Source organism: Micromonospora sp. NPDC051300 (assembly GCF_044455315.1).
GTDB classification, from domain to species: domain Bacteria; phylum Actinomycetota; class Actinomycetes; order Mycobacteriales; family Micromonosporaceae; genus Micromonospora; species Micromonospora robiginosa.
In genome coordinates this window covers 242214-299884 of record NZ_JBITEP010000003.1, presented here as the reverse complement: position 1 = coordinate 299884, position 57671 = coordinate 242214, and the positions used below count along the sequence as shown (strand labels likewise).

Sequence of the window (57671 nt, the reverse complement as noted above, 5' to 3'; positions counted from 1 at the left end):
TAGTGCGGCACGTAGAGACCGCTGTGGAACGCCTCGCCGATGCCGTGCCCGGTGAAGTCGCGGACCACGCCGTAGCCGAACCGCTTGGCGTACGACTCGATCACCCGCCCGATGACGTTGATCTGGCGGCCCGGCGCGATCGCCTTGATGCCGCGCATCATCGCGTTGTGGGTCCGCTCGACAAGCAGCCGGGCCTCCTCGCTCACCTCGCCCACGCAGAAGGTGGCGTCGGTGTCCCCGTGCACCCCGTCGAGGTACGCGGTCACGTCGACGTTGATGATGTCGCCGTCGTGCAGCACCGTCGAGTCGGGGATGCCGTGGCAGATCACCTCGTTGAGGCTGGTGCAGCACGACTTGGGGAAGCCCCGGTAGCCGAGCGTCGACGGATAGGCGCTGTGGTCGCAGAGGAACTCGTGCACCACCCGGTCGATCTCGTCGGTGGTCACCCCGGGCTTGCAGTGCTCGCCGGCGAGCTGGGTGGCCCGGGCCGCGAGCCGGCCGGCCACCCGCATCTTCTCGATGGTCTCCGGCGTCTGCACGTGCGAGCCGCGCCACTCCTGCGGGCGCTTCTTGCCCACGTACTCCGGGCGCGGGATGTGGGCGGGAACCGCTCGCCATGGGGAGAGCGTGCCGGGGGTCAGCGGCGCACGGACGGTCATGCCCTCAGCCTATCGCCGGCCCCCGTCGTGACCCCCGCCACGGCCCCGCCGAGCAGGTTGTTGCCGCGGCGCAAACGCTGTGCCATTGTTGCTGCGTGGATCAAGGGGGCGCACCGCCCGTCTTCTCCGTGAGTGCGGAGGGTGACGGCGTCCGGTTGCACGTCCAGGTCACCGGCGAGGTCGACATGGCGACCGCCGACACCATGTTCCAGACCGCGCTGCGCGAGCCGGCCAAGCAGCTCACCCTCGACCTGCGGGCGGTCACCTTCTTCGACTCGGCCGCCATCCACGCCGTGGTCCGGCTCGCCCAGAAGTTTCCGGCCGCGCTCACCGTGCTGCCGTCCCGGCAGGTCCGGCGGGTCCTGGAGATCTCCGGCCTGGGCGAGCAGGACTGGCTGGCCGACGCCTGACTCAGGGCTGCTCCCCCGCGCCGTGTGCGAGCGGCGGCCCCGGCGCCGCCGGCGGCTGACGCGGCTCCGGCTCCGGTTCACCGGCGTCCCTGGTGGCGTCGGGGGCGAGGTTCCGCCGCAGGTCCTCGGCGTCCTGTTTGCTCACGCCGCTCGCCCGGATGGTGTTCACGGCGATGATGCTGACGTCGTTGGCCACGTTGACGCCGCCGATGCGCAGGCCGGCGCTGAGCGCCTCCTGGGCCCGGCGGATCGCGGTCAACGCCGCGCGTTGCGAGCGGGACGGCCGGTCGGACGACGGCGACCATTCCACGCCGACGTGCCGGACGGCCTCGGCGAGGTCGTCGACGGCCGCCGCGAGCGGTGCGGGGACCGGCTCGTCGCGGCGGAGCGCGGTCTCCAGGTTGAGGGCGAGGTCGCGGCTCTGCAGCAGGGACCGCATCATCAGCCCGGCGCCGTGCCGCCAGCCCTCCAGCGAGTTGTGGTTGTGCCATCGCAGCGGCGAGATGCGCACCACCTCGACGGCTGCCGACAGCGCCGTCTGGAGGTCCGAGGTGTCGACGCCGCGCAGCGTGTCGAGAGCCTGTTTGGCCGCCTCGGCGTCGCGCTCACGGGCGGCACCGGCCAGCCGTTCCAGTTGGCCGGCGATGTGCTCGAGCAGCGGCCGGCCGGCCCGCCGGATGCGGTGGATCGGGTGCAGGGGCAGCACCACCAGGGCGACCAGGATGCCCACCACGCCGCCGACGAGGCCGTCGACGAAGCGCGGCAGCGCGAGGCTCGTGTTGGCCGGCGAGAGCACGGCGATCACCATGGCGCTGCCGCCCACCTGGGTCACGAACGAGCCCTCGCCACTCAGCAGCACGGCGAACAGGATCGACACGGCCACGATGACGCCGATCTGCACGTGCCCCTGCCCGACCCAGGAGACGAGCAGATCACCCAGGGTGATCCCGACCGCCACGCCGGCGACCAGGAACAGCGTCCGGCGGAAGCGCTGCCCCACCGAGCTGGCGATGGTGCCGACCGCCACGGCGGGCGCGAACAGAGGCTGCGGATTGTCCAGGAGGTCGTTGGCGATCCACCACGCGCCGGCCGCGGCCACCCCCGACTGGACGGCCACGAGCAGGCTCAGCCTGAGTCGGACCAGCCGGTCGTGGGCGGTGGCGGAGCCGGTACGCCGGACCGTCGCCCAGGCCGCGCCGACCGGATCGTGGGTGCGACGCCGATTCGCGCTCACCCCGATCCTCGTCTCACCACCGACACGCTACGGCCTGCCGTCCTCTCATCCCGGTGAAAAGCGGGATCGAACGGGCCCGCGGACCCGACATGTCTCGGCCGGCACGGGGTACGCACCCGCGTCCTCGACACGGGAGCGGTGACCGGGTGGCCATGATCGAGTTGCGGGTGCACGGGGTGGGCGGTCGCAGCTCCGACCGGATCCTCGGTGAACGTTCGGCCCACCTCGTCGCCGGTGACGCCGAGGCGGGCTTCTACCGGCCGGGAGCCGCGCCGGAGGACCCGGAGCCGGACGGGACCGCGCGCCTGGAGGCGTACCGGTGGAACGGGCTGACCGGCGGCACGGCGGGACGGACGTTCTCGCTGGTGCTGCTGATGCCGTTCATGCTCGGCAACGTCGCGCTCTGGGCCCTGCCGTTGACCGGCCGGGCCGGCGCGCCGGCCCGGGCCGTGGTCCGGCTGCTGTCCGTCTCGCTGACCATGATGTACGTGCTGGCGGTGGTCGGCGTGGCGCTCGATCTGGTCGCCTGGCAGTGCCTGAGCTATCCGCGCTGCTACGAGAACCGCCGCTTCGTCTCCTGGCTGGCCGGGCTGCCCGCCGGCTGGGAACTCGCCATCCTCGCCCTGGTCCCGCTGGCGGCGATCGCCGGGCTGTGGCGCCTGGGCCGCCGGACGTGGCAGCTTCCGGAGACCCGGGCGCCCGACGGCGGCGACTCCGAGATCGAGAGCCTCGACGACCCGGCGTTCTGGGACAACCGCAGCCTCGTGCGGCACCTGCGCGCCGTGCACCTGGCGGCGGCCCTGGGGACGCTCGACGTCGCGGTGCTCAGCGCGCTGGTGCCGCACGACCGCCGGCTCACCGGCTATCTCCTGTTCGCCGCCGTGCTGGCGGTGACCGCGGTCGCGTTGGTCGTCTGCTGCCTGCCCGGGATCGAACGTCGCACCAGCACGCCCCGCTTCGCCACCGCGACCCGCGCGCTGGCCCGCGCGTCAGGGATCCTCACCGCGGCCGTGCTCGCCTACTCGCTCGTACCCCGCAGTTCCTGGGCCGCCGCGGACAACCTGCCCGGCTACGACGTGCTCGTCGCCGTCGTCTACGTGAGCCAGATGGTGCTGCTCACCGCGTTGGTCGCGCTGGTCGTCGTGACCCGCCGGCACCACGTCGCCGGCCCCACCGTCCTGCGCGGACTCGCGGCGCCGGTGCTCATCCTCATCGCGATCGGGTTCGCGGTCTCCTACTCCTCGGGCGTGGTCTACCTCTCCGCCGACTACCTCGACCGAGGGTCCAGCCCCACGCCCGCCCGTCCGACGCCGCCGGGCGCGCCGCCCCTGACCCCGCCGGTGGCCTTCCGCTGGGCGGCCCTGGGGTTCTTCCTGGCGGTGATCCTCGCGGCGGTCGTCGTCCTGACCCGCCGACTGTGGCGGCGGTCGGCCCGTCGGGCCGACGCCATGCGGCTCGTGCGGGCCGAGTACGCCGAGACGGACGAGGCTCCCCCGGCCCGGGTGCACGCCGCACGCGACGCGATCGTCTCGGCGCAGCTCGCCGACAAGCTCGGGCCGCTGGCGCCGGCCGCGTACGCCACCCTGGCGACCATCTCGCTCGGCGCCGCCGGATCGGCGATCCTGCACGACGGTCCCGGCGACCTGGCCCGCCGGCTCGTCGGCGAGTCACTCGCCCGGCCGGTCATCTTCGTCACCGACACCGGCGCCTATCTGATCGGCGCCTTCGCCCTCCTGCTGGGCGTCTTCGGACTGTTCGCCTACCGGTCCAGAGGCATCCGCCTGATCGGCATCCTGTGGGAACTGGCGACCTTCTGGCCCCGGGGCGCCCATCCGCTCGCCGCGCCCTGCTACTCGGAACGGGCGGTGCCCGACCTCACCCGACGGGTCCGGTACCTCGTCGCCGCCGGGCACACCGTCGTGCTGGCCGGTCAGAGTCACGGCAGCGTGCTGGCGGCGGTGACCGCGCGGCAACTGCCGGCGTCCGCGCGTTCCCGGGTCGCGCTGCTCACCTTCGCGTCCCCGCTGCGCCGGCTCTACGCCCGCGTGTTTCCCGCCTACGTCAACGACGCGATGCTGCGCCGCATCGGCGGGGACGTCGGATGGCGCTGGATCAACCTGTGGCGCCGGACCGACCCGGTCGGCGGGGTGATCTTCCCCCCGGACGGCGGGTCACCTGACGATCCCGCCGCCGGCGTCGACCGCCTGGTGCGCGACCCCGCGGGACTGACCGTCGCGCCCGGCGACACCGTGCCACCGCCTATCGAACGTCACCTGTTCCGCTTCGACGACACCTACCGCGCGGCCGTGCGCGACCTCGCCGCCCGGCTGCCCCGGGACGACTAGTCGGTCAGCCGGCGCCGCAGCGTCAGTTCGGTGCCGTCCCCGGTGCGGGTCACGCTCATCTCACCGAGCGCCTGGATCAGCGCCAGCCCGCGCCCGCGGAAACTCGACCCGCTGGACTCGCGCCACCGGCCGCTGTCCCGGATTGTGGCGGTGACCGTGCGGTCGGCGATGGTGACCTCGACCGCGATCGTCGGGTCGACCGGGTCGAGCGGGTGCTCGATCGCGTTGGCCGCGGCCTCCGAGATCGCCACCGTGAGGTCGAACAGGTCGGTCTCGCCGACCTCGTGGGCGACGAGGAAGTCCTCCAGGCGCTTGCGCAGCACGCTGAGTCGGGTCGGGTCGGCCGGCAGCCGCAGCGCGAACCGGTTCAGCTCGGCCGCCTCCAGCGCCAGCACCGCCACGTCGTCGTGCCGGTCCCGCCCGGCGACCCGCTCCATCACGGCGTCCACCAGGTCGGCCACGTGCTCGCCGCGCGCGCCCGCGTCGACCCGCAACTGGCGCAGGCCGGCGTCGACGCCCGACTCCCGGTCCTCGATCAGGCCGTCGGTGTAGAGCAGCAGCCGGCCGCCGGGGGCGAGTTCGCCCTCGACGGTCCGGTAGACGGTGCCCGGGATCGCCCCGACCGGCGGCCCGAGTGCCCGATCGTGCAGGAAGGCCACGTCGTCTCCTCGGATCAGCAGGGGCGAGGGGTGACCCGCGCTGGCGTACCGGAGCCGGCCGGTGCGCGGGGAGAAGTCGAGGCAGACCACGGTGGCGAAGGAGCCGCTGTCGGTGGAGTGGACCAGCCGGTCGAGGCGGGTCAGCGCCTCGCCCGGGTCGTAGCCCTCCAGCACGTACGCCCGCAGCGCGTTGCGGAGCTGGCCCATCGCGGCGGCCGCCCGCACACCCTTGCCGACCACGTCGCCGATGACCAGCACCAGTTCGTCGTCGGGCGTGCCGATCACGTCGTACCAGTCGCCGCCGACCTCGACGTCGGCGCTGCCGGGCAGGTAGCGGCTGGCCACCACCGCGCCGGGGAGCTGCGGCAGCGTACGCGGCAGCAGGCTGTGCTGGAGCGTGGTGGCGATCCGGTGTTCGGCCTCGTAGAGCTGGGCGTTCTCCAGCCGTACGCCGATCAGCCGGGCCAGCTCGGTCAGCGCCGCCTGCTCGGTGCCGCCGCCCTCGCGCCGCCACACCCGCAGCTCGCCGAGCTGCTCCCCGGCGGTGCCGGTGAGCGGCAGCACCACGGACGGCTCGGCCGGCAGGTCCCCGCCGGCGTCCTCCTCGTGGCGGGCGCCGGTGGCGACGACCGTCACCCGGCCCGCCTCGGCCAGGTTGAGCGCGTGCCGTGCGGCCACCCGCACCACCTCGGTGGTGGAGCGGGCGGTGTTGATCGCGACGGCGGCGTCGGCGAGCGCCCGCAGCCGGCGGATGATCTGCCCGCGGAGCTGGCCCAGCTCGACGTTGGCCCGGACCCGGGCGACCAGCTCCTGGCTGGAGAAGGGCTTGGTGAGGTAGTCGTCCGCGCCGGCCGACAGACCGGCGACCTCCTCCGCGGCGCCGGCACGGGCGGAGAGCATGACGATCGGCACTCCCCGGGTGAGCGGGTTGCCGCGCAGCGCGGCGACCAGCCCGAAGCCGTCCAGCCGGGGCATCATCACATCGGTCAGCACCAGGTCGAACGGGCTGTCGACGGCCAGCCGCAGCGCCTCCACGCCGTCGCGCACGGCCACCACCTCGTACGCCGGGGAGAGCAACCGGCTGACGTGCTCGCGCAGGTCCGGGTTGTCGTCGGCGAGCAGGACGCGACCGGAGCCGCCCGGCGTGCCGGACGGCTCGGGCAGGCCGGTGGGGCGGGCCACCTCGTCGGTCCAGAGCGCCGTCTCGGCGACGTAGAGGCGGGCCTGCTCCGGCTCGGTCAGCGGCACCGGGGCGAGCGCGGACACCCGGTCGGCGGGCAGGTGCGCATAGCCGAACGGCACGGTCACGGTGAACGTGGTGCCCCGCTCGACGACGCTGCGCGCGGTCACCACACCGCCGTGCATCTCGACCAGCTCGCGGACCAGGGCGAGCCCGATGCCGGTGCCCTCGTGGGTGCGGGAGCGGGCGCCGGCCACCCGGTGGAACCGCTCGAAGACCTGCGGCAGCTCCTCCGGCGCGATGCCGACCCCGGTGTCGGTGACCTCCAGCACGGCCGCTCCGTCGCCGGGGCGCACCCGGACCCGGATCTCGCCGTCGAAGGTGAACTTCACCGCGTTCGACACCAGGTTGAGGACGATCTTCTCCCACATGTCCCGGTCGACGTAGACCGGCGCCGGCAGCGGCGGGCAGTCGACCACCAGGCGCAGCCCGGCCCGCTCGGTGGCCGAGCGGAACGTGCTGGCCAGCCGGGCGGTGTAGTCGGACAGGTCGGTGGGCTGGAAGCGGGCGGCCAGCCGGCCGGACTCCAGCCGGGAGAAGTCGAGCACGGTGTTGACCAGCTTGAGCAGGCGCAGCCCGTTGCGGTGCATGACGGTCAGCCGGTCGAGGTAGCCCTCGGGCAGGTCCCGGTCGGCGAGCAGGTCCTCCAGCGGCCCGAGGACCAGGGTGAGCGGGGTGCGGAACTCGTGGCTGACGTTGGCGAAGAAGTTGGTCTTGGCCCGGTCCAGCGCGGCCAGTTCGGCGACCCGGGCCCGCTCCTGCTCGGCCGCCCGCTGCTTGCTCACGGCGCGGGAGACCTGCGCGGCGACGAGGTCGACGAAGTCCCGGTAGTCGTCGCCGAACGGCAGCCGGCGGGACACGCCGAGCAACAGCGCGCCGGCCGGCTCGTTGGTGGCGGTCAGCGGCAGCAGCAGCGCCTGGTCGGCGGCGTCCGCCGGCACCGGGCCGGGCAGGTCGGCGGTGGCGACCCAGCGGGGCGCGGTCAGCGGCTCGCCGGCGGGCAGGCCGGGCCAGCCGGCGACCACTGCCGGATCGACGCCGGCGCAGCCGGCCAGCGCCGGGACGCCGTCGGTGTCGTGGAGCCACATCGCGTTGAACGGCACGTCGGCGCGGTGCGCGTCGAGCACCCGGGCCACCGCCCGGCCCAGTTCGAGCGTGTTGGGCACGTCGCCCAGCTCGTCGCCCAGCTCGGCCAGGGTCCGCAACCGGCGTTCGCCGAGCACCCGGCCGGTGGTCTCGTTGACGAAGCAGAAGATCCCGTTGACGGTGCCGTCGGCCTCGCGGATCGGGTCGTACGAGACGTCGAAGTAGACGTCCTCCAGGAAGCCGTGCCTGTTGATCACGAACGGATGGTTCTCGCCCCGGTAGGGGACGCCGGTGCGGCGCACCCCGTCGAGCAGCGGACCGAGCACGTCCCAGGTCTCGGCCCAGTGCAGCCGGGCGGACTGCCCGATCACGGCCGGGTGCTTGTCGCCGATGGTCGGCCGGTAGGCGTCGTTGTAGAACGCCAGGTGCTCCTCGCCCCAGAACACCACCATCTGGGCTCGGGACGCCAGCATGGTGCTCACCGCGTGGCAGAGCGCGGCCGGCCAGCCGTGCGGGTGGCCGAGGCGGGTCGCGGACCAGTCGAAGCCGCGCAGCCGCTCGCCCATCTCACCGCCGGCGGCGAACGCGGCGGTCAGCAACGGTGGCAGTGACGACGCGCCGGCCGCCGGGAACGATCGACCGACGTCCCCGCCCCCCTGGGCCGAGCCCATGCAGCCTCCCGCTCCGGCCAAGTCCACGACGGCCGGCGCGACCACGCCGACCGTCCCCGCCTACTACCCCGGCGAACGAGCAACGTAACGCACGCGGCCCGGTGGACGCTGGTTACCTCCGCCTCATCCTGTCGTAACCCCGGGGCTGGTGCGAGCCGGCCGGGGGCGAGCCGGCCGGGACGGCGGATCGGCGGTCTGTGATCTGCGCGACATCGCCGCCCGGACCAGCGCGGCGACCGGTCGCGGATCGACCTCGTTCTCCGGGTGCCACTGCACGCCGAGCACGAAGCGTCGCGCCGGGTCCTCCACCGCCTCCACCACCCGGTCGTCGGCGAGGCCGGTGACCGCCAGGCCGCCGGGGTCGGCCACCGCCTGGTGATGGTACGAGTTGACCCGGTCCACCCCGGCCATCACGCGCCCGGCCAGGCTGCCGTCGGTGAAGCGCACCGGGTGCGAGCCGTAGACGCCCGGCGCCGGGCGGTGCCCGTCGTGCCCGACCACGTCCGGCAGGTGCTGGTGCAGCGTGCCGCCGTAGGCGACCGCGAGCAACTGCATGCCCCGGCACACGCCGAGCACCGGCAGGTCGGCCGCGAGCGCGGCGGTGAGCAGCGCCAGCTCGCCGGCGTCCCGCTCCGGCCGGGCCTCGGTGCGCGGGTCGGGCGGCTGGCCGTACCGCTCCGGGCCGACGTCCGCGCCGCCGGCCAGCAGCAGCCCGTCCAGCAGCTCCAGCACGTCGGCGTCGGTGTCGTCCGGGGGCAGCACCACGGCCCGACCGCCGGCCGCGGCGACGGCCCGGACGTACGCGTGCGGCACCAGCGTCGCCGGCACGTCCCGCCACACCGCCCAGCCGGCCGGCTCGACGTACGCGGTGATGCCGATCACCGGCCGTCGACTCACAGCGCCGGCCTGGTTCGCGACTGCGGGGCTCGCAACCCCGGCTCACTCCCCGCGCTCACAGCGGAGTCACGTACGCCCCGGTGATGCCGCCGTCGACGACGAACTGCGCGGCGGTCATGAAGGAGGCGTCGTCGCTGGCCAGGAACGCCACCGCGGCGGCGATCTCGGTCGGGTCGCCGAACCGGCCCATCGGCACGTGCACCAACCGCCGGGCGGCCCGCTCCGGATCCTTGGCGAACAGCTCCAGCAGCAGCGGGGTGGCGACCGGGCCGGGGCAGAGCGCGTTGACCCGGATGCCCTCGCGGGCGAACTGCACCCCCAGCTCCCGGGTCATCGCCAGCACCCCGCCCTTGCTCGCCGTGTACGCGATCTGCGACGTCGCGGCGCCCATCAGCGCCACGAACGACGCGGTGTTGATGATCGAGCCCTTGCCCTGCCGGCGCATGTGCGGGATGACGTGCTTGCAGCACAGGTAGACGCTCGTGGTGTTGACCCGCAGCACCCGTTCCCAGGCGTCCAGCCCGGTGTCCAGGATCGAGTCGTCGTCGGGCGGCGAGATGCCGGCGTTGTGGAAGGAGACGTCCACCCGGCCGTGGCGGGCCACCACGCCGTCGAAGAGGTCGCGGACCGCCGCCTCGTCGGCCACGTCGGTGGCGACGAACTCGCCGCCCACCTCCTCGGCCGCCCGGGCGCCGGCGTCGGCGTCGATGTCCACGCAGACCACCCGGGCCCCCTCGGCGGCGAAGCGCCGCACGGTGGCCAGCCCGATGCCGCTGCCCGCGCCGGTCACCACCGCCACCCGGTCGGAAAGTCGTCCCTGCACGGTGATCACTCCTCGGTGCCGATGAACACGTTCTTGACGTCGGTGAAAGCGTGCAGCGCGTCCGGGCCCAGCTCCCGGCCGAGGCCGGAGCGTTTCATCCCGCCGAACGGGGTCCAGTAGCGCACCGAGGAGTGCGAGTTGACGCTGAGGTTGCCCGCCTCGACCGCCCGGGCCACCCGGACGGCCCGGCCGACGTCGCGGGTCCAGATCGAGCCGGAGAGACCGTACTCGGTGTCGTTGGCGAGCCGGATCGCGTCCGCCTCGTCGTCGAACGGGAGCACCGAGACGACCGGGCCGAAGATCTCCTCGCGCCAGTGCCGGTCCGCCGGCGAGTCGGCGAGCAGCACGGTCGGGGCGTACCAGAAGCCGGGGCCGTCGGGGCGGGAGCCGGTGAACGCCACGTCGGCGCCGTCGACGTACCCGGCGACCCGGTCCCGGTGCCCGGCGGAGATCAGCGGGCCCATCTCGGCGGTCTCCCGGGCCGGGTCCTCCACCCGGAACGCCCGCACGGCCGGTTCGAGCAGTTCCAGGAAGCGGTCGTGGACCGAGCGTTGGACGAGGATGCGCGAGCGGGCGCAGCAGTCCTGGCCGGCGTTGTCGAAGACCGACGACGGCGCGGTGGCCGCCGCCTTCGCCAGGTCGGCGTCGGCGAACACGATGTTCGCCGACTTGCCGCCCAGCTCCAGCGTCACCCGTTTCACCTGCGCGGCGCAGCCGGCCATGATCCGGGTGCCGACCTCGGTGGAGCCGGTGAAGCAGACCTTGCGGACCGCCGGGTGGGTGACGAACCGTTCGCCCACCACGCTGCCCTGCCCGGGCAGCACGGTGAACACGCCCTCGGGTAGGCCGGCGTCGAGTGCCAGCTCGGCCAGGCGCAGCGCGGTCAGCGGGGTCAGCTCGGCCGGCTTGAGCAGCACCGTGTTGCCGGCGGCGAGCGCCGGCGCGAACCCCCAGCCGGCGATCGGCATCGGGAAGTTCCACGGCACGATCACGCCGACCACGCCCAGCGGCTCGTGGAACGTGACGTCGAGCCCGCCGGGCACCGGGATCTGCCGTCCGGTCAGCCGTTCCGGCGCGCCCGCGTAGTAGTCGAGCACGTCGCGGACGTTGCCTGCCTCCCAGCGCGCGTTGCCGACGGTGTGCCCGGCGTTGCGCACCTCGAGCTGCGCCAGCTCCTCCAGGTGCGCGTCCACCTCGGCGGCGAACCGTCGCAGCAGTCGGGCCCGGTCCCCCGGCGCCACCTTCCGCCACGTCTCGAACGCCGCCACGGCCCGCGCCACGGCCGCGTCCACGTCGGCCACGGAGGAGGCCGGGACCTCTCCGATGCCAGCCCCGTCGACCGGCGAGATAACCTCACCCACGCCGCCCCCCACGCTCCGCTAGAAGTGCTCTCACACGGATCTGCCTCGCCGGCCTTGTCGGTCGGCGTGTCGCGGCCGCCGAATCGAGTTGGCTTTCGAGCGATATACCTCAGAGTTATAGTTATGCCGCTGAGGCATACCGCTTCGCACTGGTCGTGTCTTCGTCGCGGTCACGCACAGCAACCGGCGGCGCGCCGCCGGCCGGCCCACGGGGTCAGAGGCGCTCGAAGCCACGCACCAGCTCCCAGTCCGTGACGGCGGCGTCGAAGGCGGACAGCTCGACGGCGCCGTAGTTGGCGTAGTGGGCGACCACCTCGTCACCGAACGCCTCCCGGGCCACCTGGGAGCCCCGCCAGAGGTCGAGCGCGTCGCGCAGCGTGGCGGGCACCCGCTCGGCGGACGGGTCGTCGTACGCGTTGCCGGTGCACTCGTCCGCCAGCTCCAGCTCGTGCTCGATGCCGTGCACCGCGCCGGCCACCAGCGCGGCGATCGCCAGGTAGGGATTCACGTCGGCGCCCGGCACCCGGTTCTCCACCCGCATCCCCTGCCCGTGCCCGACCAGCCGCAGCGCGCAGGTGCGGTTGTCGGTGCCCCAGCGCAACGCCGTCGGCGCGAACGAGCCGGGCTGGTACCGCTTGTAGGAGTTGATGTTCGGCGCGAACATCAGGCTGAACTCACGCATCGTGGCGAGCAGCCCGGCCAGCACCCGCTGCCCGGTCACGCTCAGGTGCGCCGGCCCGTCGCCGAGCATCGCCGACGAGCCGGAGGCGTCGCGCAGCGAGAAGTGGATGTGGCAGGAGTTGCCCTCCCGCGCGTTCGGCTTGGCCATGAACGTGATCGACATGCCCTCCTGGGCGGCGATCTCCTTCGCCCCGTTCTTGTAGACCACGTGGTGGTCGGCGCAGGCCACCGCCTCGTCGTAGCGGAACGCGATCTCGTGCTGGCCGAGGTTGCACTCGCCCTTCGCGCTCTCCGGGGTCAGCCCGGCGCCGGCCATCTCGGTGCGGATGCGGCGCAGCAGCGGCTCCACCCGGGCGGTGCCGAGCAGCGAGTAGTCGACGTTGTACTGGTTGGCCGGGGTCAGCTCGCGGTAGCCGCGCCGCCACGCGTCCTCGTACGAGTCGCGGTAGAGCACGAACTCCAGCTCGGTGCCCGCGTACGCGGTCAGCCCGTGCGCGGCCAGCCGGTCGAGCTGCCGGCGCAGGATCTGCCGGGGCGAGGCGACCACCGGGCCGGAGCCGTCCAGCCACTCCAGGTCGGCGAGCACCATCGCGGAGCCGGGCTGCCACGGCGTCCGGCGCAACGTGGCCAGGTCGGGGCGCATGGCGAAGTCGCCGTAGCCGCGCTCCCAGCTCGACATCGCGTAGCCGTCGACGGTGTTCATGTCCACGTCCACGGCGAGCAGGTAGTTGCAGCCCTCGCTGCCGTTCTCCACCACCTGGTCCAGGAAGAAGGGCGCGTGGATCCGCTTGCCCTGCAACCGGCCCTGCATGTCGGTGAGGGCGAGCACCACCGTGTCGATCTCGCCCTCGGCGACGGCGACCCGCAACTGCTCCAGGGAGAACGGCGTTCTACTCATCAGGGGGCCTCCATCACCAAGGTCTACTGGCAAACCGGATCACCGTCAATGCCCCGGTGCGACCGGCGGCGAAACTCCAGGAGCGCACATGCGTCGTCGGATCGTCGCGGCCGTCGCCGCCGTCCTCGCGATCGGGCTGGGCGCCACCGACGCCCGCGCCGACCGGCAACCCGTCCCCGACCCGACGCGACCGGCCACCGACCCGGCGCCGCAGCCGGACCTGGTCGACCTGCGCCCGGCCGGCTTCGAGCGGCACGTCGACAGGCGGCCGGCGCACGGCTACGACCTGGCGAACCCGCAGGTGGTCGCGACCGGGCTGGCGGCGCCCTGGGGGCTGGCGTTCCTGCCCGACGGCAGCGCCCTGGTCGCCCAGCGGGACCTGGGCACCATCCTGCGGATCCGTCCCGGCCGGCCGGCGCGGCAGGTGGCGCGCCTCGCCGACGTCGTCGCCGGTGGCGAGGCCGGCCTACTCGGGCTCGCCGTCTCCCCCACCTACCGTCGGGACGGCTGGGTCTACGCCGCGTACACCACCGCCGCCGACATCCGCGTGGTCCGGTTCCGGCTGGCCCCGACGCCGGTCCCGCAGGTGCTGCTCGGCGGCATCCCCCGGGCCGCCTCGCACGACGGCGGGCGGATCGCGTTCGGCCCGGACGGCATGCTCTACGCGGGCGTCGGTGACGCCGGGGTGCCCGCCCGGTCTCAGGACCTGACCAGCCGCAACGGCAAGATCCTGCGGATCCGCCCGGACGGCGGGGTGCCGGCGGACAACCCGTTCCCCGGCTCGCCTGTCTACAGCTACGGCCACCGCAACGTGCAGGGGCTCGCCTGGGACCGGCACGGCCGGCTGTTCGCCACCGAGTTCGGGCAGAGCACCTGGGACGAGGTGAACCGGATCGTGCCGGGCGGCAACTACGGCTGGCCGGTCGTGGAGGGCGTCGCCGGCGATCCCCGGTTCCGGGACCCGGTGGTCGTCTGGCCGCCCGCCCAGGCCTCACCGAGCGGCGCCGCGTTCGCCCGGGGCACGCTCTACGTCGCGGCGCTGCGGGGCGCCCGGCTCTGGGCGGTGCCCGTCGACGCCGCCGGCGATGTCGGCGTACCGGTGGCGGAGCTGGTCGGGACGTTCGGCCGCCTGCGTACCGTCGCGGTCGCCCCGGACGGCGCGCTCTGGGTGACCACCAGCAACCGCGACGGGCGCGGCACCCCGGCGGCCGACGACGACCGCATCCTCCGCTTCCCCCGCACCCACCCTCAACCCGGACCCTGACCCCGGGGGGGTACGCGGACAGCCGCCGGCCGGCGTCAGCCACGCGCCCGCGCCCAGGCCAGGAAGCGGTAATGCAGGTCCGGCACGTGGTCCGGGTTCAGCCGGGCAAGGTGTTCGGCCGCCTCGGCCATCAGCCCGCCGAGGTGGAGCAGCAGCCCGACGCGGTCACCCCGGAACTCGACGAGCAGCGACAGCCGCGCCGGCTGGCAGGGCCACTCCGCGCCACAGTTGCGGCACCGCCACAGCGGACGCGTCGGCACGTGCGGAATCCGCCGGCGACCGGTCACCGCAGCCGGCGGGCGATCGCCCGCGCCTCGTCGTCGGTGAGCGGCAGGAACCAGAGGAACCGCCGGACGATCTCGGGTGGCTCGGGTCCCTCGGCGCGGCCCCGCAGGTCGCGGATGGCGCCGCGCAGCAGGAAGGCCATCACCGGGATGAGAGCCGCCGGTTCGAGCTGGTGTCGGGGGATGTCGCGCAGCGCCGGGCAGGGCCAGGGCTCTCCGCAGCGTTCACAGTCCCAGGTCGGGTGGTAGCCGAGGTGTCCGCTGACGGTGATCACGCCGCCCAGGCCGGTGTTCGTCCGCCACTTGTGCACGTCAGGCTCCTCGTCGTCGGTGGAGAGGGCCGCCCGGTCTCGCGTCGGGACCGGGCGGCCCCGGGCTGGAACCCGCCCGCGCTCGGTAGCAGCGAGCGGATCCGCACACATGACAGTCTGCTGATCAGGCCGTTACGGTCGGAAGGCATCGAGCCTGGTCACGGCGCACCTTCGAAGAGGCGGTACCAGCGGTGGATGCCGAAGGAAGATCACTCGTGAACTGTGGAGGATCTGTGGAGGAGCCGACAGCGAGCCTCATCCGAACTCAGCTCCGGCGGATGCGCTCCGCCTCCGGCCTCACCCAGGAGGACTTCGGCCGGCTGGTGCACTACTCCGCGTCCATGGTCTCGGCGGTGGAAACCGGCACCCGTCCCCTGGACCGGGCGTTTCTGGCTCGCGCCGACGAGGTGCTGAAGACCGGCGACCTCCTGACGTCGCTGCTGCGCATGGCTGAGCGCGAAAGCCAGCCCTCATGGTTCAGGCCGTGGTTGGAGGCGGAGCGCTCGGCTCGGCAACTCCGGTATTTCAATCCGTGCCTGATTCCTGGCCTGCTACAGACGGAGAACTACGCCCGCACGGTGCTGCGATTCGACACCACCAGGCCGCATGAGGAGGTGGAAAGGCAGGTAGCGGCGAGGATGGCGCGACAGGAGATCCTCACCCGCGACTGTCCCCCGCTCGTCATCGCCGTCACTGACGAGTCCTCGCTCCGCCGCCGAGACGCCGTCATGGCCGAACAACTCGCGCACCTGGTGCAGATGGCTGATCTGCCCCACATTCAACTGCACATCATTCCGGCCGATGCCGGTCTTCACGTCGGCCTGTCCGGGCCGCTGGCCCTGGCGCATCTGGCCGAGGGTGGCTGGGTGGGACACATGGAGAATCAGCTCGCCGGCTCGGCCGTGGACGACGAGGATGCGACGTCAACGCTCCTGGCACGGTGGGAAGGGGTGCGCAGCGTAGCGTTGCCGCACGCCCTGTCAATCGCTCTGATCAAGGAAGTCGAGAGTCGGCATGGACCTCAGTAACGCGATCTGGAAGAAGTCCACCCGCAGTGGCACGAGCGGCGGCGACTGCGTGGAGGTCGCCGACAACCTGCCGGGCGTGGTGCTGATCCGCGACACCAAGGACCGCGACGGCGGCACCCTCCACGTCACCCCGGCATCGTGGCGGGCATTCGTCTCCCTGACCAAGCAGTCCGACCCCGTCGCCTGACCCACACCTTCCCCGTCGGTGGAACGCCATGGGTGTCTCACGGCCGGTTTGACACCCGTGGCGTTCCACCGACCGCCGCGCAGCCCGTCGGGTGGAACGTCGTGGGTGTCTCGCGGCCGGTTTGACACCCATGGTGATCCACTCAGGATGGTCGGGAGGGTGGGGTGGGGGCGTCCTCGACGGTGCGGCGGGGGCCGGTGAACCACGTGCGGGCCGAGGCGTACCACCAGATCGCCACGCCGAGCAGCACCCCGCCGATCGCCAGCGGGGCGTAGTTCACCGCGGTCCAGGAGAAGTCGGCGTTACCCGGCACGCCGGCGGGCACGATCGGCAGCACGAAGTAGACCGAGATGATCGCGATCTCCACCACCGCGATCCAGCCGAGCAGCTTGTAGCGCCGGCCGAGCGTCCACGGCCCCGGGGTGAACCGGTCGCCCATCCGCAGCCGCAGGAAGATCGGGATGATGAAGGACAGGTAGAGCCCGATCACCGCCACCGACACCACCGCGTAGAACGCGACAGGGATGCCGCCGCGCTGGTAGAGCGCGGGCAGGGTGAGCACCAGCCCGGCCAGCGTGGCGCCGATGATGGCGTTGACCGGCGTGCCGTTGCGGTTGACAGTCGACCAGAGCCGCCAGCCGGGCACCGCCCGGTCCCGGCTGAACGCGTACGCCATCCGCGACATCGAGGTCACGCAGCTCATCCCGCAGAAGAACTGCCCGATGGTGGAGATGATGATGACCGCCTTGAAGAAGAACGGGGTCAGCGCGGTCTCGAAGATCGCCCCGGAGAACCCGCTCGCCTCGTGGATCGCCTCCACGTCGGTGGCCGCGAACAGGAACGCGAGCAACAGGATCCAGCCACCCACGGCGGAATAGAAGATCGACCGCCACAGCCCCTGCGCGGCGGCCTTGGACGCGCCCCGGGTCTCCTCGGAGACGTGCGCGCACGCGTCGAAGCCGGTGATCGTGTACTGGGTGAGCAGGAAGCCCAGCGGCAGCACGTAGAACCAGAACGTCAGCCCGCCGCCGTCACCGAATCCGGAGTTGTCGAACCGTTGGGTGAACACGAACCGGAAGCTCTGGTGGTCGTCCGGGACCAGGACCAGGATCAGCACCACCGCGGCCGCGCCGGCCACGTGCCACCAGACCGAGACGTTCTGGAGTACGTCGATGACGTGGTGCCCGTAGATGTTGATCAGGCCGTGCAGCGCGAGGATCACCACGAACAGCCCGAACGTCTGCTGCCCGGTGCCCTCCCAGCCGTCGAACAGCGCCGACAGCGTCAGGTTGAGGAACGTGGCGCAGCCGTAGTCGACCGAGGCGGTCACCGCGACCAGCCCGATCAGGTTGAGCCAGCCGGTGAACCAGCCGTGCACGGGGCGACCCATCGTCGCCGCCCACCAGTAGATCCCGCCCGCCGTCGGGTACGCCGAGACCAACTCGGCCAGGCAGAACCCGATGATCAGGATGAACATCGAGATCAGCGGCCAGCCCCAGGAGATCGCGACCGGGCCGCCGTTGTTCCACGCCTGGCCGAACGTGGTGAAGCAGCCGGCCAGGATCGAGATGATGGAGAACGAGATGGCGAAGTTGGAGAAGCCGCTCCACTTGCGGCGCAACTCCTGCTTGTAGCCGAGTTCGGCGAGTCGTCGGGCGTCGTCGTCCATCGGCTGCTCGGCGGTCGGCGCGGGCGTCGTGGCCACTGCACACCTCCTCGGGCGAGTGCTCGCAGTCTGCTCCCGCCGATCAAGGTGGTCAATACGCGTACCGGTTAAATGCGTTGTCCCGGCCCCCGGCCCGGGGCATCCTTGGAGCTGTGACCAGGCCCGACCCGACGGGCCGGCACCGGGCGCTCGGCAACGCCCGGTTCGTGGCGGCGCGCGGCGTCCACCTCTCTCTCACTGAAGTACGGCGTCTCGCCGTACCCCCGGACGCCCGCGCCGCCGCTCTCTGCCGACCGACGGTCACCCAGCCCGCAGAGGCCACCTCCCCCGAACCGGCGCAGCGCCGGGTTGTCGACAGAAATGCAACGTTGTAAATTGACAGTCGTCCACCCCGACCGAGGAGGTAATCCTGGACTGCGCACTGGCCTTCGATGCCACCTACGCCCCGCACGCGGCGGTCGTGATGTCCACCGTGGCCGCCCAGACGCCTACCGAACCGCTGCGGTTCTGGCTGGCCGCCGACGACGACGTCACCGAGCAGGCCCGGGCCTCGCTGACCCGGGCGGCCCGGCACGCCACCGTCACCTTCCTGACCGTGGACCCGCCTCCGATCCGCCTGCCCGGATCCCGCGAGCCCCACCTGAGCTACCTCTCCGCCGCCATGTACCTGCGGCTGTTGATCCCGCACGCCCTCCCCCCGGGCGTCGATCGACTGCTCTACCTCGACTCCGACGTGCTCTGCACCGGCTCCCTGGCGCCGTTGCGCGACGTCGACCTGGGCGACACGCCGGTCGGCGCGGTCCGGGACGCGTTCACCCGCCGCCTCATCGACAACAGCGGCCTGCCCGGCATCTACGGATACCGCCACGTCGACGCCCAGGCGCCGTACCTGAACTCCGGGGTGCTGCTCATCGACGTGCCGCGGTGGCGGGAACTCGGGATCACCGCCGCGGCGCTCGACTACATTTCCCGCCACGCCCACGAGGCGCGTTTCCCGGACCAGGACGCGCTCAACCACGCGGTCTACGGCCGGTGGACCCGGCTGCCCAAGCGGTGGAACCACATGATGGCCTGGCGGCTCGACCCGGCCGTCGGCGGGAACATCACGGACGCGTCCATCATCCACTTCGCCGGCCCGGTGAAGCCCTGGCATCCGGCCTTCCCGGACAGCGTGTTCCGGCAGCTCTACCGCAGGCACCGACGGCGCACCGACCTGGTCGCGGCCCGCGCGGGGTCACTCACCGCCTCCCGTCGGTGACGGTGGGTCGACCCGGGTGACGCCGCAGTGGCTCAGGCGAACAGCAGGCCCGCCACCCAGAGCGCGGCGATCACCATGCCGGACATGAACTCGACGACCATGGACAGGCCGGCCGCCTTGAGCGCCTGCACGGTGGCCGGCCAGGCCAGCTTGTTGCTGCCCAGCCGCAGCAGTTCCGCGCCCCAGATCCCGGCGACGAAGCCGATCGGCAGCCCGATCACCGGGATCACGAAGAACCCGACCACGCCGAGCAGCGCGCCGGCCAGCAGCGACCGGGTGGGCACGCCGGTGCGCTTCAGGTTCCGCCCCGGCCAGAGGTACTTGACCACGGTGCCGCCGGCGGCGACCACGGTGGCGGCGGCGAGAACCGCCCACCGGCCCGCCCCGGCGTCGCCGAACAGCGCCCACACCAGCACCCCGCCCCAGCACAGCGGCAGCGCCGGCAGGCCGGGCACCACCACGCCGGCCAGCCCGGCCAGGATGGCGAGCGCGGCGACCACCGACACCACGGCCTGCGAATCGGTCAGACTCACCGTGATCCTCTCGTCTGTGCGAACTGTTAACAGGGGGCCCCTCCTATACCGGAGGCGTTAAGAGGGGGCCCTTCCTTACTCCGCGAGGCGGGCGCGGATGGCGTCGGCGGGCATCGGGGCGCCGAACAGGCGACCCTGGCCCATGTCGCACCGCAGCGCGCGCAGCCGTTCGGCCTGCACCTCGGTCTCCACCGCCTCGGCCGTCACCGACAGCTCCAACGCGTGCGCCAGCCGGACCAACGCGGCCACGATCCGCTCGTCGCGGTGGTCGGCGTCCGCGCCGTCCCCCCGGATCCCCTCCACGAACGGGCCGGCCAGCTTCACGCAGTGGATCGGCAGCCGGCGCAGGTACGCCAGGTTCGAGTAGCCGGTGCCGAAGTCGTCGATGGCCAGCCGCGGCCCGAGGGCGGCGAGCTGGTGCAGGGCACGGAGCGGCTCGCCCGCGCTGCCCATCACCGCGCTCTCGGTCAACTCCAGTTGCAGCAGCTCGGCGGGGAGGCCGGTGTGCTGCAACGCCTCGGCCACCGTCTCCACGATCGCCGGGTCGTCGGCCTGCCGGGCAGCCACGTTCACACTGACCACCGGCGCGGTGTCCGGATGGGCCCGCCGCCACGACTCGGTGTCCCGGCACGCCTGGCGCAGCACCCAGGCGCCGAGCCGGACGATCAGGCCGGTCTCCTCGGCCAGGCCGATGAACCGGTCCGGCCCGAGCAGGCCCAGCTCCGGGTGCTGCCAGCGGACCAGCGCCTCGACCGCCACCATGGTGCCGTCCAGCAGCGACACGATCGGCTGGTAGTGCAGCACGAACTCGCCCCGGTCCAGCGCGGCGGGCAGGTTGGCGGCGAGCGCGGAGCGGGCGATGTCGGCGGCGCTGCGCTCCGGGTCGTACACCGCCCAGCGGCCCCGCCCCTCCGCCTTGGCCCAGTAGAGCGTGGTGTCGGCCGCCTTCATCAGCTCCCCGACGCTGGTCTCCGCCGCCGGGCAGTCCACGATGCCGATGCTCGCCGAGACGGCGAGCTGCTGGTCGGCGACCTGCACCGGGGCGGAGACCGCGGCCAGGGCCAGCTCGGCCACCTCCACCGCGTCGTCGAGGCCGCCGCCGGAGTCGACCAGGATGACGAACTCGTCGCCGCCCATCCGGGCCACCACGTGCCCGCGGCCGGACACGCAGTCGCTGAGCCGGCGGGCGATCACCTGGAGCAGCCGGTCGCCCAGGTCGTGCCCGAGGCTGTCGTTGACCGCCTTGAACCCGTCCAGGTCGATGAAGCAGAGCCCGACGCGCTGCTCCGGGTCGGCCGCGTCGAAGACGGCGCCGAGCTTCTCGAAGAACAGCGTCCGGTTGGGCAGGCCGGTCAGCGGGTCGTGCAGCGCCTGGAAGCGCAGCCGCTGCTGAAGCTCGTACCGCTCGGTGATGTCCTCGATCATGGCGACCGTGAACCGGGGCCGGCCGTCGTCGTGACGGATCAGCGAGACGGCCAGGTCGGTCCAGACGACGCTGCCGTCCTTGCGGTAGTAGCGCTTCTCCACCCGGGCGCTGTCCCGCTTGCCCTCGATCAGCTCCTGGTAGACCTCCCACATGCCGGCCGCGTCGTCGGCGTGGGCCAGCGCCGACACGTTCATCCGGCGCATCTCGGCCACGGTGTACCCGAGCATGTCGGCGAAGGACTGGTTGACCTCGATGATCTGCCCGTCCACACCGGCGATGCCGATGCCGATGGCGGCGCCGGTGAAGACCGCCCGGAAGCGCGCCTCGCTGTCCCGCAACGCCTGCTCGACGGTGTCTCGGGCCTGCCAGGCGGACCGGGCGATCCGCTCCTGCTGGGCGAACACCCGGTCGCGCAGCGCCCGGGCGAACCCGGCCGCGAACGCGCCCTGCACCAGGGCCACGCGTTCGCGCAGCTCGGGCCCGTCCGGCCGGGCCGGCAGCACCCACTGCGGGAACCGGTCACCGAGCGCCTGCACCGACCAGTCGAGCACGCCGGGCTCGGTCAGGTGCGCCTGCACCAGGGCACGCCCCACCTCCGCCGCCGGGCCGGCGGAGAAGGTGGGGGCGAGCAGGGCTCGGGCCAGTCGCTCGGTGAGCGGGACCAGGAGGCGCTCGGTCTCGGCCGCGCTCATCGGCACGAACCCGATCCGCCGCACCGCCCGAGCCCACTCCCCGGCGTACGCGACCGCGCCGGGCCGGCTGAAGTCACCCCCGTCAGGATCCGGGGCGCGCACGTCGGGTCACCCGGCGGCGCGGTCGTGCCGGGCGACGCCGCCGAACGCCCCGAAGCGTTCCGGGTGTTCGTCCACGTCGGACGGCGAGTCGGGCCGCCACAGCGGCATGTGCACCACGCCCGGTTCGAGGATCGTCCAGTCGCCGAAGAAGCCGGTGACGTCGGCCCGCGAGCGGAGCGTGATCTCGGTGGCGGTACGCGCCGACAGCCGCTGCGCGTCGAGCATCTCCTGCGGCTGGTCCTCGAACGTGGAGTGCGAGATCACCAGGAAGCTGCCCGGCGCGGCGGCGGCCCGCAGGGTGGCCAGGACGTCGGCCGGCCGGTCGGCGTCCGGGACGAAGTGCACCACGCCGGCGAGCAGGATGCCCAGCGGCCGGTCGAAGTCGATCAGGCCGCTGGCCCGGGCCTGGTCCAGGATCAGCTTCGGCTCCCGCAGGTCGGCCAGGATCGCGGTGGCGTGCTCGTTGCCGGCCAGCAGTTCGCGGCTGTGCGCCACCGCGACCGGGTCGATGTCGACGTAGACGATCCGGGCCCGCGCGTTCGCGGCCTGGGCGACCTCGTGCACGTTGCCGACGGTGGGGATGCCGGAGCCGATGTCGAGGAACTGGTCGATGCCGGCGTCGAGCAGCACCCGGACGGCCCGGCGCAGGAACTCCCGGCCGGAGCGCATGGTGGCGGCCAGGTTCGGTGTCATGGCCGCGATCTGCTCGGCGAGCTGCCGGTCGATCTCGAAGTTGTGCGCCCCGCCGAGGAAGTAGTCGTAGACCCGGGCGGCGCTGGGCCGGGTCAGGTCGATCTCGGCGGGAAGTCCGTCCGGCGTCTGCATCGCTCGGTCTCCCAGGTCGTCGTCCGCCACGCGGGGCGGATCATGTGGTCCAGCCCACTCTAGGCGCGGACGACCAGGTACGGGAGATCCACTTCTCACGATGCCGCCGGCCGGTCTCAGTCGGCGGACTCCAGCAGCAGCGAGATGCCCTGCCCGACGCCGACGCACATGGTGGCCAGCGCCCGCCGGCCGCCCCGGCGACGCAGCTCCAGCGCGGCGGTCAGCGCCAGCCGGGCGCCGCTCGCGCCGAGCGGGTGGCCCAGCGCGATCGCCCCGCCGTTCGGGTTGACGTGCTCGGCGTCCTCGGGCAGGCCCAGTTCGCGCAGCACCGCCACGGACTGCGCGGCGAACGCCTCGTTCAGCTCGACCACGTCGACGTCGGCAAGCGCGAGGCCGTGGCGGTCGAGCAGTTTGCGGGTGGCCGGCACCGGCCCGATCCCCATGATCCGGGGCGGGACGCCGGCCGCCGCCGCGCCGCGTACCCGGGCCAGCGGGGTGAGGCCGTAGCGGTCGACGGCGGCCGCGGAGGCGACAAGCAGCGCCACCGCGCCGTCGTTGACGCCGGAGGAGTTGCCTGCAGTCACCGTCCCGCCCTCGCGGAACGGGGTGGGCAGCGCGGCGAGCTTCTCCAGCGACGTCTCGCGCGGGTGCTCGTCGACCTCGACCAGCTTCGTCTCCCGCCTGCCGGCCGGCACGGTGACGCCGACGATCTCCTCGGCCAGCCGGCCGTCGGCCTGCGCCTTGGCGGCCCGCTGCTGCGAGCGGTACGCGTACTCGTCCTGCGCGGCGCGGTCCACACCGAACTCGGCGGCCACGTTCTCCGCCGTCTCCGGCATCGAGTCGATCCCCCAGTCGCGCTCCATCAGCGGGTTCACCAGCCGCCAGCCGATCGTGGTGTCGTACACCTCGGCGGCGCGGGAGAACGGGGTGGTCGCCTTCGGCATCACGAACGGCGCGCGGCTCATGCTCTCCACGCCGCCGGCGACCACCAGGTCGGCGTCGCCGGCCACGATCGCGCGGGCGGCCGCGGCGAGCGCGTCCAGGCCGGAGCCGCAGAGCCGGTTGACGGTGGTGCCCGGCACCTCCGCCGGCAGCCCACCGAGCAGGGCGGCCATCCGGGCCACGTTGCGGTTGTCCTCGCCGGCCTGGTTGGCGCAGCCGAGGACCACGTCGTCGGTGCGGGCCCAGTCGACCGACGGGTGGCGTGCCACCAGTTCCCGGACGACGTGCGCGGCCAGGTCGTCGGGGCGGACCCCGGCGAGGGCGCCGGCGTACCGGCCGATCGGGGTGCGGACTCCGGCAACGAGGTAGGCCACGGTCATCGCGCGCACGTCCTTCGGGGGGTGGGAAGGGGTCGGTCGGCGGGCCGCCCGCCGGGTCACGGGGGCGCCCGGCGCCAGGATATCCGCGCCCGGAACGGATAGGTTGGCGGCATGGCCGGGGCCCAGTTCAGCGCAGAGACCAGTGGCGGCGGCGCGTTCGTCCGCCAGCCCAACCGGTTCACCGGGCGGGTCACCCCGCACTCCACCTCGCCGGAGGGCGGCGGCCCCGACGATCAGGGGCGTTGGCCGTTGGAGGCGGGCCGCTACCGGCTGATCTGGTGCCGGGCCTGCCCGTGGGCGCACCGGGCCCGGATCGTGCGCGGCCTGCTCGGCCTCGACGAGGTGATCTCGCTGGGCACGGTGGACCCGATCCGCGACGAGCGGGGCTGGCGGTTCGCGCTCGACCCGGACGGCTTCGACCCGGTGCTGGGCATCGGGTTCCTCTCCGAGGCCTACCTGTCCACCGACGCCGACTACACCGGCCGGGTCACCGTGCCGGCGCTCGTCGACACGCTCACCGGGCGGGTGGTCACCAACGACTACCCGCAGCTCACGCTCGACTTCTCCACCGAGTGGCGGCGGTTGCACGCGCCGGGCGCGCCGGACCTCTACCCGGTCGAGCTGCGTCCGGAGATGGACGCGCTGATGGCGGAGATCCACCGGGACGTGAACAACGGCGTCTACCGGTGCGGCTTCGCCACCTCGCAGGAGGCGTACGACGAGGCGTACACCGCGTTGTTCGCCCGGCTGGACGCGGTGAGCGAGCGCCTCGCCGGGCGGCGCTACCTGATGGGGGACGCGATCACCGAGGCGGACGTGCGGCTGTTCACCACGCTTGTCCGCTTCGACGTCGCCTACCACGGGCACTTCAAGTGCAACAGGCAGAAGCTGACCGAGATGCCGGTGCTGTGGGCGTACGCCCGGGACCTGTTCCAGACGCCCGGCTTCGGGGAGACGGTGGACTTCGACCACATCAAGCGGCACTACTACGCCACCCACGACATGATCAATCCGACCCGGATCGTGCCGCTCGGTCCGGACCTCGCCGGCTGGACCACGCCGCACGGGCGTGGCTGAACGCCTCGCGCGCCGGGTCGTCGCCGCCGGCGCGGCCGGGTGCGTGGTGGCCGGCGCGGTCGCGGTGACCGTCGCCGTCGTCGCCGGCCCGGGCCCCGGCCCGACCGGGTACGTCAGCGAGGCCGGCGTCACCGACAGCGGGTACGCCGGGGCGTACCGGATGGGGATCCTCACGCTGGCGGCGGCGCTGCTGCTGCTCGCCGGGGCGCTGCCGGCGGTGGCGCGCGCCGCGTCCGTGCTGCTCGGCGCCGGCGCGGTCGCCACCGTGCTCTCCGGCACGGTGACGTGCAGCGCCGGCTGCCCGCTGCCGCCGTTCGAGGCGGCCACGGTGGCCGACCTGGTGCACGGCGGGGCCAGCATCGCGGCCACCGCCGCGGTGGTGTTCGCGATGCTGGCGCTGGTCTTCGCCCCCGCGGTCGGCGTCGCGCTACGGCGGGTGGCCGCGGTCGGCGCGGCGCTGGCGCTTCCGCTGGCCGGCGCGGTCGGCCTGGCCATGCTGCTGGTGGGGCGGGGCACGCTGGTGGGGGTGCTGGAGCGGGTGTTGCTCACGGTGACCGCCGCGTGGGGCCTGGCCACCGCCGTGCTGCTGGTAAGGAAGGGCCCCCTGTTAACGCCTGGGCCGTAGAAGGGCACCCTTCTCACCGATGGGTGTTAAAAGGGGGCCCTTCCTTCGCCGCATTCGGCTGTAAGGGGCGTCACCGGGGGCGGTCCTTCCGGTGGGACGGGGCCGGGAGTAGCGTGGGCCGGCGATGACAAATGTCTGGTGCCTCACCGAGCGCCTGTACGTCGACCTCCGACGGCAGGCCAGCGGCGGCTGTCCGGCCTAGCTCCGCCGCCGACGCCCGCTGTTCCCGCTCCCAGACCTTGGACCCGTTCTCATGGCTTCCGCCCTGCGCAAGATCCCCTTTTCCGTGCAGATCCTGCTCGGCCTCGTGCTCGGCGTGGCGCTCGGCTTCCTCGCCCGCGCCAACGACCTCGCCTGGCTGACCAGCACCCTCGACACCGTCGGCGGCCTCTTCGTCCAGCTCCTCAAGCTGGCCGTGCCGCCGCTGGTCTTCACCGCCATCGTGGTCAGCGTGGTCAGCCTGCGCGGCGTGGCCAACGCCGCCCGGCTGGCGCTCAAGACGCTGCTCTGGTTCGGCATCACCGCGCTGATCGCGGTGAGCATCGGCATCGGTCTCGGCCTGCTCACCGACCCCGGTCGCGGGGTGAACCTGAACCCGGCCGGCGCCGAGGCCCCGAAGACCACCGGCTCCTGGATCGACTTCCTCACCGGCATCGTGCCCACCAACCCGGTCGGCGCGTTCGTTGAGGGCAACGTCCTGCAGATCGTCTTCCTCGCCCTGGTGGTCGGTGCCGCCGCGCTGCTGGTCGGCGAGCCCGCCGAACCGTTCGTGCAGTTCAACCGCTCGGTCCTGTCGATCGTGCAGAAGGCGCTGTGGTGGGTCATCCGGCTCGCCCCGATCGGCACCCTGGGCCTCATCGGCAACGCCGTCGCCTCGTACGGCTGGGACCTGCTCGCCCCGCTCGCCAAGTTCACCACCGCCGTCTACGTCGGCTGCGCGCTGGTGATGTTCGTGGTCTACCCGGTGCTGCTGGTCGCCGCCGGCCGGCTCAACCCGCTGCGCTTCTTCGCCGGCGCCTGGCCGGCCATCGAGCTGGCCTTCGTGTCCCGTTCCTCGGTGGGCACCATGCCGGTGACCCAGCGTTCGGTGGAGCGCCTCGGCGTCCCCCGCGAGTACGCCTCCTTCGCGGTGCCGTTCGGCGCCACCACGAAGATGGACGGGTGCGCCGCGATCTACCCGGCGCTCGCCGCGATCTTCGTGGCGCAGGTGTTCGGCGTGGACCTGGGCGTCACCGACTACCTGCTGATCGCGTTCGTCTCGGTGGTCGGCTCGGCTGCCACCGCCGGTTTGACCGGTGCGATCGTGATGCTCACGCTGACCCTGAGCACGCTGGGCCTGCCGCTGGCCGGCGCCGGCCTGCTGCTGGCGATCGACCCGATCCTGGACATGATGCGTACCGCCACCAACGTGGCCGGGCAGGCCGTCGTGCCGACCATCGTGGCCGCCCGGGAGGGCACCCTGGACCGGGCCGCGTACGACTCGGCGGGCAAGCGCGACCTGATCGAACCGGCCGAGCCGGCCGAGCGTGAGAACGAGCGGCTCGCCCCCGTGCCCGCCTGACCAACCTGGGTCCCGGGTGCGTCGGTCGTCGACCGGCGCACCCGGAGCCATGACCGGAGGATCACCGCATGAGCGCACTGTTCAGCCCGCTCGCCCTGCGCGGCGTCACGCTGCCCAACCGGATCGCGCTGGCGCCGATGTGCCAGTACAGTGCCGGGCCCGACGGGCTGCCCACCGACTGGCACCGCGTGCACCTCGGCTCCCGCGCGGTCGGCGGGGCCGGGCTGGTGCTCAGCGAGGCCACCGCGGTGATGCCGGAGGGGCGGATCACCCCGCAGGACGTCGGCCTCTGGTCCGGCGCGCACGTCGACGCGTGGCGGCCGGTCACCGCGTTCGTCGCCGGCCAGGGCGCGGTCCCGGCCGTGCAGCTCGCGCACGCCGGGTTCAAGGCGTCGACGTACCGGCCGTGGGCGGAGCGGCGCGGCGGGGTGCCGGACGCCGAGGGCGGCTGGACGCCCGTCGGTCCCGGCGGGGACCCGTTCGTGCCCGACTACCGCACGCCGGCCGCGCTCGACGAGTCCGGCATCGCCGAGGTGGTGGCGGCGTTCGCCGCCGCCAGCGGCCGGGCGCTGGACGCCGGCTTCGCCGCGGTGGAGATCCACGCGGCGCACGGCTACCTGCTGCACGAGTTCCTGTCCCCGCTGACCAACCGGCGCACCGACGGCTACGGCGGCGACCGGGCCGGCCGGATGCGGCTCACCCTGGAGGTGGCCCGCGCTATCCGCGCCACGGTCGGCGAGGCGGTTCCGGTGCTGACCCGGATCTCCGCGACCGACTGGACCGACGGCGGCTGGACGGTCGAGGACAGCGTGGCGCTCGCCGGGGAGCTGGCCGCGGCCGGCGTGGACCTGGTCGACGCCTCCTCCGGCGGCGCGTCCGCCCACGCGTCGGTGCCGGTCGGCCCCGGCTACCAGGTGCCGCTGGCCGCCCGGATCCGCCGCGAGGCGGGCGTGCCGACCGGCGCGGTGGGCCTGATCGTCGAGCCCGAGCAGGCCGAGCAGATCGTCGCCGGCGGCGAGGCCGACCTGGTGCTGCTGGGCCGGGAGCTGCTCCGCGACCCGTACTGGCCGCGGCGCGCGGCGGCGAAGCTGGGCGCCACCCCGGCCTGGCCGGACCAGTACGCCCGAGCCTTCTGACGGTCTCCCGCCCCGCCCTGGCCAGGGCGGGGCGGGAGGTCAGCCGGCCAGGTGGTTCCAGCGGGGCTCCAGGTCGGACCAGGCGCCCTGGTCGGCGACCACGCCGTCGACGAGCACCACCACGTGGTCCGCGCGGACCAGCGCGGCCCGCTTGGCGGTCGAGCCGACCACCGTCACCCCGTGCTCGCGCAGCGCCGCCCAGAGCGCCAGCTCCGTGGTCACGTCGAGCGCCGACGACACGTCGTCGGCGACAAGCAGTTCGGTACGCGGCGCGAGCGCCCGGGCCAGCGCCAGCCGCTGGAGCTGGCCGCCGGAGAGCCGGGTGCCCTTGTGCCCGATCAGCAGCCCCAGCCCGCCGCCGGCCGCGGCGAGGTCGTGGTCGAGCTGGGCGGTGGACACCGCGCCGGCGGCGTCCACCGGGTGCCCGAGTGCGATGTTCTCGGCCACCGTGCCGGAGAGCACCCGGGGTAGCTGGCTCACGTAGCCGACCTGGTTGGGCCGGAGGAACAACTCCGGCTCGGTGACCGGCTCGCCGTTCCAGCGCAGCGCGCCCACGTGGTGCACGATCCCGGCGAGCGCCCGCAGCAGCGACGACTTGCCGGCGCCGACCGGGCCGACCACGAGCACCAGTTGCCCGCGCTCGACCACCAGGTCGACGTCGCGGACGGCGAGCGTGCCGTCGGAGTGCAGCGCGCCGAAGCCGGCCAGCTCCAGCCGGCGCAGCGGGTGCCGGGGCGGCGGCTCGGGCGCCGGCGCGGTGCCGGCGGCCAGGTCGAGCCCGGGGACCACCGCCGAGTAGGTGCTCATCCCGGTCATCGCCACGGTCCGCCGGGTCCACACCCGCGCCGACGGGTACTGCGACACCAGCGCCGCGGTGGTCCAGGCGAACCAGCGGGCCGCGCCGAGCGTGGAGACCGCCACCAGGGTCGCGCCGGCGGAGAGCCCACCGGCCAGGTAGAGCGCCCACGCGCCGATCGGCAGCAGCCCGCTGGCGATCGACGGGGTGGACCGGGCCCACACCTGCATGGCGATCTCCCGGCGCTGCCGCTCGCTGCGGACCACGTCGAGCCCGGCGAGATGGTCGAGCACCGGGCGGGTGGCGCCGGCCAGCTTCACCGTGCGGGCGGCCGACAGCGAGGAGACGAGCGCGGTGGCGAACGCGGCACGCGCCTTCACCGTGCCGGCGGCGGTGCGTTCCAGCCGGGGCCCGAACAGCGTCGCCGCCAGCCCGGACACCACCATCGTGCCGACGAAGAACAACGCCGGCACGATGCTGCCGGTCACCAACGTCATGGCGAGCACGATGGCCAGCGAGATGAACTGGTCCATCAGGTTGTCGGCGAGCTGCACCACCCGGTCGGTGTCGCCGCCCTGCGCCACCACCTCGGCCGGGGTGTGCCCGCTGACCCGGCGCGCGCCGGTCTGCCCGTGCACCAGCCGGGCGCTGATCCGCAGCATCTGCCGGATCCACCACTGCGGGAACCACAGGTTGGTCAGGTAGGGCAGCGGCAGCACCAGCAGCAGCGCGGCGGCGATGCCGAGCGCCGGCAGCCACGGGTCGCCGCCGCCGACCACGTCGGCCCAGAGCCACGGCAGCACCGCGCCGTCCAGCCCGAGCAGCGTCATCACCACGAACAGGCCGACCGAGAGCAGGCCGTAGCGGGGGTCGTTGACGCCCAGCCGGAGAATCTCCCGCATGGTCCGCGCGCGCGGCGCGGGCGGCACCGGCGGCGGCTCGACCCGGGGCACGGCGACGCGAGGTGACGCGCCGGTCCCGGTCGGCGGGGCGTCGGCGGCGGGCGTCTCGTCGGCCCAGCCGGGGCCGTCGAGCAGCTCCACGCCACCGCGGCGGGTGCCGGTGCCGGCGTACGCCCCGGCGTGGCTGGTGGCGAGCAGCTCGGCGAAGCGCGCGGACTCGCGCAGCGGGCCGGCCTCCAGCACCGCCCCGTCGGCCATCACCACCACCTCGTCGCAGCGGCGCACCGAGGAGAGCCGGTGCGCGATGACGATGCCGATCCGGTCGGTGAGCAGCCGTTCGGTGGCCTGGCGGACACGGTTCTCGGTGACCGGGTCGAGCCGCGCGGTGGCCTCGTCGAGGATCACCACGTGCGGGTCCCGGACCAGGATCCGGGCGAACGCCACCAGTTGCTCCTGCCCGGCGGAGAGCACGTGACCGCCCTCGCCGAGCCGGGTGTGCACGCCATCGGGCAGCTCGGCGATCCACCCGGCGAGGCCCAGCTCGGCCAGCGCCCGCTCGGCGGCGCCGAGCAGCTCCCTGTCGAACAGCGCGACGTTCTCGGCGAGCGTGCCGGCCAGGATCTCGGTGCGCTGCGGCACCACGGCGACCCACCGGCGCAGCTCCTCGACGTCCAGGTCGACCAGGTCCACCTCGCCGAGGAACACCGTGCCGCGGGGCACCTCCACCGCCCGGGTGAGCACCTTGGCCAGCGTCGACTTGCCCGAGCCGGTGCGGCCGACGAGCGCGTACGAGCGTCCGCGGGTGAAGTCCAGCCGGACGTCGCGCAGCGCCGGGCCGCGTTCGTCGCCGGCGGCCGGGTAGCGGAAGGTGAGCCCGCGCACGGTCAGGTCGCCGTCGGCCGGGGCGACCCCGCCGACCGGCTCCTGCCGCGAGTCGGCAAGCAGTTGCACCCGGGCCCACGCGCCGAACGCCTGTTGCAGGTGCGGCACCCAGCGGGCGATGTGCTCGACGGTCGCGCCGAACGCGATCGCGAGCAGCCAGACGGCGGTGAGGCGGGCGGCGTCGACCCGGCCGGTGGCGAGCGCCCACGCGCCGCCCAGCACCACGCCGACGATGCCGACCCGGACCCCGCCGGCGGCGACCGCGGTGACCCGGGCGGAGAGCCGGAACACCCGGCCGCACCGGGCGATCACCTCGGCCGCGCGACGGGCGTAGAGACGCAGCACGTACGGCCGGGCGAGGCTGGTGCGCACGTCGTCCTGGCCGTGCACCGCCTCCTCCATCACCGCCGCCAGGTCGGACCAGGCCTCCTCCTCGGCCATCCGGGCCGGGGCGATGCGGGCGGTGGGGCGGCGCAGGGCGACCGCGAGCAGCGCGGTGAGCAGCACCATCCCGAGACCGGCCGGCCACCAGACGACGAGCGTGCTGACCGTGGCGAGCACGCAGACGGCGATGCCCTGGGCCAGCCGTACGCCGGTGTTCCGCATCTCGGCGGCGACCTGGTAGACGTCGTTGTCGATCCGGTCCAGCAGCTCGCCCACAGGCGTGGTCTCCAGCGCCGGCAGCTCCTGCCCGAGCGCGACCCGGCAGAGCCGGCGACGGACGTCGGCGGACCAGTCGGCGGTGAGCCGGGCCATGATCAGCCCGATCAGCAGGTCGGTGACGACGGCGGCGACGAGCGCCACGGCCAGCGCCACGAACCAGCCGGACGAGCGGTGCACGAGCACCGGCCCGGCGAGGGCGGACGCGGCGGCCTGGCCACCGGCGCCCAGCACGATCAGCAGCAGGACGGCCGCCATCCGCCGGGGTGCGGTGGTCCAGAGGTCTCGGAGCAGGCGCATAGGACGGTCCTCCGGACTCGGACGGGTGGGGGCGGTGACCCCAGCCTCCCCGTCCGGCCGGTCCGGTTCAAACGATTTACCGCGTTCCGGTCAGGTCTGGGCGACCCGGCGGACGATGCCGAGCAGCGACTCCTGCACGTCGGCGATCGGCCGGTCGGGCTGGAAGACCAGCCAGTCCACCGCCACCACCAGCCCGACGCCGAATAGCGCCGAGCTGGCGGTGCGGACGTCCAGGTCGTCCGGCAGGTCGCCGCTGGCCACCCCGGCCCGCACGGTCTCGGCGATCACCTCGATCGCCTCGCCGCGCAGCAGCCGCAGCGTCTGCTGCCACTCCCGGTTGGTGCGCCACATCTCCGAGAGCAGGAGCTGGGCGAACGCCCGGTAGCGGCGGATGTAGTCCAGCTCGGCGCGGACCAGCGCGGCGAGCGCCTCGCGGGGCGGCAGCCCGTCGACGGCGGCCCGGAACTCGGTCGTGAGCAGGCCGATGCCGTGCCGCAGCAGCTCCTCGAAGAGGACGGTCTTGGACTCGAAGTTGTAGTAGACCGTCCCCTTCGCCACCCCGGCACGGGCGGCGATGTCGTCCACCGTGGTCGCCGAGAAGCCCTGCTCGGCGATGAGGTCCACCGCCGCCACGAAGAGGCGTTGGCGGGTGTCCTCCCGCCGGCGCGTCCGTCCGTCCGTCACCGGCCCATCCTCACATGGTCAGTTCGGGGTGCAGCTTGGCCGGGGTGAGCCGGCGGGACCGGCGCGCCGAGCCGACACTCAGCGCCAGCGCGCCCAGGCCGAACGCGAGCAGCACCAGCGCGCCGGTGACCACCGGTCCGGCCGGGCCACCGTTGATGGTGTGCCGCAGGCCGCCCACCACGTACGTCATCGGCAGCCAGGGGTGGATCGCCTGGAAGAAGCCGGGCGAGGTCTCGACCGGGTAGGTGCCGCCGGACGAGGTGAGCTGGAGCATCAGCAGCGCCAGCGCGGCGAGCCGGCCGGCCGGGCCGAGCGCCACGCCGAGCAGTTGCATGACCGCGGTGAACGCCAGCGAGGCGAGCGCGAGCAGCCCGAACGTCGCCGCGCCGTGCCGCGGGTCCAGCCCGAGGGCCAGCGTGACCACGGTGTAGAGCACGGCGACCTGGGCCAGGCCGATCGCCGCGGCGGGCAGCCAGCCGGCGAGCACCACCCGCCAGCCGGCCGCGCCGGACATCACGTGACGCCTGTTGACCGGCCGCAACAGCATGTACGTGATCATCGCGCCGACCCAGAGCGCCAGCGCCAGGAAGTACGGGGCGAAGCCCACCCCGTACGAGCCGGCCGGGTGCTGCGAGTCGCGGATCAGGCCGACCGGGTCGGCGAGCACGTCGGCGCGGCTGGCCGCGTCGTCGTACCCGGGTAGTTCCTTCTCCCCGGCGGCGAGCCCGTCGGCGAGGTCGCCGGCGCCGCCCTCCAACTTGGTCAGCCCGTCGGCCAGTGTGGTGCTGCCGCTGCCGAGCTGGTTGAGGCCGCCGTCGAGCTGCCGGGCGCCGGTGGAGAGCCGGTAGAGACCGCCGCGGAGCTGGTCCGCGCCGGTCGAGGCGTCGCCGAGTCCGTCGCGGAGCTTGGCGCTGCCCTGGGCCAGCGTGCCGAGCCCGGCGGCCAGCTCGTCGACCTTGGCGCGGGCCGACGCGACGTCGTCGGCCAGGTGCGGCGCGGCGGCGGCCACCTCCCGGGCCGTCTTCGCGACCTCGGTCATCTGCTTCTTCAACGCGGCCAGGTCGGTCTTGTCCAGCGCGGACCGCAGCGCCTTCGCCTGGGTGACGGCCTGGCCGGCGGCCTTGCGGGCGGCGACGAGGTTCGGGTCGTCGGCGAGTTCGGGGTGGTCCTTCGCGACCGCGTCGAGCCGGTCGGAGATCTCCTCGGCGAGGCCGACCACCTCGTCGGCCTTGGCCGGCAGCGCGTCCAGGCCGTCGGCGAGCTGTTGCGCGCCGGTGGCGACCGCGGTGGCGGCCTGCTGGATCCGGTCGGCGTTGCGGCGCAGCACCGGTTCGTACCTGTCGGCGGCGGCGTCCACCTTGGCGGCGGCGGCCTTCGTCTCGGTGGCGGCCCGGCCGGCGCCGTCGGCGAGTTGGGTCGCGCCGGTCTGCAACTGGTCGAGCCCCTTGGCGAGCTTGTCGGCGCCCTGGACCGACTGGTTCAGCCCGCCGGCGAGCTGCCCGGCGCCCTTCTCGGCGTCGCCGAGGCCGTCGGCGAGCTGCCCGGCGCCCCGCTGCGAGGTGCCGAGCCCGTCGGAGATCTTGCCGGCCCCGTCGGCGGCGCGGCCGGTCTCGGCCTTGGCGTCGGTGAAGCCGATCAGCATCTTGTCGAAGTACGAGGCGGCGGCGCTCTCCGCGGCGGCGGCCCGGATCTCGCTGAACGCCGAGCGGGCGAGCAGCCCGGAGAGGTAGTTGGTGGCGTCGTCGTTGACCACCTTCAGCTCGCCCTGCCGGGCGGTCCGATCCGGCTCCGGGCCGGCGGCCAGCGTCGCCGAGAAGTCGGCCGGGATGGAGAAGACCAGGTGGTAGCGGCCGTCACGCAGACCCGCGGTGGCGTCGGTCTGGTCGGTGACGGTCCAGCCGAAGACCTTGCGGTCGATCAGTTCGTCGGCGAGGTCCCGGCCGGCGTGCACCTCGGTGCCGTCGCTCGCGGTGGCCGGCCGGTCGGCGTCGACGAGCGCGACCGGGATCCGGTCGAGCTTCCCGTACGGGTCCCAGAAGGCGTAGAGGTAGAGCGCGCCGTAGAGCAGCGGAACCACGGTGAGCACGGCGAGCGCGGCACGCGGCAGCCGGCCCCGGGTCATCCGGCGCAGCTCGAACAGGGCGAGTCGCAGCACGCTCACGCGGGCACCTCCAGGGCGGGCAGGGCGGGGGCGGGCAGCGCGGGGTTGCCGACCCGGTGCACGGTGGCGGCCACCCCGTCCTCGACGGCGCGGGCGCTGGCGATCACCGCGTAGCCCTGGCCGGCGAGGCGTTCCAGCGCGGCCCAGATCCATTCCCGTTCCGGGCGGTCGGCGCCGGCGTCCACGTCGTCGGCGACGATCAGGCTGGGGCCGCCGAGGCTGGCCAGGACCAGCCCGAGCACCTGGCGGTCGACCGGGGTGAGGTCGCGGCCGTAGCGGTCGGGGTCGAGCGGGGCGTCGGTGAAGCCGGCCCCGGCGATGGCGGCGGCGTAGGCGTCGCGGCGGTAGGCCCGCCGGGCCCGCAGCGCGGCGACCGGCACGAGCTGACGACGGCGGCGCGGCACCGGGCCGAGCAGCAGCAGGCGTTCGGTGATGTGCTCGGCGACGGTGAGCGTCGGGTCCGGCTCGTGCACGCCGGCCACCTGGCCGAGCGCGGCCGGGCCGCGCCGGCGCAGCTCGCCGTGGCTGTGCGGGAATCGGCCGGCGAGGGCGAGCAGCAGCGAGGTGCGTCCGCTGCCGGGCGGCCCGGTCACCGCGTGCAGCTCACCGCCGGCGGCGGTGAGGTCGACGTCCCGGTAGACCCAGCCGCGCCGGGTCCGCAGCCCCAGGCCGCTGGCCTCGACGATCTTCATCCCACCCGCTCCGCTATCTAGACTGACTGGTCAGTGCAAAAACATGACCAGCATAGCGCCGGGTGTCCGGTTCGACGCAACGTGGAGAGAGGGTGATCCTCAGAACAGGACGGTGGCGAGCGTGCCGACCGGGCGGAAGCCGCAGCGCTCGTAGACCCGGCGGGCCGGCAGGTTGAAGTCGTTGACGTAGAGGCTGACCGTGGGCGCGACCCGGGTCAGCGCGTCGCGGACCACCGCGGCCATCGCGGCGGCGGCGATCCCCCGCCCCCGCCACTCCGGGGCCACCCAGACGCCCTGGACCTGCGCCGTGCGGCGGGTCACCACGGCCAACTCGGCCTTGAAGACCACCCGGCCGTCGACGAACCGGGCGTAGGCCCGGCCGGCGCGCACCAGCTCGGTCACCCGCCGCCGGTAGCCGCGGCCGCCGTCTTCGGCCATCGGCGAGACACCGACCTCCTCGGTGTACATCGCCACCGCCGCCGGGAAGAGCCGGTCGACCTCACCGCCGCGCACGCGGCGCACCTGCGGGTCGGGCGCCACCGGCGGCGCCGCGTCCGTGGCCAGCAGCGGCTGGTTCGGGCGTACGTCCCGAGCCGGCCCCCAGTGCGGGGAGAGGCGGTCCCAGAGACCGAGCACCGCGTCGGCACGGCCCACGATCGAGGAGCAGAGCCGCTCCTCCTCGCCCAACTGCTCGGCGAACGCGGCGACCGCCGGCTCCGAGGCGAGCACCGGGGTCAGGTTGCCCCCCAGCCAGCAGATCGACTCCAGGTTGCGGCGGGAGCCGTAGCCGAGGATCCGCGCCTCGGCCCGCCACCAGGCCAGCCCGCGCGCCGCCACCCGCTCGGCGACCTGCGCGCCGGCGTACGGGTCGAGGTCGAGCAGCCGCTCGACCGCGCGACGCTCCGACTCCCCCAGTTGGCGTACCGGCATCGTGAGCACGGTTACCAGCCTGCCAGACGCACCCCGGCGCGCGCGGGCCGACCGGGCACCCGACCAATCTGCGTCGACGCCTTGTCGGCGATGCATTGCCGATATATCGTTGATGCATCAGCGATGGTCCGACAGAAGGAGAGCCCGATGGGTTTCCACCGACACGTACACGCGCTCCGCGACGAGATGCACCGCCACGGCGGCTTCGGCTTCCCACCCGTACCCCCGGGGCCGCCGCCGTTCCCGCCCGGACCCCACGGCCACGGGCGCGGCCGGGGTGGTCGCGGCGGCCGGGGACGCCGGCCGAACGTGCGCGGGGCCGTGCTGGCCCTGCTCACCGAGCGGCCGATGCACGGCTACGAGATGATCCAGGAGATCGACTCCCGCACCGGCGGGGCCTGGCGGCCCAGCCCCGGCTCGATCTACCCCACCCTGCAACTGCTGGAGGACGAGGGCGTCATCGCGACCGCCCCCGACTCCGACGGCGGGCGCAAGCGGTTCGCCCTCACCGACCAGGGGCGTGCCGAGGCGACCGAGGCGGCACAGACCCCGCCCTGGGCGGAGTTCGCCGAGCAGACCGTCAACAGTTGGCACGACATCCGCGACGCCGGCACGCAGGCCATGAACGCGCTGCGGCAGGTGATGACCACCGGCACGGACGACCAGCGCGCCCGCGCCGCCCAGGTGCTCGACGAGACGCGACGCAAGCTCTACGCCATCCTCGCCGAGTCCGAGTGAACACCACCCGAACGGCACACCGACCGGTGTGCCGTTCGGCGTAACGCACGGTCACCAGCGCGTGCTCCCGCATCACGCCGTCATCGCGGGCCCCTCCGGCACGACGCACCACCACCGGCACGCGCCCCCACCGCGTCACGCCGTCATCGCGCGCCCCCTCCGGCGGCGCAACGCACGGTTACCAGCGTGTGCTCCCGCATCACTCCGTCGTTGAGGAGCCGCCCGGCCGGAGCGAGCGGCACCCGGGCCAGGGCGGCAGCCCGCTCCGAGTCATCGGCGTTCACCCGATCGACCGCCACCGGCCCGTCGCACCCCCGGCGTGACCCCGACCACTCGGCCGTCGAGCAACCCCCGGCGTGATGCGTCACGCCCCGTGTCGCCACGCCGCCCGCTCGCCCGGGCTTCATCGATCTTGGAGTTGTGGCGCCCCGTTTGCCGGATTCACTCCCCTATCGGAGGTGCCACAACTCCAAGATCGGCGAGGGACCGGGGTGTTTTGGGAGCAGCGTTCCGATGGGTGGGAGGGGTGGAGATCTTGGTAGGAAAGTGCCCCCGGAGGGGCCATTTCGTACCAAGATCTCTGAGCCGAGGAGCCGAGGAGCCGAGGGGCCGAGGGGCCGAGGGGCCGAGGGGCCGAGGGGCCGAGGGGCCGAGGGGCCGAGGGGCCGAGGGGCCGAGGGGCCGAGGGGCCGAGGGGCCGAGCAAGCGAGCAGGCGAGCAGGCGAGCAGGCGAGCAGGCGAGCAGGCGAGCAGGCGAGAGCACGAGACCCGACAGCCCGAAGCTCAAGAGCCTGGCATCCGGGCAGCCAGGGAGCCGGGAGCAGCCGCGCAGGATGTTCGGGCTCGCTGCCTGGGCGGGTTGCCCGGCCGACGACCTGTCGATGGACTCGTCCGCTGCGTCGCGTCCCCACCGGGCGCGACGGGTGAGGCGCCGATGAGATCGAGGATCAGGGCCACGGTGCCCGGCTAGTTTCGCCGCGGCGCCTCGGTCCGGAGACGCCGCCTGCGGGCGCCTCGGTCCGGAGACGGCGCGTGCGGCCGACCCGACGAGGGGACGGCCGCACGGCGATACGGAGAACGGTCAGTGCACGGTGACGGTGGCGCCGCCCGGCACCAGCTCGCGCAGCTCCTCGGGGATCTCGGCGCCCATCTCGTCGGCGATCCGCAGCGCCTCCTCGATCAGCGTCTCCACGATCTGCGCCTCGGGCACGGTCTTGACCACCTTGCCCTTGACGAAGATCTGGCCCTTGCCGTTGCCGGACGCGACGCCCAGGTCGGCCTCGCGGGCCTCACCCGGACCGTTCACCACGCAGCCCATGACCGCGACGCGCAGCGGCACCGGCAGCCCTTCCAGGCCGGCGGTGACCTCCTCGGCCAGCTTGTAGACGTCGACCTGGGCCCGGCCGCAGGACGGGCAGGAGACGATCTCCAGGCCGCGCTCGCGCAGGCCCAGCGACTCCAGGATCGCGTTGCCGACCTTGATCTCCTCCACCGGCGGGGCGGAGAGCGAGACCCGGATCGTGTCGCCGATCCCCTCGGCCAGCAGCGCGCCGAACGCGACCGCCGACTTGATCGTGCCCTGGAACGCCGGGCCGGCCTCGGTGACGCCCAGGTGCAGCGGGTAGTCGCACTTCTCGGCGAGCAGCCGGTAGGCGCGGATCATCACCACCGGGTCGTTGTGCTTGACCGAGATCTTGATGTCCCGGAAGCCGTGCTCCTCGAACAGCGAGCACTCCCACAGCGCCGACTCGACGAGCGCCTCGGCGGTGGCCCGGCCGTACTTGGCCAGCAGGCGCTTGTCCAGCGAGCCGGCGTTGACGCCGATCCGGATCGGCGTGCCCGCGTCGCCGGCAGCCCGGGCGATCTCCTTGACCTTGTCGTCGAACTGCCGGATGTTGCCCGGGTTCACCCGCACCGCCGCGCAGCCGGCGTCGATCGCGGCGAACACGTACTTCGGCTGGAAGTGGATGTCGGCGATCACCGGGATCTGCGACTTGCGCGCGATCGCCGGCAGCGCCTCGACGTCGTCCTGGGACGGCACGGCCACCCGCACGATCTGGCAGCCGGAGGCGGTCAGCTCGGCGATCTGCTGGAGCGTGGCGTTGACGTCGGCGGTCAGGGTGGTGGTCATGGACTGCACCGACACCGGTGCGCCGCCACCGACCGGCACCGAGCCGACCATGATCTGGCGGCTGGCCCGGCGGGGAGCCAGCGGCGGCGGCGGTACGGGGGGCATACCGAGACTGACAGCGGTCACTTCAGGCACTCACCTTGAGAAGAGCGTGATCGGGTTGACCACGTCCGCGGTCACGGTGAGCAGCGTGAACACGCCACCGACCAGGATCACCGCGTACGTGAGGGGCATGAGCTTCAGATAGTCGACGCGACCCGGGTCGGTGCGGCCGATCCGGGCGTAGAGCCAGGACCGGGCGCGCTCGAACCAGGCGATGGCGATGTGGCCGCCGTCCAGCGGCAGCAGCGGCAGCAGGTTGAACACGCCGATGAAGAAGTTCAGCGACACGAACAGCATGAAGAACACCAGCCAGGCGTTGTTCTCCACGGCCTCGCCGCCGAGCCGGCTGGCGCCGACCACGCTGATCGGGGTGTCCACGTCCCGCTCGGCGCCGGTGATCGCGTTCCACAGCGCCGGCACCTTCTCCGGGATGCGCTTCATGGCGTGGGCCGTCTGGACCGCCATGTTGCCGGTGAAGTCGGCGGTGGCGCCGAACGCGGCGACCGGGCCGTACTCCACGCGGGTGGGGGTGCTGGGCTGGAGCGCGACGCCGAGCGCGGAGACCGCGGAGGTCGCGCCCTTCGGGTCGTCCAGCGGCGGGCGCTGCACGGAGGCCAGGTCGACGGTGGCGGTGGCCGGGTTGCCGTCGCGCAGGTAGGCGACGGTGGCCGGGCCGGGCTGCGTGCCCCGGACCACGTCCAGCATGTCGCCCCAGGTGGAGACCGGCCGGCCGTTCACCGCGGTGATCCGGTCGCCGTCCTTGAGCTGGGCCTTGCCGGCCGGGCTGGCCGGGTCGGAGGCGGTGCAGGAGCGGGCGGCGTTCTCCACGACCACGCACGGGGTGAGCGCGATCACCGCCGGCTCGGCCCGGAAGCCGGCCTCGGTGGTGGGGAACTTCGGGTTCGGCAGGCCGGCGCTGACCGCGATGATCCAGAGCGCCACCAGCGCGATGGCGAAGTGCATGGCGGAGCCGGCGGACATCACGATCGTCCGCTTCCACACCGGGTAGCGCCACATGGCGCGCTTCTCGTCCCCCGGCTCGACGTCGTCGTCCTGCGGCGTCATGCCGACGATCTTGCAGAAGCCGCCGAGCGGGATGCCCTTGACGCCGTATTCTGTCTCGCCGCGCCGGAAGGACCAGAGCGTCGGCCCGAAGCCGACGAAGTAGCGGGTGACCTTCATCCCGAACGCCTTGGCGGTCAGCATGTGCCCCGCCTCGTGCAGACTCACCGAGATGAGGATCGCCAGGGCGAACAGCACCACCCCGAGCAGATAGCTCATCGAGCTCCTTCCACCGACCCGACGATGATCTCCTGGGCGTGCGCCCGTGCCCACGACTCGGCGGCGAGCACGTCCTCGACGGTACCTGGTTCGTCGAAGTCGGGAGCGTCCTCCAGCACCCGCTGGAGGGTGTCGACGATGCCGAGGAACGGCAGCCGGCCCGCCACGAAGGCGGCCACGCACTCCTCGTTCGCCGCGTTGTAGATCGCCGGGCGGCAGCGCCCGGCCTCACCGGCCGCCTTGGCCAGCGCCACGGCCGGGAACGCGGCGTCGTCCAGCGGGGCGAACTCCCAGGTGTGCGCCGTGGTCCAGTCGACAGCGGTGGCGGCCCCGGGCACCCGGTCCGGCCAGCCGATGCCGAGCGCGATGGGCAGCCGCATGTCCGGCGGACTGGCCTGGGCGAGGGTGGAGCCGTCGACGAACTCGACCATCGAGTGGATCACCGACTGCGGGTGGACCATCACCTCGATGTCGGCGTAGGGCACGTCGAACAGCTCGTGCGCCTCGATCACCTCGAGCGCCTTGTTGACCATGGTGGCCGAGTTGATCGTGACGACCGGACCCATGTTCCAGGTCGGGTGCGCCAGCGCCTGCTCCGGTGTGACGGCGGTCAACTCGTCACGGCGCCGACCCCGGAACGGGCCCCCGCTGGCGGTGACCACGAGCCGGCGCACCTCACCCCGGGCGCCGCCACGCAGGCACTGCGCCAACGCCGAATGCTCACTGTCAACAGGAACGATCTGCCCCGGTCGGGTCACCGCGGCCTTGACCAGCGGGCCGCCGGCCACCAGCGACTCCTTGTTGGCCAGGGCGAGGGTACGCCCGGCGCGCAGCGCGGCAAGCGTCGGCGGCAGGCCCAGCGAGCCGACCACGCCGTTGAGCACCACGTCGCATGGCCACTGCGCCAGCTCGGTCATCGCGTCCGGACCGGCAACGATCTTGGGAAGCTTGAAGTCGCCGGTGGCCCAGCCGCGCCGGCTCGCCTCGGCGTAGAACGCGAGCTGGAGGTCCTGCGCGGCGGACGCCCGGGCCACCCCGACCGCGTCCACGCCCAGCTCCAGCGCCTGCGCGGCGAGCAGCTCCACGTTGCCGCCGCCGGCGCCGAGGGCGACCACCCGGAACCGGTCCGGGTTGCGCTTGACGATGTCGATGGCCTGGGTGCCGATGGAACCTGTCGAGCCGAGCAGCACGAGGTCTCGGGGAGTGGTCACCCGCCCATTGTTCCCCAGCGCCGCCCGACGCCTCACCCGGCCTGTTCCGGCGCCTCCTCGCCGAGCAGGTCGCCCGGGTCGACGGTGAACTCGAACGGCTGCCGCATCACGAAGGGAGTGCCCGCCGCCGCCGCGGCCAACGGCCGGTAGTCGCCGTCGACCAGCTCGAACAGAGCGATGGTGGGCACCCGGTTCCGCAGATCGACCCGGAGGAAGTAGGGCACGCCGACGGCGGCGTACTCCCGTGGCCGGTCGATCACGTCCTTCCGACGGTTACCCGGGGAGACGATCTCGCCGAGCAGAACCGCATGACGAATGTCCATCGTTGTTCGTCCGCCCCCGGGAACGTCGAGGATGACGATGTCCGGGATGAACAGGTCTTTACCCGAGACGACGTTGCTCTCCAGGTAGAGCCAGAGCTTGGCGCGTCGGGCGGCCTGCTTCAGCAGGTAGGCCAGGTCGAGTTCGGCGTCCTGGTGGTCATAGCCGGCATGTGGTGTCACGATCACGCTTCCGCTCAGGACCTCGACCTTCGGGCCGTTGGTCTCCGGTAGGAGATCGAGGGCGAGCTGCGCGGTCCACGGCTCGTCGTGCCAGCGGAGCACGTCGAACGACGGCTCGGCGGGCCGCGGTGCCGGCTCGGGCGCGAATGCGGCCTGGGCCATCGGGCTCACCCCCTCAGCGGGTAATCGTGCTGTCACCCACCCTAGCGGCGCTGCCCCGTTCCGCCCGGCTCGCACACGGTGTCCGTCCCCGGTTCATGGACGGGACCCGGCCGCGGGCGACGTGAGGCGCTCCAGGTGACTCAGCGGCAGGTGCGGCGGCTGCCACTCCAGGAACAGCGCGGTGGCGTCGTCGTCGAGCTGGTCCTGCTGGTACGCGAGGACCGCGCGCACCAGGCGGCGCATCGTCTCCGGGCTGGGCAGCCGGTCGTTGAGGGCCCGCTCGACGAAGTCGACCAGCCGGTCGAGGCCGAACCGTTCCCCGTCGTCGCCGCGCGCGTCGGTGATGCCGTCGGTGTAGGCGAGGACGCGGTCGCCCGGGTGCAGCGCCTCCTCGTGCACCCGGGGACGCCTCGCCGACAGGTTGCCCAGCCCGAGCGGCAGCATGGTCGGCCCCGGCAGTGCCCGGATGGCCTTGCCGTCCCGCAGCAGCATGGCGCCGGGGTGACCGGCGTTGATGATCCGGAGCAGCCCGGTCCGCCGGTCCAGCTCGGCGAGCAGCCCGGTGGCGAACAGGCCGCGGTGCTCGGAGCGCACCCACCTGTCGATGCTGATCGCGGTGTCGACCAGGTCCAGACCGGTGCGCCGGGCGTTGCGGTACGCGCTGACCACGAGCGATGCCAGGGCGCTCGCCTTGATGCCGTGCCCGCAGGTGTCGAACAGCCCGACGCTGAGCACGTCGCCGTTGAGCGCGTAGTCGAAGATGTCCCCGCCGACGTCGTAGCAGGGTTCGAGGATGGCGGTGATCACCAGGTCGTCGGTGGCGAATGTCAGCGGCGGCAGCAGCCCCCACACGACCTCGGCGGCGACCTGCATCGGAAGGCGGCGGCGGATCCGCTCCACGACGTCGCCGTAGAGCCGGCGGTTCACCAGCACCTGGGCGACGGCGATCGCCACCTCCCAGGCCGGCCGCTCCAGCGCGGGGTCACCGGCGCATGGCGACACGACCTCCAGCACGCCCAGCCGTTCGCAGCCGAGCAGCAGCGGCACCCAGAGCCGGTCCGGGTGCTCGGGAGCGCGCTGGACCTCCAGGCCGGTGAACGCCCGACCGGCAAGCGTCGACTCGATCGTCAGTTCGCCCCGGGCCGGGCCGCCGTCGAGCAGGGGCACGAGCGAGGACTGCGTGTAGTCGGCCAGGTAGACCACCATCTCGGTGGCGCCCACGGCCGGCGCGGCCCGACTGACCAGGAGCGACAGCTCGTCCGGCCCGCCCCGGGGTGCGTTGAGGTGCAGCCAACGCGCCGCGTCGCCGCCGTCGACCACACCGCACCTCCCCATGTCTCCACCACCGTAGGGAGGCCGGCGGCAAACCGCCAACGAGCTAGCCGGGGCGGTTCAGGACGAAGGTCTCCAACTCGGCGCCGCCGTACCAGTCGGTGCGGACCCCGAGGTGGGTCATCCCGAGCCGCCGCGCCACGGCCACGGACGGCTCGTTGCCCGCCATCACCACCGCGTACACCCGCTCGGTGCCGGTGGCGAACTCCCGCTCCAGCACCGCCCGGGCCGCCTCGGTGGCGTAGCCGTGGCCCTGGGCGTCCGGGTGCAGGTGCCAGCCGACCTCCAAGTCGTCGGTCGGGGTGACGCCGTCGCGGCCGGGCAACGGCTTGAGCAGTACGCTGCCGGCCGCGCAGCCCGCCGCGCGGGGTTCGACCGCCCACAGGCCCCACCGGCCGTCGTACGGAGCGTTGCGCGCGCGCCAGGAACGCACCCGGTCCAGCGCCTCGCCGGGCTGGGTCAACCGCCCCTTGCCGCCGCCCAGCCAGCGCATCACCTCCTCGCGGGAGTAGATGTCGTAGACCCGGGCGAGGTCGTCGGGTGACTCGGTCCAGTCCCGGACCACGAGCCGCTCGGTCGAGGCGATCATCATGACGCCGGATCGTAATGCGTGACGGAACGGCCGAGCGGGAACGAGGGGGCGATGGGCGACGGCTGGCAACGCACGAAGCGGATCACCTCGGCGGCGTTCCGGCCGGTCCGTGGCCGGGACCTCTCCCTGCACGCCGCCGCGATCACGTTCTACGGCGCGATCGCCGTGGTGCCGGTGGCGCTGCTGGCGATCTGGCTCACCGGGCTGCTCGCCGGCGACGACCGGGTGCGCCGGCTGACCGGGTACGCGATCGACACGCTGCCCACCGAGATCGGCGCGCACCGGGCGGTGGCCGCGCTCGTCGAGGCCGGGTTGGGGTTGACCCCGCTGCTGGCGCTGGCCTCGCTGCTGCCGGCCTCGCTCTACGGCGAGGGGCTGCGCCGGGCGTTCGTCTCGGTGGCCGAGCCGCGCGCCGAGTCCGGCGCGCTCGTCGGCTGGCGCGGCCGGCTGCTGCTGCTCCCGCTGCTCGCCCCGGCCCCGGCGCTGCTGCTGTCGATCCTGCTGGCGCTGCCGTTGACCACCCGGCTGGTCCGGCAGGGCGGCTGGATCGGTGCGCTCGGCGTGGTGCTGTCGTTCCTGGCCGTGTGGCTGGTGCTCACGCCGGTGCTGGTGTGGGTGTTCCGGGTGGTCGGCCCGGCCTCCCCGGACTGGCTCGCCACGCTCGGCATGGGCTCGTTCACCGCCGCGAACCTCTCCGGCTTCCTGCACGGGTTCGTGCTGTTCTGCTCGCTGCCGCTGAACCTGGGCGTGCCGTTCGGCGGGTTCGACGAGATCGGCGCCGGGGTGGCCGTGCTGCTCTGGCTCTACCTGTTCCACGTGATCGTGCTGGCCGGTTACTCGGCCACGCTGGCGCTGAGCCGGTGGCGGGCCGCCCGGGAGGCGGCCCGCGCCTGACCGGTGCGCCTCAGCGCCGGAACGGGCCGCGCACCTCGTACGTGATGCCGCCGCTGCCGGCCTTCGCGCCGCTGGTGCCGCGCTGCGAGGAGAAGTAGAGCCGGCTGCCGTCCGGCGTGAACGCCGGGCCGGTCAGCTCCGACCTCGGCTGCCCGAGCAGCCGCGCGAACGGCGTCACCACACCCTCGGGCGTGATCATGTTGATCTCCATGTCGCCGCCGTCCTCGGCCACGTAGAGGTCGCCACCGGCGGTGCCGGTGATGTTGTCCACCCCGGTGAGCGGCGCCGCGCCGGCCTCCACCAGCGAGTCGTCGTACGCCAGGTCGAGCCGCTGCCCCACCGGGTCGTACGCCCACACCCGGTTGTCGCCCTTCGTGGTGAACCAGCAGGTGTCGTCGGCGTACCAGCAGCCCTCCCCGCCGTCGAACACCTGCGCGTCGCGCACCTGGAAGCGGGTGGGCACCGGGAAGCCGTCCCGGTCCGGCACGTCCTGCCAGGTGACCGGCCCGGTCACCTGGCCGTCGCGGGCGCACAGCACCTGGAGCCGGCCGGTGCTCAGGTCGCCCCAGGTGTCCGGGACGAAGCGGTAGAAGCAGCCGTCCGGCTCGTCCTCGGTCAGGTAGACCACCTGCCGGGCCGGATCGCAGGCCGCCGCCTCGTGCTTGAACCGGCCCATCCGGGTGCGCTCCTCGCCGGACCGGCCGCCGGCCGGCCAGGTCTCGAAGACCCGGCCCGACGGCACCTCCTCGCAGGAGAGCCAGGTGCCCCACGGCGTGGGTCCGCCGGCGCAGTTGGTGCTGGTGCCGCTGAGGATCCGGTACGCGGCGGCGACCGAACCGTCGGCCGCGAAGCGCAGCGCCGAGGTGCCGCCGACCAGCGGGACCTCCGAGTTGGAGACGTAGATCCAGCCGTCGCCGGCCGGGAAGCAGGCGCCGCCGTCGGGCGCCCAGTGCCAGACGTACGAGGTGCCGGGCACCCGCTGGCCGGAGCGGGCCACCACCCGGCCGGTGAAGCCGGCGGGCAACCGGAGGCCGTTGGCGTCGGCGGCGAGCAGGTCGCCGTAGGGGCCGGGGCCGGGCTGGGCGGGCGCGGCCGGGGCGGCGGCGGCCCAGAGACTGCCCGCGAAGGCGGTGCCGCCGGCGACGGTGACGGCGCGCAGGACGGTACGACGGTCCATCGGTTGACCTCCCCGAGACGGTGGCTCTCCCCCGACGGTAGACCCGCCATCGCATCGACCGCTGCCGCTGCCCGGTGAACGCCTGGTGACCTCAGAGCCGGTCCACGTACCGTTTCGCCTCCGCCAGCGACCAGCCGGTGTGCTCCCGGACCAGCTTGACCGCGTGGATCTTCTTCCCGCGGTGGGTGAGCCGGGTCGCCTCGGCGCGCACCGCGTCGTCGAGGTCGGCCGGGCCGGCGGGTCGGGCCGGCGGCACACCGCCCGCCCGCAACGCGTCGACCGCCTGCTTCGCCTCCAGCAGCGGCAGCCCGGTCTGCTCGCGGAGCAGCTTCACCGCCTCGACGGTCCGCCCCTCGCGGGCCAGCCGGAGCACCTCCCCCTGCCCGCCGCCGGTGGCCGGGTCCGGGGCGAGCAGGTCGCGGGACCGGTCGGCGGGGCGCCGGAACACGAACAGGAGCAGCAGAAGCATGACGATCACGGCCAGGAGCACGAACTGGGGACCCTCGGGCATGCGCGCCACGGTAACGCCCGGCCGCGAACCCTCCCGCCACGATCCGCCCGCCAGTAGGCTCCGGTCCCATGAATGACGGGAGTGAGTTGCCGGCCCGCGCCGACGTGGTCGTGGTCGGCTCCGGGCACAACGGTCTGGTCTCGGCGATCCTGCTGGCCCGCGCCGGCCTCGACGTGCTGGTGCTGGAGGCGGCCGAGGTGCTCGGCGGGGCCACCCGCACCGAGAACCCGTTCCCGAAGGTGCCCGGCCTGCGGCACTCCACCGGGTCGTACCTGCTCGGGCTGATGCCACCGGAGCTGCTCGCCACGCTCGACGTGACCATCCCGGTGGTGCGCCGCGACCCGCACTACTTCCTGCCCACGCCGGGCGGGCCCGGCGCGCCGTACCTCCTCTTCGGCCGCGACACCGCGGCCACCCGGCGGCAGCTCACCGAGATGTTCTCGGCGGCCGACGTGGCCGCCGACGACGCGCTCCAGGCCGAGCTGGCGCAGCTCCGCGAGGACCTGGCGCCGGCCTGGCTGGCCGAGCCGCTGCCGGTGGAGGAGACCGCCGAGCGCTATGTCCGGCCGGCGCTGCGGCAGGTCTTCGTGGACCTGGTGCGCGGCTCGGTCGCCGACCACCTGGCCCGCTTCGACTTCCGCTCCGAGCTGCTGGTCAGCATGTACGCGGTGACCGACGGCCTGTCCGGGCTCAACGCCGGCCCGGACGACCCGGGCACCGGGCACAACTTCCTGGTGCACAACATGTGCCGGCTGCCCGGCGCGGACGGCACCTGGATGATCGCCCGGGGCGGGATGGGCACGGTGTCCGGCACGTTCGCCGACGCGGCCCGGTCCGCCGGGGCCCGCATCGTCACCGGCGCCCCGGTCGCCGCGATCACGCTGGACGGCGGCGCCGCGTCGGGTGTGGTGCTCGCCGACGGGCGCGAGGTGGCCGCCCCCGTGGTGCTCGGCGCGTGCGACCCGTACCGGCTGATGGAGCTGCTGCCCGACGGCGCGCTCCCGGCGGAGCTGGGCGCGCGGATGACGGCGGCCCGCCGGCCCGGCACCACGCTCAAGCTCAACCTGGCGCTCACCGGGCTGCCGCGCTTCTCCTGCCTGCCGGCCGACGCGCCGAGCCCGTTCGGCTCCACCATCCACCTGCTGCCCGGCTCCGACTCACGTGTCGGCGGCGGCGGGTCGTCGCCGATGGCCGCGCTGCGCGGCATGTGGGCCGACGTGCGGGCCGGGCGGCTGCCGGAGGAGCCGACGATCGAGTGGTACCTGCACACCACCGTCGACCCGTCGTTGCAGGACACCGCCGGGCACCACTCGTCGGCGCTGTTCGTCCAGTCGGTCCCCTACGAGCTGGCCGGCACCACCTGGGACGCGGCGCTGCCCGGCTACGTGGAGAAGCTGGTCGCGATCTGCGAGCGGTACGCGCCGGGCACCGGCGACCTGATCGCGGACGCGGTGCCGCTGCCCCCGCCCGGCATCGAGGCGCACTTCGGCATCACCGGCGGGCACATCCACCACGTCGACAACACGGTCTCGTTCACCGACCGGATGCCGTACGCGACAGGCGTTCCCGGCGTCTACGCCGGCAGCGCCGGCTGCCACCCGGCGGGCAGCGTGATCGGCGCCGCCGGTCACAACGCCGCCCGCCGCATCCTCGCCGACATGTAAGGAGGGGCCCCCTGTTAACGCCTGCGGTATAGCAGGGGCCCCCTGTTAACACCTCACGACGGGGCGGCTTCCTGCCCGGCGCGCGGAAGGTCGCCGGGGCCGCGGATCACGTAGAGGCCGACCAGCAGCAGGTACGCCAGCAGGCTGAGGATCGGGTCGACGAACACCACCGCGAACGCGACCAGGTAGAGCACCGGCCCGAGCCGGAACCGACGGGCCACCGCCCGGGCCAGGCTCGGGTCGAGATCCGGGTGCAGCAGCCCACGGCGGCGCGCCCACCACCAGCTCAGGTTGAAGAAGAGCGCCTCGCCGAGCACCGTGCCGACGTAGAGCGCGGCGGTCAGCTGCTGCTCACCGGGCGTGCCGCGCAGGTTGTCCGCGAGCAGGTTCGCGGTGAACGGGATGGCCGCCACGAACATCAGCAGCAGCAGGTTCAGCACCAGCAGCATCTGGTCGACCCGGCAGACGTACCGCCACATGTTGTGGTGGGTCAGCCAGACCTGGCCCACCACCGCGAAGGTGATCACGTACGCCAGGTAGGCCCGCCACTCGTGCGCCAGCGCGGCCGGCAACCCCTTGTCGTCGGGCACGCCCGGGTCGAACTGGAGCAGCTCGACCGCCATCAGCGTGAGCACGATGGCGATCACCGCGTCGCTGAACGCCTCCACCCGGGAGGCGTCACGCGCCATCTCGCTGCTGCGCCCGAACCGGTAGCCCGGTTCCCTGTCCGCACCCGTCACCCGCCGCCCCCTCACCACGATGGTCGCGTGCCGAAGGCGGCGGGCGGGGCGAAAGCGTCAGATGACCGCTTCCCCGGCCGGCGCCGGGGTCTCCTCGTCGGCCCGGTGGGCGCGGATCTTGTGCCCGACGCTGGTCAGGCAGCGGCCGCTGGCCAGGTCGAACTTCCAGCCGTGCAACTGGCAGGTGAGCTGGTCGCCGTCGACGATGCCGAACCGGCTCAGGTCCGCCTTCAGGTGCGGGCAGCGCCGTTGCACCACCCAGCCGTCGAGCGTGATGTCCTCGGCGTCGACCGCCCGCTCGTGCTCGTCGTACCAGCCCTCGGCGTACTGGAGGCGCTCCTCGGAGAGGCACTTGAAGAACGCGTAGACGAACTCGTTGTACTGGCCGATGCGGGCCGCGGAGAACCGGCAGGAGAGGAAGAGCGAGTTGACCCAGTCCACCTCGCCGATGTGCAGCAGGTGCTCGACGAGCGCCCGCTCGGTGCGGAACCGGTAGCGGACCTTCTCGTCCGCGTACGGCCGGACCTCCTTGCCCGGGAAGTCCACCACGATCGACTCGACCTCGACGCCGTCGTAGCCCACCAGGTCGAAGCGGACCGGGCCGCCGACGCCCTTGGCCAGGTAGATCGACTCGTCCAGCAGCGGCTCGATCCGGCGCTTCATCTCGCCCAGCACGTCGACCTCGGGGTGCCGCCAGGACGCCTTCTCGGCCTCGATGATCGGGCGCTTGCGCTCGCGCATCTCCTCCAGGTGGGCGACCTTGTTCGCGAAGAACTCCTCGACCGGCACCGGGTGGGTGGTGGTCGTGCCCTCCGTGGTGACCTCGGCGACGCTGCCCGGCAGCAGCACGATGCCGTTGGTGCCGCCGACCTTCGCGTACTCCGACAGGAAGACCGACTGGTCGGGGAAGATGTTGCCCTCGTCGCCGAAGATGTCGTTGAACTGCCACAGCTCGTCGTCGAGGAAGCACGGCGGGCCGGCGATCGGGAAGACGTTGTCGGCCTTCAGGTCGTCGATGTAGCGCCAGGTGCGGTCGAACTGCCGGTCCCGCTTCTGCTTGCCGAACGCGGTCTTCGCCGACTGCGGCAGCTCGTAGACCATCGGGTACCAGATCGCGCCGGAGAACTGGAGCATGTGCGCGTGCACGTGGCCCAGCTCGGCGAAGACGGTCAGGTCGGTGGGCCGGGCGTCGTTCTGGTTGAGCAGGCGGACGCCGTCGTACTCGACCCAGAGCGACGAGTCGCCGATCGGGCCGTCGGTCGGGCTGGTCAACGCCTGGATCATGAATTTTAGGCCGCCGGGCAGCTCCACGACCTGCTCGTTCGGGGCCTTCAGGAACTTCGTGAAGCCCAGCTCCCGCAGCTCGTCCTCCATCTCGGAGGTGGGGAACTCGGGCAGCAGGACCGTCGCGTCCTTCGAGATCACGTCGCGCAGGTGCCTCGCGTCGAAGTGGTCCCGGTGCAGGTGCGACACGTACAGGTAGTCGACCTGACCCAGCGTCGCCCAGTCGAGCCGGGAGTTGTCCGGGAAGGGGAACCACGAGGCGAAGTAGGCGGGGTTGACCCACGGGTCGCACAGGATGCTGCCCGCGGGCGTGTCGATCCGCATGCTGGCGTGGCCCGTACCGGTCACTCGCACCGTAGTCCCCCTCGGAAAAGGCATCAGGCGTACGCCCCGACGCTACCGGAGACAGTCTGGCCACCGTCCCGCGACGCCCGTAGTGCCCGTCGACCCGGCCGGGTCGGGTCCAACGGCCCGAGCCGATGTGCCCGCCGTCGCCCGCCCGGGTCATCCGCGTCCCGTCCGGCCGGACCCTGCGCCGGGCCCGCCACGGGGCGTGCCAGACTAGCCGGAGATCCGATCGCGAGGGAAGGACCGACAGTGGCAGGAGACGAGCCGGTAACCGCGCCAGATCAGCACAAGCCGGGGCACCGCAAGTCCGGGCGGATCGGTGCGGTGGTGTCGGCGGTGGCGCTGGTGTTGATGGCGCTCTGCGGCACCGAGGAGGGCCGGGTGGAGCACATCTGGCTGTTCGGGATCGCCGCGCTGCTGCTCGCCATCGTCATCGGCGACGCCGTGTTGCGCCGCAACGGCCTGCGGTCCTGACGCACGACGCCAGCGGTACGCAAAAAGGGCCCGCACCCTCACGGGTGCGGGCCCTTTCGCCGTCGTCAGTGGCTCAGCGGCCGAGCAGGATGTCCTGGACGTCCTTGAGCGCGGCGTCGACCTCCGCCTCGAAGTAGCCGCCGGGCACCAGCCCGAAGCGCAGCGTGTCGAGGTCCTTCGGGTTCACCGGCATCGCGTTGCGCCCCTGCATGCCGCCGAGCAGCGTCTCGAAGAACCTGTCGACCTGGTCCGGGTCGTACCCGCTGCCGAACCGGCGGACCTGGAAGCTGCGCCGGATCTGGTCGACCCGGTGCAGGTCACTGCCGGGCGGGCCGGCCAGCGGCGGACCCACCATCGGCGGGCCGGCGGCCGGCGGGCCGACAAGCGGCGGGCCGGTCATCGACGGGCCGCCGCCATAGCTCGGCTCCGGCGGGCCGTAACCCTGCTCCGGCGGGCCGTAGCCCTGCTGGGGCAGCGCCGGCGGGCCGGCCGGGCCGCGGCCGCGCAGCTCACGCAACTCCCGCTCGGGCATCCTGATCTCGGCGGTCATGTCGGCGCGACCGTGCCGGCCGGCCTCGAAGCCGTCGAAGCGGTCGCCGGGGCCGCCGTAACCACCCTGGCCGGGCTCCGGGCCGTAGCCGCCCGGGCCCTGGTCCGGCGGACCGTAGCCACCCGGACCGTGGTCCGGCGGGCCGTAACCACCGGGGCCGGCCGGCAGGCCACGCTGCGGCGGGCCGCCGTGCCCGAGCGGCGCACCCGGACCCGGGCCCATCGGCGGCGGACCGGCCGGGCCACGAGGCGCGTCGTAGCCGCCGCGCGGGCCGTCGTACCCGCCGGCGAACGCGCCGGTCGGCTCGTCGTAGCGGTTGCCGTAGCGGTCGGCGGGCGGGCCGGCCTGGGCCGGCATCTGGCGGGGCGGCATCGGCGGCTGGGGCACCGGGGACAGGCCGCGGTCGTCGCGCATCGGCGGGCCGAGCCGGTCGGCCATCCGGGGATCGCCGGCCCGACCGCCGGGACCGCCGGAGCGCTCCTCCAGCTCGGCGAGCTGCCGCTCGACCCGGTCGAGGTGCAGGTCGACCTGCCACTCGTCATAGCCGTTGAACCGGACCCGGAAGACGACGTCGTGGACCTCCTGGGAGGCGACGGGCGCGCCGACCGGCTGACCGTCGAGGGTCGCCTCGACCCGGTCCAGGAAGGCGTCCACCTCGTCGACCTTGTATCCCCGGCGGAGCGCCTTCCGCCGGAAACGCTGACCCTGACTCGCCACTATGTCTCCTGGTCTCGTACCGCTACGCCGTTGCCGCGCGGGGGTCGCTGTCCGTGTCCTCGGCCGCGGCGAGCTGCCCACACGCCCCGTCGATCTCGCGGCCCCGGGTGTCCCGCACCGTGGTGGACACCCCGGCGTCGCGCAACCGCCGGACGAACTCCCGCTCGACCGGCTTCGGGCTGGCGTCCCAACGGCTGCCCGGAGTCGGGTTGAGCGGGATCAGGTTCACGTGGGCCAACTTGCCGGCCAGCAGCCGCCCGAGCAGATCGGCTCTCCACGGCTGGTCGTTCACGTCCTTGATCATCGCGTATTCGATGGACACGCGACGCCCCGTCGTGGCCGCGTAGTCCCACGCCGCGTCCAGCACCTCGGACACCTTCCAGCGCTGGTTGACCGGGACGAGTTCGTCGCGCAGCTCATCATCGGGGGCGTGCAGCGACAACGCAAGGGTCACCGAGAGGTCTTCGCTGGCCAGTCGGCGGATGGCCGGGACCAGCCCGACCGTGGAAACGGTGATGTGCCGCTGCGACAGGCCGAGCCCTTCCGGCGCCGGCGCGACCAGCCGGCGGATCGCCGCCACCACCCGCGCGTAGTTGGCCAGCGGCTCGCCCATGCCCATGAACACCACGTGCGACAGCCGCGGCGGGGAGCCGGCCACCGCCCCGGAGGCGGCCACCCCGGCCAGGTAGACCGCCTGGTCGACGATCTCCGCGGTGGAGAGGTTGCGGGTCAGCCCGGCCTGGCCGGTGGCGCAGAACGGGCAGGCCATGCCGCAGCCGGCCTGGCTGGAGATGCAGACGGTGACCCGGTCCGGGTAGCCCATCAGCACGCTCTCCACCAGCGAGCCGTCGTGCAGCCGCCAGAGCGCCTTGCGGGTGGCGCCGTCGTCGCAGGCCAGCTCGCGCACCGGGTTGAGCAGGGTCGGCAGCAACGTGCCGGCCAGCTTCTCCCGGGTCGCCGCCGGCAGGTCGGTCATCCGCTCCGGATCGCGCACCAGCCGGCCGAAGTAGTGGTTCGAGACCTGTTTGGCGCGGAACGCCGGTTCGCCCAGCTCGGTGACGAGCGCCTGCCGGCCCGGCAGGTCCAGGTCGGCGAGGTGGCGGGGAGGCATCGCGGGCCGGCGGCCGCGGGCGTCGGGGTCTACGGAGATCAGCGGGAGGCTCGTCATGGCGCGTCCAGTCTGACACGGGCCGGGCCGGACGCACCCGTCCGCGGGTGCCGAATCGCCCCCGACCGGCCGGTTGGCCCCGCTTCGCGGAGGTGATCCATCCCTCAGCCCACCACCGGCACGAACACCGCGAGCAGCAGGTACGCCGTCGGCACCGCGAACAGGATCGAGTCGAGCCGGTCCATCAGGCCACCGTGGCCGGGCAGCAGGTTGCTCATGTCCTTGACGCCCAGGTCCCGCTTGATCATCGACTCGGCGAGGTCGCCCAGCACCGCGGCGCAGGAGATCGCCACCCCGAACAGCGCGCCCCACCACGGGGCCACGTCGAACAGCAGCCACAGCAGCAGCGCGCTGCCCACCGCGGCGGCGGTGACCGAGCCGGCGAAGCCCTCCCAGGACTTCTTCGGGCTGATCTTCGGGGCCATCGGGCGCTTGCCGAACGCCACCCCGGCGGCGTACCCGCCGGTGTCGGAGAGCACCACGGCCACCAGCGTGACCAGCACCCGCAGGTGCCCGTCGTCGGGCGCGGCGGCGAGCAGGGCCGCGAAGCCGGCGAGGAAGGGCACGTAGACCACGATCAGCGTGGCCGCGGTGAGGTCCCGCTGATAGTTGCCGGGCCCGTCGCCCAGCCGCCAGATCATCGTGCCCAGCACGGTGACCAGCAGCCCGAGGCAGAGCGCGTCCGGGCCGGCGAACCAGGCCAGCCCGATCATGATCACCCCGCCGGCGACCAACGGCACCAGCGGCGGGTGGGCGCCGCTGCGGCGCACCGCCCGGGCCATCTCCCAGATGCCGATCGCCACCGCGGCGGCGAGCACGGCCAGGAACGCCGGCAGGAAGAAGAAGAGCGGCACCACGATCGCCGCGCCCAGGCCCAGCCCGACGCCGATCGCCGCGGGCAGGTTGCGCCCCGCCTTCGAGGCCGGGGGCGCGGTGGTCGGCGGGCGCTCCGCGCTCGCCCGCCGCCGCCCCCTCGCGCGGCGACCGGACGGCGGCTCGTCGCGTACCTCCGGGAGGTGGCCGGTCGGCTCGTCCCGCACCGGCGCGATCTGCGCGGTGGGGAACTCGTCCTCCGGCCGGTCGTCACCGCGCGGACCACGACCGCCGGGCGGCGGGCCGTCGGCGGGCCACGGGCCGCCCGGGTACGGGTCGGCGGGCGGGCGGGCGTAGGTCTCCCGCTCGGCGGGCCGGGCGTACGCCCCGGCGTCGGCGCCGAACGCGTCCGGGCCGGGCGCGGGGCGCTGCCACGGGCCGGGTTCCAGGTCGGTCTCCGGCCAGGGCAGGGCCGGGGCCGGCCGGTCCCAGCCGCGCGGCTCGGTGCTGCCGTAGGGGTCGGGGTGGGACATCACGCACCGGCAGACGGTACGAAAGCCACCACATGACGCAAGACCAAGACCATCCCCTACCGGCGTGAGACTTCCTGTTGACGGACCGACGGCCGGGCGACTCCCGTCGTTCACCCGCTGGTGGTCGCCGAATCGTGCCGAGCCTACTGCACCCGGGAGGCGGCGAGGGTGGACGCCGTCCGGGCACGACGACGGCACCGGGCCGCCGCCCGGGATGCCGGGCGGCGGCGGCGCGGTGCCGTGACGGAGTACGCGTGCCGCTCAGACCTCGAGCAGCTCGGTCTCCTTGTGCTTGATCATCTCGTCCACCGTGGCGACGAAACGCTGGGTCAGGTCGTCCAGGTCCTTCTCCGCGCGGCGGCCCTCGTCCTCGCCGACCTCGCCGTCCTTGACCATGCGGTCCAGCTCTTCCTTGGCCTTGCGGCGGATGTTGCGGACGGCGACCTTCGCCTCCTCGCCCTTCTGCCGGGCGACCTTGGTCATCTCGCGCCGCCGCTCCTCGGTCATCTGCGGCAGCAGGATGCGCAACTGGTTGCCCTCGTTGTTCGGGTTCACCCCGAGGTCCGAGTCGCGGATCGCCTTCTCCATCGCATTGGTCTGCGAGTTGTCGTACGGCTTGATGATCACCATGCGCGGCTCGGGCACCGCGATGGACGCCATCTGCGGCAGCGGGGTCGGGCTGCCGTAGTAGTCGATGAGGATCCGGGAGAACATGGCGGCGTTGGCGCGACCGGTGCGGATCCCGCCGAATTCCTCCCTGGCGTGCTCGATGGCACGCTCCATCTTCTCCTCCGCCTCGAGGAGGGTGTCGTCGATCACCGGTCTCCTCGCCTCCTTCTGTCGCTCGTCGTGGGCTGTGCTCTCAGGCTGTGGCAGAGGACCGCCACCGGTCCGGTGGGACCGGCTCAGGCGGTGATCAGCGTGCCGATCTTCTCACCGCCGACGGCCCGGACGATGGTGTCGTCGCCCTGGGCGCCGAAGACCAGCATCGGCAGGCCGTTCTCCATGCAGAGGCTGAACGCGGCGGCGTCGGCCACCCGCAGGTTGCGGCGCAGCACCTCGGAGAAGGTGATCGAGTCGAGCTTGCTCGCGGTCGGGTCGAGCCGGGGGTCGGCGGTGTAGACCGCGTCCACGCCGTTCTTGCTCATCAGCACCACGTCCGCGCGGATCTCCAGCGCGCGCTGGGCGGCGACCGTGTCGGTGGAGAAGTAGGGCATCCCGGCGCCCGCGCCGAAGATCACCACACGGCCCTTCTCCAGGTGCCGGATCGCCCGCAGCGGGATGTAGGGCTCGGCGACCTGGGCCATGGTGATGGCGCTCTGCACCCGGGTCTCGATGCCCTCCTTCTCCAGGAAGTCCTGGAGGGCGAGGCAGTTCATCACCGTGCCGAGCATGCCCATGTAGTCGGCGCGGGCCCGGTCCATGCCCCGCTTCTGCAGCTCGGCGCCGCGGAAGAAGTTACCGCCGCCGACCACCACGGAGACCTGCACGCCGCGACGGACCACGGTGGCGATCTGCCGGGCGATGCCCTGCACGACGTCCGGGTCGACACCGATCGCGCCGCCGCCGAAGACCTCACCGGAGAGCTTCAGCACCACCCGGCGGGACCGACCGGGCGGCGGGGCGGTCGGGTCGTCCTCCGCCAGGCTCCGGTCACTCACAACCTGCGTCATCCGCCCCGCCCCTTCTCCCCGCGCGTCGCGCGGGCATCGCGTAACTGCCCCTGCCGACCCTATGTGACGAGGAGGCCGCGGTGCCTGTCGCGTACACCGGCGGCCTCCTCGTCGACGTTCCCCTGCGCCCGGGCCGGGCCCGGGCGGCGGCTCAGGCCTGACCGACCTCGAACCGCACGAAGCGGGTCACCTCGATGCCGGCCTCGGCCAGCACCTGCTTGACGGTCTTCTTGTTGTCGGCGACCGCGGCCTGCTCCAGCAGGACGAAGTCCTTGAAGAAGGAGTTGACCCGGCCCTCGACGATCTTCGGGAGCGCCGCCTCGGGCTTGTTCTCCTCACGGGCGGTCTGCTCGGCGATGCGCCGCTCGGACTCGACCGTCTCGGCGGGCACCTCGTCGCGGGTGAGGTACTTCGGCCGCATGGCGGCGATCTGCATCGCCACCCCACGGGCGTCCGCGTCGGCCGCCTCGTCGGTCTTGCCGGTGAACTGCACCAGCACGCCGACCGCCGGGGGCAGGTCCTGGCTCTTGCGGTGCAGGTAGACCGCGGTGGTGCCGTCGAGCTTGGCGAAGCGGTTGAGCACCAGCTTCTCGCCGATCTTGGCGGACTGCTCCTGGATCAGGTCGGCCACGCTCTTGCCGTCGATGCTGCTGGCGAGCAGCTCCTCGGCGGTGGTGGCGCCGCTGGTCACGCCGTGCTCGACGAGCTGCTGGGCCAGCGCGATGAAGGCGTCGTTCTTGGCGACGAAGTCGGTCTCGCAGTTGAGCTCGAGCAGCGCCTGGCCGGAGTGGGCGACGAGGCCGTT

The 57671-nt window shown here is 73.4% G+C and carries 49 protein-coding genes (2 of these 49 cut by a window edge); 14 read left to right on the top strand and 35 right to left on the bottom strand.

Annotated elements, in window-relative coordinates; translation table 11 throughout:
- Positions 1-659 carry the 5' portion of a type I methionyl aminopeptidase gene (gene map, locus ACIA5A_RS06420; protein WP_396757033.1) on the bottom strand. 199 nt of this gene lie to the left of the window's left edge, so 659 of the gene's 858 nt are visible here — the first part of the coding sequence; the start codon lies at positions 657-659; its stop codon lies beyond the left edge, outside the window.
- Positions 660-754: 95 nt separating this feature from the next.
- Between map and ACIA5A_RS06415 the strand changes: the two genes are divergently transcribed.
- Complete coding sequence (locus ACIA5A_RS06415; RefSeq protein WP_396757031.1) at positions 755-1069, top strand: STAS domain-containing protein; 315 nt, start codon at positions 755-757, stop codon at positions 1067-1069.
- A 1-nt stretch (position 1070) separates the two neighbouring features.
- On the opposite strand, the gene ACIA5A_RS06410 is transcribed toward ACIA5A_RS06415, so the two are convergent.
- Positions 1071-2303 carry an aromatic acid exporter family protein gene (locus tag ACIA5A_RS06410; RefSeq protein WP_396757030.1) on the bottom strand — a complete coding sequence of 411 codons (1233 nt, stop codon included), beginning with the start codon at positions 2301-2303 and terminating at the stop codon, positions 1071-1073.
- A gap of 146 nt (positions 2304-2449) precedes the next feature.
- Here ACIA5A_RS06410 and ACIA5A_RS06405 point away from each other — a divergent pair, with 146 nt between their 5' ends.
- Positions 2450-4648, top strand: a complete 2199-nt coding sequence (locus ACIA5A_RS06405; RefSeq protein ID WP_396757028.1) for a hypothetical protein — start codon at positions 2450-2452, stop codon at positions 4646-4648.
- On the opposite strand, the gene ACIA5A_RS06400 is transcribed toward ACIA5A_RS06405, so the two are convergent.
- From ACIA5A_RS06400 to ACIA5A_RS06380, 5 genes are all read right to left on the bottom strand, one after another.
- On the bottom strand, positions 4645-8304 hold the full coding sequence (locus tag ACIA5A_RS06400) for a SpoIIE family protein phosphatase (RefSeq protein WP_396757026.1): 3660 nt from the start codon (positions 8302-8304) through the stop codon (positions 4645-4647). The two genes, ACIA5A_RS06405 and ACIA5A_RS06400, sit on opposite strands and share 4 nt — an antisense overlap.
- Positions 8305-8427: 123 nt before the next feature.
- The gene (locus ACIA5A_RS06395) at positions 8428-9201 is read right to left on the bottom strand and encodes a gamma-glutamyl-gamma-aminobutyrate hydrolase family protein (protein WP_396757024.1); all 774 of its coding nucleotides are present in this window, start codon (positions 9199-9201) and stop codon (positions 8428-8430) included.
- A 55-nt stretch (positions 9202-9256) separates the two neighbouring features.
- A complete protein-coding gene (locus tag ACIA5A_RS06390; protein WP_396757023.1) occupies positions 9257-10024 on the bottom strand; it encodes a 3-oxoacyl-ACP reductase in 768 nt (255 codons plus the stop codon).
- Positions 10025-10029: 5 nt separating this feature from the next.
- Complete coding sequence (locus ACIA5A_RS06385; protein ID WP_396757094.1) at positions 10030-11373, bottom strand: aldehyde dehydrogenase family protein; 1344 nt, start codon at positions 11371-11373, stop codon at positions 10030-10032.
- 226 nt (positions 11374-11599) lie between these two features.
- Entirely contained in the window at positions 11600-12964 is a 1365-nt protein-coding gene (locus ACIA5A_RS06380) for a glutamine synthetase family protein (RefSeq protein ID WP_396757021.1), read from the bottom strand.
- An 88-nt stretch (positions 12965-13052) separates the two neighbouring features.
- On the opposite strand from ACIA5A_RS06380, the gene ACIA5A_RS06375 reads away from it, so the two are divergent.
- Entirely contained in the window at positions 13053-14228 is a 1176-nt protein-coding gene (locus ACIA5A_RS06375; protein WP_396757019.1) for a PQQ-dependent sugar dehydrogenase, read from the top strand.
- Between the two features lie 35 nt (positions 14229-14263).
- Here the strand turns inward: ACIA5A_RS06375 and ACIA5A_RS06370 are convergent, their stop codons facing one another.
- Positions 14264-14488: a flavin reductase gene (locus ACIA5A_RS06370; protein ID WP_396757017.1), complete on the bottom strand. Its 225-nt coding sequence runs from the start codon at positions 14486-14488 to the stop codon at positions 14264-14266.
- A 23-nt stretch (positions 14489-14511) separates the two neighbouring features.
- Positions 14512-14823, bottom strand: a complete 312-nt coding sequence (locus tag ACIA5A_RS06365; protein WP_396757015.1) for a hypothetical protein — start codon at positions 14821-14823, stop codon at positions 14512-14514.
- Between the two features lie 233 nt (positions 14824-15056).
- Here ACIA5A_RS06365 and ACIA5A_RS06360 point away from each other — a divergent pair, with 233 nt between their 5' ends.
- Positions 15057-15851, top strand: a complete 795-nt coding sequence (locus ACIA5A_RS06360) for a helix-turn-helix domain-containing protein (protein WP_396757013.1) — start codon at positions 15057-15059, stop codon at positions 15849-15851.
- Complete coding sequence (locus tag ACIA5A_RS06355; RefSeq protein WP_396757011.1) at positions 15838-16038, top strand: DUF397 domain-containing protein; 201 nt, start codon at positions 15838-15840, stop codon at positions 16036-16038. The genes ACIA5A_RS06360 and ACIA5A_RS06355 overlap by 14 nt, the downstream gene beginning before the upstream one ends.
- 142 nt (positions 16039-16180) lie before the next feature.
- Here ACIA5A_RS06355 and ACIA5A_RS06350 read toward each other — a convergent pair whose 3' ends face one another.
- The gene (locus ACIA5A_RS06350; RefSeq protein ID WP_396757009.1) at positions 16181-17743 is read right to left on the bottom strand and encodes an amino acid permease; all 1563 of its coding nucleotides are present in this window, start codon (positions 17741-17743) and stop codon (positions 16181-16183) included.
- Between the two features lie 367 nt (positions 17744-18110).
- Between ACIA5A_RS06350 and ACIA5A_RS06345 the strand changes: the two genes are divergently transcribed.
- The gene (locus tag ACIA5A_RS06345) at positions 18111-18962 is read left to right on the top strand and encodes a glycosyltransferase family 8 protein (protein ID WP_396757092.1); all 852 of its coding nucleotides are present in this window, start codon (positions 18111-18113) and stop codon (positions 18960-18962) included.
- A 32-nt stretch (positions 18963-18994) separates the two neighbouring features.
- On the opposite strand, the gene ACIA5A_RS06340 is transcribed toward ACIA5A_RS06345, so the two are convergent.
- From ACIA5A_RS06340 to pcaF, 4 genes are all read right to left on the bottom strand, one after another.
- Positions 18995-19495 (bottom strand): DUF456 domain-containing protein, encoded by a 501-nt coding sequence (locus ACIA5A_RS06340; RefSeq protein ID WP_396757007.1) that lies wholly within the window; start codon positions 19493-19495, stop codon positions 18995-18997.
- 75 nt (positions 19496-19570) lie between these two features.
- Positions 19571-21715, bottom strand: coding sequence for a putative bifunctional diguanylate cyclase/phosphodiesterase (locus ACIA5A_RS06335; RefSeq protein ID WP_396757006.1), 2145 nt, complete (start codon positions 21713-21715; stop codon positions 19571-19573).
- A 6-nt stretch (positions 21716-21721) separates the two neighbouring features.
- Positions 21722-22540 carry an SAM-dependent methyltransferase gene (locus ACIA5A_RS06330; RefSeq protein ID WP_396757004.1) on the bottom strand — a complete coding sequence of 273 codons (819 nt, stop codon included), beginning with the start codon at positions 22538-22540 and terminating at the stop codon, positions 21722-21724.
- Positions 22541-22656: 116 nt separating this feature from the next.
- Complete coding sequence (gene pcaF, locus ACIA5A_RS06325; RefSeq protein ID WP_396757002.1) at positions 22657-23862, bottom strand: 3-oxoadipyl-CoA thiolase; 1206 nt, start codon at positions 23860-23862, stop codon at positions 22657-22659.
- A 111-nt stretch (positions 23863-23973) separates the two neighbouring features.
- Between pcaF and ACIA5A_RS06320 the strand changes: the two genes are divergently transcribed.
- The 4 genes from ACIA5A_RS06320 (at position 23974) to ACIA5A_RS06305 (ending at position 28261) form a co-directional block, all read left to right on the top strand.
- The gene (locus tag ACIA5A_RS06320) at positions 23974-24939 is read left to right on the top strand and encodes a glutathione S-transferase family protein (RefSeq protein ID WP_396757000.1); all 966 of its coding nucleotides are present in this window, start codon (positions 23974-23976) and stop codon (positions 24937-24939) included.
- Positions 24932-25564, top strand: a complete 633-nt coding sequence (locus tag ACIA5A_RS06315; protein ID WP_396756998.1) for a DUF998 domain-containing protein — start codon at positions 24932-24934, stop codon at positions 25562-25564. The genes ACIA5A_RS06320 and ACIA5A_RS06315 overlap by 8 nt, the downstream gene beginning before the upstream one ends.
- Before the next feature lie 265 nt (positions 25565-25829).
- The gene (locus tag ACIA5A_RS06310) at positions 25830-27125 is read left to right on the top strand and encodes a dicarboxylate/amino acid:cation symporter (RefSeq protein WP_396757090.1); all 1296 of its coding nucleotides are present in this window, start codon (positions 25830-25832) and stop codon (positions 27123-27125) included.
- Positions 27126-27193: 68 nt separating this feature from the next.
- Entirely contained in the window at positions 27194-28261 is a 1068-nt protein-coding gene (locus ACIA5A_RS06305) for an NADH:flavin oxidoreductase/NADH oxidase (RefSeq protein WP_396756997.1), read from the top strand.
- A 39-nt stretch (positions 28262-28300) separates the two neighbouring features.
- Here ACIA5A_RS06305 and ACIA5A_RS06300 read toward each other — a convergent pair whose 3' ends face one another.
- The 5 genes from ACIA5A_RS06300 to ACIA5A_RS06280 all read right to left on the bottom strand — a co-directional run bounded on the left by ACIA5A_RS06300 (position 28301) and on the right by ACIA5A_RS06280 (position 36277).
- On the bottom strand, positions 28301-31801 hold the full coding sequence (locus tag ACIA5A_RS06300) for an ATP-binding cassette domain-containing protein (RefSeq protein ID WP_396756995.1): 3501 nt from the start codon (positions 31799-31801) through the stop codon (positions 28301-28303).
- A gap of 90 nt (positions 31802-31891) precedes the next feature.
- Positions 31892-32485 (bottom strand): TetR/AcrR family transcriptional regulator, encoded by a 594-nt coding sequence (locus ACIA5A_RS06295; protein WP_396756993.1) that lies wholly within the window; start codon positions 32483-32485, stop codon positions 31892-31894.
- A gap of 10 nt (positions 32486-32495) precedes the next feature.
- On the bottom strand, positions 32496-34646 hold the full coding sequence (locus tag ACIA5A_RS06290) for a YhgE/Pip family protein (RefSeq protein ID WP_396756991.1): 2151 nt from the start codon (positions 34644-34646) through the stop codon (positions 32496-32498).
- Positions 34643-35338 (bottom strand): ATP-binding cassette domain-containing protein, encoded by a 696-nt coding sequence (locus ACIA5A_RS06285; RefSeq protein ID WP_396756989.1) that lies wholly within the window; start codon positions 35336-35338, stop codon positions 34643-34645. Before ACIA5A_RS06285 ends, ACIA5A_RS06290 begins: the two co-directional genes overlap by 4 nt.
- A 99-nt stretch (positions 35339-35437) precedes the next feature.
- A complete protein-coding gene (locus ACIA5A_RS06280) occupies positions 35438-36277 on the bottom strand; it encodes a GNAT family N-acetyltransferase (protein WP_396756987.1) in 840 nt (279 codons plus the stop codon).
- Positions 36278-36415: 138 nt separating this feature from the next.
- On the opposite strand from ACIA5A_RS06280, the gene ACIA5A_RS06275 reads away from it, so the two are divergent.
- Positions 36416-37006: a PadR family transcriptional regulator gene (locus tag ACIA5A_RS06275; RefSeq protein WP_396756985.1), complete on the top strand. Its 591-nt coding sequence runs from the start codon at positions 36416-36418 to the stop codon at positions 37004-37006.
- Between the two features lie 1081 nt (positions 37007-38087).
- On the opposite strand, the gene ispG is transcribed toward ACIA5A_RS06275, so the two are convergent.
- From ispG to ACIA5A_RS06245, 6 genes are all read right to left on the bottom strand, one after another.
- Positions 38088-39263 (bottom strand): flavodoxin-dependent (E)-4-hydroxy-3-methylbut-2-enyl-diphosphate synthase, encoded by a 1176-nt coding sequence (gene ispG, locus ACIA5A_RS06270; protein WP_181572203.1) that lies wholly within the window; start codon positions 39261-39263, stop codon positions 38088-38090.
- 9 nt (positions 39264-39272) lie between these two features.
- Positions 39273-40520 (bottom strand): M50 family metallopeptidase, encoded by a 1248-nt coding sequence (locus tag ACIA5A_RS06265; protein ID WP_396756983.1) that lies wholly within the window; start codon positions 40518-40520, stop codon positions 39273-39275.
- Entirely contained in the window at positions 40517-41731 is a 1215-nt protein-coding gene (gene dxr, locus ACIA5A_RS06260; protein WP_396756981.1) for a 1-deoxy-D-xylulose-5-phosphate reductoisomerase, read from the bottom strand. The genes ACIA5A_RS06265 and dxr overlap by 4 nt, the downstream gene beginning before the upstream one ends.
- A 32-nt stretch (positions 41732-41763) precedes the next feature.
- Positions 41764-42396 carry a Uma2 family endonuclease gene (locus ACIA5A_RS06255; RefSeq protein WP_396756979.1) on the bottom strand — a complete coding sequence of 211 codons (633 nt, stop codon included), beginning with the start codon at positions 42394-42396 and terminating at the stop codon, positions 41764-41766.
- 93 nt (positions 42397-42489) lie between these two features.
- The gene (locus ACIA5A_RS06250) at positions 42490-43731 is read right to left on the bottom strand and encodes a PP2C family protein-serine/threonine phosphatase (protein WP_396756977.1); all 1242 of its coding nucleotides are present in this window, start codon (positions 43729-43731) and stop codon (positions 42490-42492) included.
- A 43-nt stretch (positions 43732-43774) separates the two neighbouring features.
- Positions 43775-44320, bottom strand: coding sequence for a GNAT family N-acetyltransferase (locus ACIA5A_RS06245; protein WP_396756975.1), 546 nt, complete (start codon positions 44318-44320; stop codon positions 43775-43777).
- A 51-nt stretch (positions 44321-44371) separates the two neighbouring features.
- Between ACIA5A_RS06245 and ACIA5A_RS06240 the strand changes: the two genes are divergently transcribed.
- Entirely contained in the window at positions 44372-45214 is an 843-nt protein-coding gene (locus ACIA5A_RS06240; RefSeq protein WP_396756973.1) for a YhjD/YihY/BrkB family envelope integrity protein, read from the top strand.
- Between the two features lie 10 nt (positions 45215-45224).
- Here ACIA5A_RS06240 and ACIA5A_RS06235 read toward each other — a convergent pair whose 3' ends face one another.
- The gene (locus ACIA5A_RS06235; RefSeq protein WP_396756971.1) at positions 45225-46391 is read right to left on the bottom strand and encodes an alkaline phosphatase PhoX; all 1167 of its coding nucleotides are present in this window, start codon (positions 46389-46391) and stop codon (positions 45225-45227) included.
- A 91-nt stretch (positions 46392-46482) separates the two neighbouring features.
- Positions 46483-46902, bottom strand: coding sequence for a 50S ribosomal protein L7/L12 (locus ACIA5A_RS06230; protein WP_396756969.1), 420 nt, complete (start codon positions 46900-46902; stop codon positions 46483-46485).
- Positions 46903-46970: 68 nt separating this feature from the next.
- Here ACIA5A_RS06230 and ACIA5A_RS06225 point away from each other — a divergent pair, with 68 nt between their 5' ends.
- Complete coding sequence (locus ACIA5A_RS06225) at positions 46971-48566, top strand: phytoene desaturase family protein (RefSeq protein ID WP_396756967.1); 1596 nt, start codon at positions 46971-46973, stop codon at positions 48564-48566.
- A gap of 53 nt (positions 48567-48619) precedes the next feature.
- Here the strand turns inward: ACIA5A_RS06225 and ACIA5A_RS06220 are convergent, their stop codons facing one another.
- Complete coding sequence (locus ACIA5A_RS06220) at positions 48620-49255, bottom strand: TMEM175 family protein (protein WP_396757088.1); 636 nt, start codon at positions 49253-49255, stop codon at positions 48620-48622.
- 108 nt (positions 49256-49363) lie between these two features.
- Positions 49364-50944 (bottom strand): Rieske 2Fe-2S domain-containing protein, encoded by a 1581-nt coding sequence (locus tag ACIA5A_RS06215; RefSeq protein WP_396756965.1) that lies wholly within the window; start codon positions 50942-50944, stop codon positions 49364-49366.
- Positions 50945-51187: 243 nt separating this feature from the next.
- Between ACIA5A_RS06215 and ACIA5A_RS06210 the strand changes: the two genes are divergently transcribed.
- Positions 51188-51412 carry a DUF2631 domain-containing protein gene (locus ACIA5A_RS06210; RefSeq protein WP_181572192.1) on the top strand — a complete coding sequence of 75 codons (225 nt, stop codon included), beginning with the start codon at positions 51188-51190 and terminating at the stop codon, positions 51410-51412.
- A gap of 73 nt (positions 51413-51485) precedes the next feature.
- Here ACIA5A_RS06210 and ACIA5A_RS06205 read toward each other — a convergent pair whose 3' ends face one another.
- The 6 genes from ACIA5A_RS06205 to tsf all read right to left on the bottom strand — a co-directional run.
- Complete coding sequence (locus ACIA5A_RS06205; protein WP_396756963.1) at positions 51486-52679, bottom strand: DivIVA domain-containing protein; 1194 nt, start codon at positions 52677-52679, stop codon at positions 51486-51488.
- A gap of 22 nt (positions 52680-52701) precedes the next feature.
- Positions 52702-53847 (bottom strand): 23S rRNA (adenine(2503)-C(2))-methyltransferase RlmN, encoded by a 1146-nt coding sequence (rlmN, locus tag ACIA5A_RS06200; protein WP_396756961.1) that lies wholly within the window; start codon positions 53845-53847, stop codon positions 52702-52704.
- A gap of 104 nt (positions 53848-53951) precedes the next feature.
- Complete coding sequence (locus tag ACIA5A_RS06195; RefSeq protein ID WP_396756959.1) at positions 53952-55193, bottom strand: phosphatidate cytidylyltransferase; 1242 nt, start codon at positions 55191-55193, stop codon at positions 53952-53954.
- A 261-nt stretch (positions 55194-55454) separates the two neighbouring features.
- Complete coding sequence (gene frr, locus ACIA5A_RS06190) at positions 55455-56012, bottom strand: ribosome recycling factor (RefSeq protein WP_396756957.1); 558 nt, start codon at positions 56010-56012, stop codon at positions 55455-55457.
- Between the two features lie 86 nt (positions 56013-56098).
- Positions 56099-56866, bottom strand: a complete 768-nt coding sequence (gene pyrH, locus ACIA5A_RS06185; protein WP_396756955.1) for a UMP kinase — start codon at positions 56864-56866, stop codon at positions 56099-56101.
- A 151-nt stretch (positions 56867-57017) separates the two neighbouring features.
- Positions 57018-57671 carry the 3' portion of a translation elongation factor Ts gene (tsf, locus tag ACIA5A_RS06180; protein WP_396756953.1) on the bottom strand. Its footprint extends 174 nt past the window's final position, so 654 of the gene's 828 nt are visible here — the last part of the coding sequence; the start codon falls outside the window, past its right edge; it ends in the stop codon at positions 57018-57020.

Coding starts and splice junctions, on each gene's coding strand:
- ACIA5A_RS06285 (WP_396756989.1), bottom strand. CDS start 35,338: ATGAAGATCGTCGAGGCCAGCGGCCTGGGGCTGCGGACCCGGCGCGGC.
- ACIA5A_RS06220 (WP_396757088.1), bottom strand. CDS start 49,255: ATGGCGCGTGACGCCTCCCGGGTGGAGGCGTTCAGCGACGCGGTGATC.
- ACIA5A_RS06225 (WP_396756967.1), top strand. CDS start 46,971: ATGAATGACGGGAGTGAGTTGCCGGCCCGCGCCGACGTGGTCGTGGTC.
- ACIA5A_RS06250 (WP_396756977.1), bottom strand. CDS start 43,731: ATGGGGAGGTGCGGTGTGGTCGACGGCGGCGACGCGGCGCGTTGGCTG.
- ACIA5A_RS06400 (WP_396757026.1), bottom strand. CDS start 8,304: ATGGGCTCGGCCCAGGGGGGCGGGGACGTCGGTCGATCGTTCCCGGCG.
- ACIA5A_RS06320 (WP_396757000.1), top strand. CDS start 23,974: ATGGCCGGGGCCCAGTTCAGCGCAGAGACCAGTGGCGGCGGCGCGTTC.
- pcaF (WP_396757002.1), bottom strand. CDS start 23,862: ATGACCGTGGCCTACCTCGTTGCCGGAGTCCGCACCCCGATCGGCCGG.
- ACIA5A_RS06235 (WP_396756971.1), bottom strand. CDS start 46,391: ATGGACCGTCGTACCGTCCTGCGCGCCGTCACCGTCGCCGGCGGCACC.
- ACIA5A_RS06355 (WP_396757011.1), top strand. CDS start 15,838: ATGGACCTCAGTAACGCGATCTGGAAGAAGTCCACCCGCAGTGGCACG.
- ACIA5A_RS06300 (WP_396756995.1), bottom strand. CDS start 31,801: ATGCGCCTGCTCCGAGACCTCTGGACCACCGCACCCCGGCGGATGGCG.
- rlmN (WP_396756961.1), bottom strand. CDS start 53,847: ATGACGAGCCTCCCGCTGATCTCCGTAGACCCCGACGCCCGCGGCCGC.
- ACIA5A_RS06305 (WP_396756997.1), top strand. CDS start 27,194: ATGAGCGCACTGTTCAGCCCGCTCGCCCTGCGCGGCGTCACGCTGCCC.
- ACIA5A_RS06230 (WP_396756969.1), bottom strand. CDS start 46,902: ATGCCCGAGGGTCCCCAGTTCGTGCTCCTGGCCGTGATCGTCATGCTT.
- ACIA5A_RS06265 (WP_396756983.1), bottom strand. CDS start 40,520: ATGAGCTATCTGCTCGGGGTGGTGCTGTTCGCCCTGGCGATCCTCATC.
- ACIA5A_RS06380 (WP_396757021.1), bottom strand. CDS start 12,964: ATGAGTAGAACGCCGTTCTCCCTGGAGCAGTTGCGGGTCGCCGTCGCC.
- ACIA5A_RS06240 (WP_396756973.1), top strand. CDS start 44,372: ATGGGCGACGGCTGGCAACGCACGAAGCGGATCACCTCGGCGGCGTTC.
- ACIA5A_RS06375 (WP_396757019.1), top strand. CDS start 13,053: ATGCGTCGTCGGATCGTCGCGGCCGTCGCCGCCGTCCTCGCGATCGGG.
- ACIA5A_RS06275 (WP_396756985.1), top strand. CDS start 36,416: ATGGGTTTCCACCGACACGTACACGCGCTCCGCGACGAGATGCACCGC.
- pyrH (WP_396756955.1), bottom strand. CDS start 56,866: ATGACGCAGGTTGTGAGTGACCGGAGCCTGGCGGAGGACGACCCGACC.
- ACIA5A_RS06245 (WP_396756975.1), bottom strand. CDS start 44,320: ATGATGATCGCCTCGACCGAGCGGCTCGTGGTCCGGGACTGGACCGAG.
- ACIA5A_RS06255 (WP_396756979.1), bottom strand. CDS start 42,396: ATGGCCCAGGCCGCATTCGCGCCCGAGCCGGCACCGCGGCCCGCCGAG.
- ACIA5A_RS06330 (WP_396757004.1), bottom strand. CDS start 22,540: ATGCAGACGCCGGACGGACTTCCCGCCGAGATCGACCTGACCCGGCCC.
- ACIA5A_RS06195 (WP_396756959.1), bottom strand. CDS start 55,193: ATGTCCCACCCCGACCCCTACGGCAGCACCGAGCCGCGCGGCTGGGAC.